Origin of the sequence: Sorangium sp. So ce406 (assembly GCF_051474675.1) — a bacterium.
GTDB lineage: Bacteria > Myxococcota_A > Polyangia > Polyangiales > Polyangiaceae > Sorangium > Sorangium cellulosum_G.
Genome location: NZ_CP150340.1, coordinates 5436002 through 5493672, shown reverse-complemented (window position 1 = coordinate 5493672; position 57671 = coordinate 5436002). Strand labels below are relative to the sequence as shown.

The following is a 57671-nucleotide window of genomic DNA, read 5'->3' as shown; positions in this document are numbered from 1 at the left end:
TTCATGAACAGCCTCGCGACCTTGCCGCTGTCGTTCGGGAACGGGTAGACCCGGAGCAGATCGTAGTGCGCGCGCGCCGCGATCCGGATGCCGTTCCGCGTCTTCCGCGTCTCGGGGTCGTTCAGCCAGTCGATGATCTGTCGCACCTTGTAGGCGATCTTGTCCGGCGGAGCGTACTCGTGGAAGTAGAGCCGGTGCTGGGGGATATCCTTGCGGTATTTCACCGTCTTGATGTCCCCCTCCTCCGGATGGAGGATCAGGTACAGCTTCTTCACGCAGTCGATGGTGACCGGCGCCCGCTTGTTCTCGCCCTGCTCGCGCACATAGGCGATGGCCTCCTTGTGGCGCCGGATGTCATCGTACGTCGGCTGAAGGCTCGAGTCCGTCACGAGCGGCGCCGGACCGCTGAGCGCCGCGCGCAGCTCGTCGAACGTGTAGACCACGCCCTCGAGCGCGCTGTCGTGGTAAATCCACGACATATCGAGGCTGTCGATGTAGCGCCGCCGAAAATCCTCCGTTTGCGCGTTCAGCCGCTGCTCGATGATCGCGCTGCGCTCCTCGATCGTGGCCCGCCGCGGGGGCGGCAGCATCGGCAGCGGCAGCGTGACGACCCGCGGCGGCTCCCGGAGCGGGACGCGGCCCGGCCGGCGTTCGATCGCGGCCGCACCCTTCCCCTTCGCCCCGCCCGGCCGCACGCTCTTCTTCTCGGAAACGGGCCTGTCGCTTGCGCGCTGCGGCCTGTCGCTTGCGCGCTGCGGCCTGTCGCTTGCGCGCTGCGGCCTGTCGCTTGCGCGCTGCGGCTTGTCGCTCGTCCGGCGCGGGCGCTCCGCCTCGACCGGCGCGGCCTGCTCCCCGCCGCCCCTGAGCTTCAGCCGTTCCTTGAGCTTCGGCTCCTCGGCGGACCTCAGCTTCTTCTTCTTGCGGAGCTTCGTGGGCTCGGCCGCCGGCGCCGCGACCGCCCGCTCGGAGCGCGCGGCGACCTTCCTCCGGAGAAGCCTCGGCTTCGCGACCTTGACCCGCGCGAGCCTCGGCTTCGTCGCCTTGGCCCGTACGACCCGCTTCTTCGCGGCCGCGCGCGTCGCCTTCTTCGCCTTCGCGGTCGCCCTGGTCTTCGTCGCCCTCGGCTTCGCGGCCCTGCCCCGCGTCACCCTGGCCTTCGCGACCCTGGTCCTCGCGGTCTTCGCCCGCGTCGCCCTGGCCTTCGTCGCCCTGGCCTTCGCCGCCCTCGCCTTGACCTTGGTCGCCCTGGCCTTCGCCCGGGCCTTGGTGGTCCTCAGCTTGGCGGCGGCGCGCGTCGACCTCGCCTTCGTCCTGGCGGCTGTCTTCCTCGCCTTCGCCGCGCCGGCTCGCTTGGCGGCGGCGCGCGTCGCCTTCTTCGCCTTCGCCGCCGCCGGTTTCTTCCTGGCGGTCGTGCGGGTCGCCCGCGCCGGTGTGCGCGTTGCCTTGCGCCGCGCCGGGGCCGCCGATTTGCGGGTGGTCGCCCGCTTCGTCGTCGCTTTCCGGCGCTTGGCCGCCTTCACGGCCGAGGTGCGTCGCGCAGCAGGACGAGAGGCCGCGGCTTTCCGCTTCGGCTTGCGCGCGGTCGAACGGGCGGCAGGTTTCGCCTTCCGCGTCCGCGCCGTCGAGGCAGATCGCCTCGAGCTTGCCGCGCTCGCCTTGGTCGCTCTCTTCCGGTCTTTTTTCGAAGTTTTTCGGGTCTTCTTTGCCGCCATGGGCGTGCTTTCACACAATCGCTCAGGCTGCCCGCTGCCACGCTGCGGCGAGCTAACATACGATCCAAAAGGGCCTAATGCCGGCCCGCAGCCTAGCAATTTGAGGATTTATCCGTCAACCAGTCCGGTGCGGAAGTCTGCCGAGAGCGACTTCCCCGGGGCTGGATCGACGCTGATCCAGCTAGCACGCGCCGCCGGACTGCGCCCGCGGCGGCGCAGGGCCGCCGGGCAGCCCTGCGGGCGAGAGGGCGGCTTCAGGCCGGGATCGCGCGGCGCGGCGCTCAGCTGTCGACGTTGATCCCGAGCCGCTGCCGGACCGCGAAGTACTCCTCGCTGACGGCGTAGAGCAGGAGCTCCTTGAGCCGCTCCTTCTGGGGCACGGCGGCGCTCGCGTCGTCCGCCGCCTTGATCATCTCCTGCGCCAGCTCGAGATCGTTGGCGAGGAGGAACCCGGCGCGGTCGGCGGTCAGGTCGATCCCGGACACCCAGCGCTTCAGGTCGATGGCGCCGGCCTGGAGGAGCTTGGTCACGATGCTCGCGAGCTGATCGCGCGCCGGCCCGACGATGATCGGATCGAGGACCGACAGGTTCTCCATCACCGGCCCCTCCAGCTCCTTCGTGATCGGGAACGTGGGCGAGATCAGCTTGATCGCCGCGAACAGCCAGGCGCGCAGGCCGGTGCCGGTCGGCACCAGGTGGCGGAGGTACATGCCCGGCCGGTAGTAGGTGAGGTGGCGGGCCGCGATGAACGCCGCGGCCTGGGTCGGCAGTTCCATCTGGAGCGCCGCGGCGCCGAGCACGATCGCCGGCACGTGCGCGTGGAGGAACGAGACGCCCCCGCCGTCGTTCGGGTTCTGGAACGTCAGCGGGGGCTCGAGGCCGAGCACGCCCGCGGCGTAATTGAGCGTCTGCGACATCGGGTAGGGGTGGCGCGCGAGGTCGATCTGGTAGGCGAGCTGGTAGCCGAGCTCCTCGAGGGGCTGCCCGTTCTTCCTGAGCACGGCCGGCTCGATGACACCGAAGATGGCGGTCAGGAGCGGATCCGCGTCCGGGTGGATGAGCCCGGTCGTCCACCCCTCCTCGTCGAGCGGCTGCTGCGCGGCGGCGACGTTGTCCGGGCGCAGGCGCCGGAAGAAGCGCTCCTCGTCCGGCTCGGCCGCGCTCAGGCAGCAGAGCGCCTGGCAGAGGCAGAAGGCGGCGTCGGCCCGCTTCGTCTCGGTGTACAGCTTCCGCAGCAGCCGGTACGCGTCCGGCCGGTACGGGTTGCGCCGCAAGATCGGGAGCTGCGCGGCCACCGCCTTGTCCAGGTACTGCGCCGGGTTGCTCGCGTAGAGGCTCGCGAGGAGCTCGTTCCGCTCGTCGTTGTCCGGATCGAGCGTCTGCGCCGCCTCGTAGGCGTCGATCGCGTCGCTCATCCAGCCGAGCTTGTCCTTGTAGAGGGCGCCCAGCCGGTCGAACGTCTCGAGCATCTTCGCCGTGTCGTTCTCCTCGGTGGCCCGGTCGAGTTCGACCTTGAGCAGGCGCTCCACGTCCTCGTGGTCGCCCTTCTCGCCGCGGAGCTCGATCGCCTCCGCGAGCGCGCGGGTGAGGGACGGGTCGAGCTCGAGGACCTCGTCGTAGAACCGGGCGGCCCGGTCGAGATCGCCGAGCTGCCGCGCGCTCACGATCGCCGCGGTGTGCAGGTACTTCGCCTTCTGCCGCCGGTCGTCGATCTTGGCGGCGAGCTTCAGGACGATGTCGATGAGCTTCGACCAGTCCTTCTCCTCGCTGTAGAGCTGCATCAGCTTCGTGAGGATCTTCCGGTCGTCCGGGCGCTCGTCGAGCGCGGCCACGTAGCTCTTCGCGGCGCGCGTCCGGTCGTTCAGGTGCGTCGCCAGGAGGTCGCCGATCTCGAGCAGGAGCGCGCTCCGCTCGTCGCCGGTCACCACGTCGAGCCGCCGGTGCTTGAGGCGCACGACCTCTTCCCAGTCCCCCTTGGCCTCGAAGACCCTGGAGAGCAGGGCGAGCGGGGCAGGGGACTCCGGGGTGAGATCGGCGGCCTCGTTCAGCGGCCCGACCGCGCCGCCCGGGTCGCCGGCAGCGAGCCTCGCCTCGCCGAGGCGCAGCAGCGCGTCCGCCCGCTCCCGCTCCGGGAGGCCGGCGCCGAAGCGCTCCACGAGCCCCGCGTAGAGCTCCGCGGCCTCCCTGGCCCGGCCCGCGTCGAGGTTGACCTTCGCGGCGCGCGAGATCGCCGCCGGATCGTCGGGCGCGAGCGCCAGCAGCGCCTTCACGGTGCCGATCGCCTTGCCGCTCGATCCGCTCTTGCTGAGCGCGTCGACGTAGCGGAAGAGCAGCTTGAGCCCCTGCTCCCTCGGGAGCGCGTCGACCCGGTTCGCCAGCGACTCGAAGTGCCGCGCCGCCTCGAGGAAGCGGCCGGCCTCGAACGCGAGATCGCCCGAGATCATGAGCCCCAGCACGCTGGTCGGGTCGAGGTCGACGGCCCGCGTGGCCGCCTCCGCGGCGCGCGCGTCGTCCTTCAGGCGCTCCCGGAGCAGGAGCGCCATCTCGCCGTAGAGCCGGGCCTTCGCGAGGTTGCCCTCGGCGGCCTCGGCCTCGCGCGCGATGAGCTCGACGGCGCTCGTCGCGTCGCCCCGGGCGAGGTAGGCCGCGCGCAGCGCCGAGCTCGCGCCCGCGCTGTGCGGCTGCGCGTCGAGGGCCATCTTGTAGCGCTCGATCGCCCCGTCCCGATCGCCCTTCTCCTCGAGCATCTTCGCCGCCCGGATCCAGAGATCGGCCCGGCTCTCCGCCGTCTTGGCCGTCGCCGCGAGCGACTCGATCGCGCTGAGCGCCGCCGCCGCGTCGCCTGTCGCGGCCCGCACGTGCGCCAGCGACTCGAGCGCCCCGGCGTGGTGCGGGTCGATCGCGAGCACCCGCTCGTACGCCTTGCGGGCGCGCTCGGGCGAGCCGATCTGCTCGAGCAGCACGCGCCCCATCGCGAGCAGGATCTCCTCGCGCCGCTTGTCGTCGGGGACGATGCCGAGCTGCCGCTCGTAGAGGGCCACCACGTCCTCCCAGCGCTCGAGGGCGCGGTAGTGCCGCCCGAGCGCGGCGAGCGAGCCCTCGTGCGCGCCGTCGATCCGGAGGATCGCCTCGAGGGCCTCGGCCGCCTTCGCGTGGTCGAGGAACTCCTCGTCGTAGAGGCCCGCGATCCGCTCGTGGAGGTTGATCTTCTGGCGCGGCGTCGCGCTGACGTCGATCTGCCGCTCCAGGTTCCGGAGGAGCTCCTGGTAGCGCCCGGCGCGGCTGTAGATGCGGTCGAGCCCGCGCAGGGCGGTGAGGCTGGTCGGATCGAGCTCGAGCGCCGCCTCGTAGCGGCGCGTCGCCTCGCCCAGATCGCCGAGCCGGTCCTCGTAGAGCTCGGCGAGCTTGCACATCGCCTCGACGCGCTCCTCGCCCCGCAGCGCCTCCGCGCGCCGCTCGAGGATCTTCGCGTAGCCGGCGTGGTCCTCGATGCGCCGGTAGATCCTGAGCAGCGCGTCGCACGTCCTCGCGTGCCCTGGGTCCTCGGCGAAGATCTGCTCGTACAGGTCGCGCGCGCGGCCCGCGTCGTTCAGCTTCGTCTCGAGGAGCTCGGCGGCCGCGGCGCGGAGATCGCGCGCCTCGCCGGGGGTCGCGGCGCGGTCGGCCCGCGAGAGAAGCACCTGGACGAGCTCCTGCCACTGCTGGGCGCGGCGGTAGACCTGCGTGAGCCCCTCCAGCGCCTTCTCGTTCGCCGGATCGAGCCCGAGCACGAACTGGAAGCACGGGATCCCGAGGTCCGCCCGCGCGACCTTCTCCGCGTACCAGGGCCCGAGCCGGTTGAAGAGCGCGATCTTCGGCTCCGGGGCCATCGCCTCGTCGGTGCTCGCCTGGCTCAGGATCTGGAGCGCCTCGGCCCAGATCTTCATGTCGCTGCCGGCCGCGCGCTCCAGGTCGACGGCGTACGCGTCCTGCTCGGGGTCCTGGGCGAGCGCCTGGGCGAACGCGAACACCCCCTGGTCCTTGTCGTCGAGCTCCCGCACGTAGAGGTGCCCGATCTCGTTGAGCGCCCGGGCGCGCTCGCCCGCGCTCTCGGCCTTCTCGCTGCGCTGGAGGAGCATCTCCACGAGCTCCTCGTGCTTGCCCAGCGCCTTGCGGAGCTCCTCGAGCGCGCTGAAGGCGATGTCGTCGCCGGGATCGCGCTCGAGCAGGCCCACGTAGATGGCCTCCGCCTTGTCGTGGAGCTTGCCCTTCTCGTAGATCCGGGCCGCCCGGAAGTGCAGGAGCTTCTTCGCCGCGGCCGCCTCGGCCCCGGCCTCGCCCGCGTCGACCTGATCGGCGGCCATCGCGAGCGCCTCCGCCACGCGCCCCGGGTCGGCCCCCTGGTCGACGGTCGCCTCGACCGCGAGCGCGAGGTCCGCGTCGGTCGGGCTCGCGACCAGCCGATCGATGAGCGCGTCGAGCTGCGCCTCGCTGATCGTCGCCCCCTTCTGCGGCGGCTTGCCGAGCAGCTCGACGGCGTCGAGCGCCGCGCGCGCCTCCCTCGGCCGGGCGTCCGGCGCCTTGGCGAGCAGGCGCCCCGAGAGCTCGTCGACGTCCTTGCCGGCCCACCCGCGCGGCGCGGCCGCGCTCGGCGCGGGCGGCGCCTCGGTGAGGTGCGCGACGGCGACTTCGACCGCGGCCGCGCCCGAGAACACGGGCTTGCCCGTGAGGAGCTCGAAGAGCAGCACGCCGAAGGCGTAGAGATCGCTCGACGGGCCGGCGACCTCGCCGCGCAGCTGCTCGGGGCTCGCGGTCCTGACGAGCTCGGGGCTCGACCATCCGGCGCCGAGCCGGTCGCCGCCCACGTCGACGAGGACGGGCAGCGGCTGCCCGTCCTCGTCGCGCGCGACGATGACGTTCTCCAGCTTGAGCGCGCCGTGGACGAGGCGCTGGGCGTGCAGCGCGACGAGGCCGCTCAGGATCCCGCGGAGCAGCGGCCTGGCCTCGTTGATGTGGAGCGGCCCCGACCGCGCGAGGCGCGCCGAGAGCGGCAGCCCGTCGATGTGCGTGTATGCCACGAACGCGCGGCCGCCCACGATCCCGGCCTCGACGCCGCTCGCCAGGTTCTCGTGGCGCACCTGCGCGGCCAGGCGGACGTGGGTGAGGAACCTGCGCATCGCCCGGCTGTCGCGCGTCGCCTCGCGCCGGAGCACCTTGAGCGTCCGCGGCTCGGTGCCCCGGGTCGCCGCATAGACGAGGCCTCGCGGCCCTTCGGCGATTTTTCTCGTGATGACGAAGTCCCCGAACGTCTCGCCGGCCGCGATCTCCTCGGGCAGGCTCAGCCCCTGGGCGCCGAGGGCGCGGACGCGGGCGTCGACCTCGGCCCGCGAGGCGACGATGGCGTCGATCAACGCCTCGATGGCGTCGACCTCGACGCAATGGTCCGTGAGCGCGCGCGCGAAGGAGGCCTTGGAGGCGCCGCCGCCGATGTCGGCCGGGTTGAAGCCGAGGAGGTCGGACGACAGGGCCATCATTTCATCAAGCGAGAAGAGGCGCTCGAGCTCGCCTCGGACGATATCAATGGACATGGGTCTCCTCGGGACGAGCCCTCGTGCCGGCGTGCGCGCGGCGCTGCGGACCTGCCGGACGGCGGGCGTGCGTCATGCTAGCGAAGCTTGCGGCGCCATGCGACCTTCGACGACGTCCGGTGTCGCTGGCGCCGCAGGTGGTGGTCGCGGCGCGGACGCGCCCGCGTCGGTCGACCGGGACGCCTTCAGCAGGGCGCGCGGCGCTGCGTGCGGCCGCGGCGCGCGCCATGCTGCTGTGCGCGCCGCGCTGGCTGGCTGACAAGGCGAGAGCCGGTGGGAGTCAACGCGGAGTTGCAGGAACGCTGGAGGAAAGTTGACAAGATTGCCGGTGACGTGCGAGCGGATGTCTGTGCGTCGAATAGCGCAGTTCCTGGAGCGGACCCTCCCCATCGCGGTGCTGGTCGTGGCGGTGGTGGGCGCTCCGATCATGATCTTCTCGCCTCACGGCCTGCCGCGCCTCCGGGAGCTCGAGAGAGAGCTCGCCGACGTCGAGGAGGAGAACGCCGAGCTCGGGAGGCAGATCGAGGCGCTCCGCGGCAGGGTGGCGCGCCTCCGCGACGACCCGACCGCCGTCGAGCGGATCGCGCGCGACAACCTGGGTCTCGTGAGGCAGAGCGAGGTTGTCTTTCAGTTCTCCCGCTGAGGACTCGAGGTTTCGCCGCCCCCTCCGAGGGCTGTTGTCGGAATCGATCACCGCGGCTCCTCCGGGGAGCGCCCGGCGTGATCACGTGAGCTCGCCCGGCGGCCACGCTCGCGCCGCCGGCCGCCTGCTGCCTGGGGAGCGGCCAGGCGCGTTCGCGCACGCGCGCTCTGCCGGTCCATCCCGCGCGCCCTCCTTATAGAAAGATCTGCCGGCGGCCTCCCGAGGCCCCGGCGCCCCTCGCGACCGCGCGCCGCGCGCTCGCTGCGTCCTTTCTGGTATCGTGGCGCGAGTGTCGCTAGACCTGGGCCGCCTCCTCATCTCCGCCGGCGCCGTCTCCAAGGCTGAGGTCGAAGCCGCCCTCTTCGTGGCGGTCCTGCGGGGCATCTCTTTCCCTCGCGCCCTCATCGACCGCGCGGCGATCAGCGAGCGCGCCCTCGAGGAAGAGCTCGATCGCCGCGGCGGCCTCGCGTTGCGGCAGGTCGTCGGCGCCCGCGACCTCGTCGCGCGCCTGCCGCGCGCCATGTGCCGCCGCCTCGGCGCCGTCCCGATCCGCGTCGACCCCGGCGTCGGCACCGTCGATGTCGCCGCCGCCGATCCGCTCGATCGCCACATCGCCGACGAGTTCAGCTTTCACCTCGGCGCGCCGGTGCGGATCGTCCGCGCGCCGATCACGGCGATCGAGGAGGCGATCCGCGCCCTGGAGCTCGATGAACGCGAGCAGATCCCGGTCCGCTCGCGCCGGGCGACCCCGGCATTCCCCCACGGCGCGCCGCAGTCGACCATCCCGCCGCCGCCGTCGTACGAGGTGCCGATCCCGCTCATCCGGCGCGCCTCGGTGCCCTCCTTCGACGAGCCGAGCCTGGCCGAGCCGGAGGTCGCCCCCGCTGGTCGCCGTGGCCGGGCGCACAACGGCCACGCCTTGCTGGCCGACGCGCCCCCGCCGCAGGAGGACCCGATCCTGCCGCTCCGTCACGCGAAGGCTGCGCCCGGCGCCCCCGTTGCGCGCGCCTCGTCGTCCTTCTCGTCGGTCGCGCGGCGCCCTCTGGACGCCGAGCGCGGCCCCGACGCGGGCGGGGCCGCGCTGCGCGCCCGGGCGACCGAGCCGCCTGCCGTCTCGTTCCCGCCGCCTCCGCCGGTCGAGATCTCCCCGCCGTTCAAGCTGCTCGCCTCGATCATGCCCCAGAGCTCGCCCGGCCCCGGCAGCGGGCCGGACAGCGCCGGGCGGGAGCCGGCGCCCTCCACGCGGCGCCTCGGCCGTTTGCCGCTCGACGCGGCCTCCGGGCTCGCGCCGTCGTCGGCGCGCCAGGGCTCCGCCGACGCGGACGGCCTCTCGGCGCGCAGCGGCGGCCGTCCGGAGAGCGCCGTGCCGGCGTCGAACAGGCGCTCCGGGCGGCTCCCGGCGCTGCCCCCCGCGCCCGAGCCGGATCTCTCCGACGCGCTCGACGACGATCCGCCGCCGCAGCCCTTCGTCGATCTGAGCGACGTCATCGACGCGCTCTACCTCGCGCGCACGCGCGACGATGTCGTCCGGCTCGCGCTGCGGGGGCTGCGCCTGCTCGCGGTGCGCGTCGCGATCTTCGCCGCGCACCGCGGGGTGTTCCGGGGCTTCGCCTGCAACGCGGAGTTCGGCGACCAGGAGGCGCTGCGGAAGCTCACCCTTCCGATGGACCAGCCGAGCGTCCTCGCCACGGCGGTGGCGACCCACCTCTACGTGGGCCCGATCCCGGGCACGCCCACCCACGCCCCGTTGCTCGACGTCATGGTCAACCCGAGCCTCGACGTCGCCGCCGTCTCGGTCCAGGTCGTCGGCCGGCCCGCGATGATCCTGGTCGCCGATCGGATCATCGACGCCTCGAGCGGCTCGCGCCGGATGGTCGAGCTCGCGCGCGCGGTCGGCGAGGCGTTCAGCCGGATCCTGTCCGCGCGCGGGTGAGCTGCCGCGCGACGCCCGTCTCGGCCGCCGGCGACGCGGCCACGGTGATCCGGCGCGCTCCACACCGCCGCGGCGGAGGAGCAGCAGGGCGTCGCGCGCGACCCGCTCGGCGGCGCCGCCGAGGACGACGCGGCCACGGAGCGCGTCGCGCGCGGAGCGTCGCTCGATCGCGCAGCGCGCTCGATCGCGCTCCTCCTGCGGCGTGCTCGCTCGCCGAGCGTGAGGTGCCGGCACGGATCGCGTTCGCGATGAGCGTCGCGCGTGCGGCGCGTGTCAGGTGGAGCATGTAGAGCGCGTCGGGAGGATCTCCCTGAGCGCGTCGGGACACGTTCGTGGAGCGCATCAGGATGATCTCCCTGAGCGCGTCAGGCGTCGCTCGCGGGCACGTCAGGGCGATGCGGATCGCGTGCATGCGCGCACACCTCGAGCGCCCGACGTGCCTGACGCCGGAGACGCTCGCGCGCATCGACTCGCGCACATCGAAGCGATGCTCGCGCGCATCGACGCCGCTGCCCGCGGCGACGAACTCGAGCGGCACCTTCTCCACGCCGCGATCGCACGCGCGACCGTCGCAGCGATCTGCAACGCGCCGCGCGCGCTCGCGGACGAGCGCTGGACGCGCCAACCCTCTGAACTGAACGTCGGTCATATAAAGCGGTGGCCCGCCAGAGCGCGGCGCCCCGGCGGTCGCATCGCGGTTGCATCTGCGGCGCGACCGCGCCGGTCGACGGCGCGACGCTGCGCCTTCGCTTGCCGCTGTTTCTGCGCTCGCGACGCGTCTTCGTGCGCACCGCGCGCAGCGCCGCCGGCAGCGCCACGCGGGCAGCGCCGCCGCCACCGCGTTGCAGACATGCGCGCCTCGGCTTTCATCTACGCAACCCAGGCAGGAAAATCCCGATGCTTGTCGCCCTGCAAGTGCGCGTTGCTCGAACTCAAGAGGTGTGATTTTCCAGTGTATCTGTTCGAGACGATCCGCGTGATTCGAGTGGTGCGAGAATTTTCTTGTGAGGGGAGAACCACGTACGCTCCTTTCGAAATTTTTTACAATTCCGAACCCTTTTTATGAACGTCGGTCAGATTTGGCTATCCGACTGAGGGTCAACTTGGGTTAAGGCATTTGTGTCTCACCGAGTTCGCGTGGACAGCGTGATTCGCCTCCCCCGAAAGGAGCCTCAAATGCATCCTGCAAAGCCGCACCAGAGCAATGTGGTCACCCGTAAGTTCGCAGTGGCGGTCGTTGGTTTGACCGCCGTTGTGGCCGGTTGCTCGGCAGACGTCGGCGACGCCAACACCGAGGCAGTCGGCACCAATCAACTGGGATTTGACCACTTCGAGCGGAGCGTCTTCCGCGAGGCCGACACTGGCGTCTACATTGTTAACGGGGACACGCCTGTCGTCGATATCAAGCATCTGCGCGAGTTCTGGGAGGCGCATGTGCGCGATGGTGCGCTGCTCGTCAACCAGTCAGGTCGGAGAGACGCTATCTGGACGACGGAGGAGCGGCGCGATCTCACCTACTGCGTGAGCACGGATTTCGGGAGCAGGTACGAGACGGTCGTGGCGGCGATGGAGGAGGCTGTCCAGGCGTGGGAGGAGGTCACCGACGTCGACTTCATTCACGTGGAGTCGGCCGACTCGCGCTGCACGTCGAGCACCAGCAGCGTCCTGTTCGACGTGAACCCCGTGAACGCGGGCGGCCAGTACCTGGCGCGCGCCTTCTTCCCCGGCCAGTCGAGGTCGACGCGGAACGTGCTCATCGACAGGACCGCTTTCGGCAGCACGCAGCCCACGCTGACCGGCATTCTCCGCCACGAGCTGGGGCACGTCCTCGGTTTCCGGCACGAGCACACCCGTCCTGAGGCCGGCACCTGCTTCGAGGACAACAACTGGCGCGCGCTCACGGAGTACGACGGAGCGTCCGTCATGCACTATCCCCAGTGCAACGGCACCGGCGACAGGACGCTCAACCTCACGCCGAAGGACATCGAAGGCGTTCAGTCGCTCTACGGCGGTCCCACCGGCGGCGGTGGCGGCGGCGGTGAAGGCGGCGGTGGTGGCGGCGGCGGCGGAGGCGGCGGCGGCGCCGGGACGCCGGTCACCGAGACGTTCAGCGGCCGTGTCGCGCGAGGGGCGTTCGATGCGGTCGGGCCGGCCGACGGGATCGAGGTCGTGCCCGGGACCACCTTCACCGTCGTCATGACCGGGACCGGAGATCCCGATCTCTTCGTGAAGTTCGGCTCTGCGCCGACGGCGAGGTCGTTCGATTGCCGGCCTTACCTCAGCGACGCCAACGAGACCTGCACGCTCGAGGTCCCCGAAGGCGAGACGAGGGCCTTCATCAAGGTGCACGGCTACACGGGCTCGACCTACGACATCGAGGTGAGCTACTCCGCCCCGGGGGAGCCCGCGGCCGGAGGCGGCACCGCGACATCGACGAGCTTCGAGGGATCCCTCGCGCGCCGCCAGACCGCGCCGCACGGACCGATCTCCGTCGTCCCGGGGACGTCGTTCCGGGCCGTGCTGAGCGGCACCGGCGATCCCGATCTCTACGTGCGGTTCGGCGCGGAGCCCTCGTTGAGCACCTTCGACTGCCGTCCTTACCTCGACGGCGCGGACGAGCTCTGCGAGCTGACCGTCCCGGAAGGGCAGTCCGAGGCCTTCCTGCTCGTGAACGCGTACGTGGCCAGCACGTACAAGGTGGACATCAACTACACGACGCCCTGAACCGCCGGTCGCGCGGACCGCAGACGGTCGAGGCGCGCGAGGAGCGCGACGGGCGAGAAGGTCGCCCGTCGCGCGGAAATCGCGCGACGCGGAGGACACCGAGGACGGCGATCGCCGCTTCTCGGTGTCCCCCGTGAAGGATCCCACGAAGCTCCAGCCCGTCCGCGGGTCGGCTCATCCAGAGCGCCAGGACGCGGCAGCGCCATTCCCACCCGCCTCGCAGGCCGTCGGCTCCGCGGCCACCTCGCCGAGGGGGAGGGAGGTGATGAACTCGTCATTCACCGACAGCGCCGCGTCGCCGAGCACCACGAACGTGTCGCGGCCGTCCTCGACGACGAGCTGGTCGCTCAGGATCTCGTGGCTGGCGGCGGCGACGTGGTCGAACAGGCGGATGCGCGGCGCAGCCTGCGCCGCCCGCCGCGCGACCCACGCCGCGACGGGCGTCACCGTCGAGCTCACCGGCGCGTAGATGGTGGCCTCGCCGGTCGGGATCCGGACGAAGCCCGAGGCGAGCCCGGCGCGGCGGAGCAGCGCGGCGCCGTGCTGCGGATCGAGGATCATCCGCTTCACGACGCCGGCGGCGTCGCTGAGCGAGACGTCCGCGTAGACGAGGCGACCCGAGGCGTCGAGCTCGGCGTACTCGCGCAGGACGCCGCCGGGCGGGAGCGCGCCGGCCGCTGCGGCGCCCCTGCTGGGCTCCGCGCGCGACGGGCGGGTCTCGCTGGAGAGCGTCTCCGACCCATCCGGCCGGATCCGTCGCTCCACCCGGCTCTGCGCCCCGGCGGCGCCGAAGAACGTGTAAACCTTCATCTCGGCGTTCGCGCTCGTGTCCCCCGGGAGGCACGCGGCTGCCCCCCGAGCGACCGGATCCGCGGCCGGACGTGTCGCGCTGTCGCCACAACCCACGAGCAGGCTGCCCGTGAGCGCGACCGCGAACAGTGAGGTGCGTGTGCTCATACCCACTCTTCGCCCGCGCCTCCTGTTTATTTCATGCGCGCTCTTTTTTGACGAGGCTGCCTGCCGGTTTCGCCCAGGCAGGGGGCGGACGCCGCGGCGGGCGCGTTCCGGACACCGCGGGGCAGCGCGCGCAGAGGAGCGAGGGAGGCGCGGCGGCGCGGGGCGCGACGCGACGGAAGCGGCGCGCGCCGGGCACGGCGCGATGGACGTGCGCGGCGCGTGCGCGAGGAAATCGACCCCGGCGCCGCGGTGAATGGTAGGCTGCACGCGCGATCCATCCGCGGACGCCGCTGCTTGCCCATGCCGAACGAGACCCCTCCCGCTCATCGCTTCACCTGGCTATTGGCCGCGCTGCTCGTGGAGTCGGTGGCGTTCGCCGGATGCGTTGGAGATCCGTTTCAGGTCGGCGGCGGCGGCGGCGGTGAGCCGATCGGCGGCGGCGGCGGCGAGCCGATCGGCGGCGGTGGCGGCGAGCCGATCGGCGGCGGCGGCGCCGGAGCCGGAGCCGGAGCCGGAGGAGAGACCGGCGGGGGACCGCCGTCGATTCCGGTGACCTGGCCGGACTCGCCGACGAAACGCTGCTCGGACGGGACGATCGTGGTGGAGCGGTGCCCGGGACCGTCCGATCCCTTCTTCGGACAGGACGGCAACTACGAGATCGCCGTTCCCTCCTACACGGATCGCGAGGACACCGTGAGGGACTCGGTGACCGGGCTCGCCTGGGAAAAAGGGCTGGAGGACGTGACGTTCACGTTCGCCGCCGCGCAGGAGCACTGCGACGCCCTCGCCGTCGAGCAGCACGGCGGCCTGGCAGGGTGGCGCCTGCCGACCCTGCGCGAGCTCGTTTCCATCATCGACTTCGGCAACACGACGGCGTTCCAGGACATCTTCGTGACCACCCCGGGCAGCATCTACTGGTCCGCGACCGACGTCGCCGGCACGGATGGCTCGTTCGCGTGGGGCGTGCTCACCACCGACGCATCCCTCGGGTACTACTCGAAGGCGGGCATGACCAACGCGCGGGCGCTGTGCGTCGGCGGCGGGGAGGCGATCCCGCCGGCCGATCTTTCGACGTTCGGCGAGGAATGGGCGCTCGATCGCTCGACGGGGCTCGTCTGGCAGCGCCAGCACGCCACCGGAACGTTCGACTGGAGCGACGCGCTCGCGCACTGCGAGGACCTCACCCTCGCCGGCAAGAGCGACTGGCGGCTGCCGAGCGCGAAGGAGCTGCTCTCGATCGTCGATGATCAGCTGACGGGGCCGGCGATCGACCCCGAGATCTTCCCGGGGGCGCCGTCGAGCATCTTCTGGTCGTCGACGCCTGCCCTCGGCAGCGCCGACAGGGCCATCGTCGTCAACTTCAACAACGGCGCGTCGCAGGACAACTCGGTCCGCGATCGGCGGCTCACGCGCTGCGTTCGCTCCGACGGGTGAGCGCGCCCCGCGCCGCCTGCTCCCGCGCGGCGCGCGTGCGATCGAGGAGCGTCGCGGTCGCGCGCGTCGCGACGAGCCGCCGTTCGTCGCGGCGGCGCAGCGGGCGTTCGCCGCGGCGGCGCAGCGGGCGTTCGCCGCGGCGGATCAGCCCGCGGGCTTGACGAACTTCAGGACGAAGCGGTCGCTCGTGCCCCGCTTGTCGCCGGCCACCATGGGCGAGGCGTTCCAGTCGCGCGTGTCCGTGGGGCTCCGGAGGAACGCCGCCTCGGCCTCGAGCCGGAAGCCGGCCCGCTCGATCTCCTCGCGCACGACCTTCTGCTCGATGCGGTGGAGCGTCTTCACCTCGGCGACGCCCGTCCCGTCGCGGCCGCTGTGATCGATGATCGCGAACACGCCGCCCGGCTTGAGCGCGCGGAAGATCGCGCGGTTCATCGCGGCCCGGTCCACCTCCAGCCACACGGCGTCGTGATAGAAGAGGATCAGGAACACGGCGTCGAGATCCCGCGCCTCGGGCGGCAACGGGTCGTCGAGCTCGCGGTCGACCCGGACCACCGTCTTCATCACGGGCTTCTTGAGCCGCTCGCTCCACGGCTTCTCCGCGAAGCGCTCGAGGACGAACCGGTTGTTCTGCCCGTAGACGACCCCCCCCGGGCCCACCGCCCGCGCCAGGAGCTCGGCCGTGTAGCCGCCCCCGGCCATGAGCTCCGCGACCTTCATCCCCGGCTGAATGCCGAAGAACGCGAGCGTTTCCGCGGGTTTCCGGCCGGCGTCGAGCGCCTTGTCGGCGTCGGCACGGTCGGCGGCCTCCACGACCGCGCGCACGGACGCGGGCACCTCGACCGAGGTGACCTGGGACGGCGCCGTGGCGGCCGCGTCGCTCGGGGCGGGGGCCGGCGCGGCCGGCGCCGCGTCGGGCGTGCCGGCAGGGGCGGCGGCCGGAGCGGACGGCGCCGCGGGAGGCGCGGAGGCACAACCGGTGAGCGTGGCGAGGGCGAGGGCGAGGAGGGCGTGATGGCGTCGCACGCCGCGCTGCTAGCCGAGCGGGCTGAGCGACGCAAGCGGGTCGACGCCGCGCGCGGCGCCTGGGAGCGGGTCAGGGCAGGTGGACGACGGCGGTGTCGGCGCCCGACACGGTGACGGAGATCTGCTGCGTGCGGGCCGGGTCGACCCCCGAGGTCGCGCGCAGGGTGAAGCTGCCGCAAGGCCAGCGGTACTCGCCCGGCGCCCGCACCTCGGCGGGGCCGCCCGAGACGAGCCACGCCTCGCCCGCGTCGATGCGCAGCGCGCCCTGGCACGTCGCGGCGCCCGGAGGGGTGGGGGCGGCGGGGACGGCGTCCGGCGCGTTCGCCGCCGGAGCCGGTCGGTGCAGCGGCACGATCGCCGCCCGCGCCGCGGCGGCGATCTGCGGCCGCGCCACGGCAGCAGCGCGCTGCGCTGCCGCGGGGTGCGCCGCGCTCAGCCGGCCCTTGCTGACGCGCACGCCGGCGACCGCGATGCCGGCCAGCGCAGCGCACGCGATCGCCGCCGCGAGCAGGCGCTGCCGCTTCGCCCCCGCCGCCGGGACGGCCACGCCGGGCGCCGAGGGCGGCGGCCGGAGCTCGTCTCGCGTCCGCTGCGCCGGGCCGAGCGCCGCCTTCGCCGCCGGGGCCAGGAGCGGATCGAGCGAGCCCTCGTCTCCCGAGACCGGTGCCACGGCGTGGAACCCGCCGCTGAGGGGGGCGCTCGACGGCTCCGAGAGCGCCGCGTCGGCGCCCTCGAGCGGCTCGATCCCGCCGGAGGGCGCCAGCGACGGCGCGCCAGGGCGCCGCGTCACGCGCAGGGCGAAGGGGGCGTCCTCGTCGGCGCGCGTCAGCTCGCCGCCTTCCAGATCGTCGTCGCCGAGAGGGTCAGGCGCAGGGGGGGCGGACGTGGAGGGACCCGCAGGGCGCGACTCGGGCGGCTCCCTCAGCGCCGCGCTCACGAGGGCCGCGAGGTCCTCGGGCGCGCCGATCTCGTGGCCGGCGTCGCGCAGCGCCTCGATCGCCTCCAGCATCGCGCGGGCATCGGGGAAGCGGTCTTCCCGGCGGGGCGCGAGCGCGCGCGCGAGGAGCGCCTCGAGCGCCGAGCTCACCTCGGGACGGAGCTCGCTCGCCCGCGCCATCTGCCCCTCGCGCGCCGCCGCCATCCGCGTGGCGGCGCTGGTCCCCGGGAACGGACGCTCGCCCGTGAGCATCTGGAAAAGGACCACCCCGAGCGCGAACAGGTCGGCGCGGGCGTCGACCTGCTCGCCGTCGAACTGCTCCGGTGGCATGTAGGTCGGCTTCCCGACCAGATCGCGCCGGGCAGCGTCGCCGGCGCCGCCCCGCGTGGCGAGCGCCACGCCGAAATCCGCGATCTTCACCGCGCCGCTCAGCGAGATCAGCACGTTTCCCGGGCTCACGTCGCGGTGCACCATGAGCCGCCCCTCGGCGGCCGAGCGCTCGTGCGCGTAGCCCAGCCCCTTGAGCACCTCGGACGCCACGAAGAGCGCCACCGGCACCGGAACAGCCTCCCCGCGCGCCCAGAGCCACTTGCAGAGCCGCCCGAGGTCCGTCCCGGACACGAGCTCGAGCACGAGATAGAAGTCGCCCGCTTCATCGATGCCGAAGTCGAGCACCGCGTCGATGTTGGGGTGCTCGAAGCGGGTCATCATGCTCGCCTCGGCGATGAACAGCTGCCGGAGGTCGTCGTTGCCGGCGTGCATCGGGACGATTCGCTTGATGGCGACGGGGACCTCCGCGCCGTCCGGCCCGAGCGCGACCGCGCGAAACACCTCGCCCATCCCGCCGCGCGCCATCCGCGGTCCGATGGCGTAGTGCCCCAGAACAACCCCCCTCGGTGGCGCGCTCTCCACGGTGCCCCGACTCTAGATGGCACCGAGGGGCGGGGTAAAGGGGCGACCGCGCTCGACCACCGGAGATCCCTGCGGTCGATTGCACAAATCGACTCGCGGTGTTGCTGTCACCGACGGAATTGCGCTGTCCTGACCGCCGCGACGAGCGGCCGCGACCCGTCCGGGGCGCACACGGGGCGGTGGTGCGGGTTGCGCCGACGTGCGGCGCGGCGCGCGGCGGATGTCGCTCGATCTGCGTGGGTCTGATACAAGTCCGCTCAGGACATGACGCACTCTGCCTCGACCGAGCCGACTCCCGTTGTCTTCATCACCGGCGCCTCCGCTGGATTCGGCGCTGCGATCGCCCGCCGCTTCGCTGGCCTGGGGGCCCGTCTGATCCTCGCGGCGCGCCGTCACGAGCGCCTGGAGGCGCTCGCGGACGAGCTCACCGGCAGGGGAGCGGGCCCGTCGAGCGGCGGCGGGCGGGCGGGGGCCGCGGTGCACATCGTGCGGCTGGACGTCCGCGACCGGGCCGCGGTGGACCGGGCGGTCGCGGAGCTCCCGCCGGAGTTCTCCGAGGTGTCGGTGCTGGTCAACAACGCGGGCGGGGCGATCGGCCTCTCGCCGGCGCACACGGCGGACCCCGACGACTGGGAGCAGATGGTCGACACGAACATCAAGGGGCTGCTCCACTGCACCCGGGCGCTGCTGCCCGGCATGGTGGCGCGCGACCGCGGGCACGTCATCAACATCGGCTCGGTGGCCGCCGAGACGCCGTATCCCGGGAGCAACGTCTACGGGGCGTGCAAGGCGTTCGTGGCGCAGTTCTCGCTGAACCTGCGCGCGGATCTCCTCGGCAGCCGGGTGCGCGTCACCGACATCGAGCCCGGCCTCGCCGAGACCGAGTTCTCGCTGGTGCGCTTCAAGGGCGACCGCGACCGCGCCGCCGCCGTCTACCAGGGCGTGAAGCCGCTCTCGGCCGAGGACATCGCCGAGTCCGTCGTCTGGTGCGCGACGCTCCCGGAGCACGTCAATGTGAACCGGCTCGAGCTGATGCCCGTCATGCAGGCGTACGCGGGTTTCGCGGTGAAACGAAGCTAGATCCGCGTCGCCCAGGCTCACCCCTGGATTCAGGAGAGATGGAACCACAGAGGCACAGAGGGCACAGAGGTGAGAATGAGAGAGGGACAGAGGTACGCCGTCTATTGATACCTTCTGTCTCTCCTTCTTACCTCTGTGCCCTCTGTGCCTCTGTGGTTCATTTTTCTCCCCCTCACGGAGCTCACGCCTGGTGGAGCAGGAGCGCCAGGAGGCCGAGCGCGGCGCGCTTGCGGAGGCCCTCGACGGACTCGGTCGCGCCGACGCAGAGCGGACAGCCGGCCTGGTCGCAGCGGCAGCCGGCGATGAGCTGCCGCGTGCGCGCGAGCAGCTCGTCGCGCTGCTCGTAGATGCGCTCGGCGAGGCCGACGCCGCCAGGCACGTTGTCGAACAGGAACAGCGTCGGATCGAAGACGCCGGCCACCTCGCCGCCGGGCGGGGGCTCCGGCGCCCGCGCCTCGCTGCCGTCCTCGAGGGTCTGGCCGATGTCGCGCGGATCGCACATGAGCGAGAGCGTCGCGACCGTCTCCAGCGCCCGCGCGATCCCGCGCAGCCCGTCGATGGCGGTCGCGCGGCCGAGGCCGAGCTCCTCGCAGAGCGGCTCCGGCACCGTGAGCCAGAATGATGTCGTGTGCATCTGGATGTCAGGCAACCGCACGTCGCCGTAACCCGTGTTCTCGTGGGTGTAGAACTTGATCTTCTTGTACCCCACCACCTTCTCCACGATGCTCACCTCGCCGAACGACGCCGCCGCCCGGCCGAGCGGGGACGTCGCGCTCTCGTCGAGGATGCTCACCTTGCGGTGGGTGAGCGCGGTCGTGAAATAATCGGGGACGACCTTCGTCACGAAGGCCTTGTGGTTCTCGTAGTCGAGCCGCTCCACCTGGTACTGCTCGCCGTCGTGCTGGTAGATGGCCTGTTCGTGGAGCATCGTCGGCGCGGCGCGCCAGTCGAGCTCAGCGAGCGTCTTGCCGTGCGCCTTGTCGATGATGACGAAGTTGTCCCAGCCCACGGAGCGCAGGCTCACGTGGTTCGCCGGGTAGGCGTCCGTGGCCCAGTGAAAGCGATCGTTCGACTCGTGGACGACCCCGTTGTCCTGGAGGAAGCGGAGCGCGGCCACGGTGTCGTCCGGCGGCATCGCCGCGTACGACTCCCCCTTGAGGAACGGCAGCTCGAACGCCGCGCACTTGAGGTGCTGCACCAGGATCTCGGTGTTGTGCGGATCGATGCGCGCCGACTCGGCCCCTCGCTCGAGCAGGTAACCCGGGTTCCTCGCGAGGTACTGGTCGAGCGCCGCGCTGGTCGCGCACAGGACGGCGATGCTCGTCTTGCCGCGCCGGCCCGCGCGGCCGAAGCGCTGCCACGTCTCGGCGACCGACCCGGGGTAGCCGGCGCAGATCACCGCGTCGAGCTCGCCGATGTCGATGCCGAGCTCGAGCGCGTTCGTGGCCACGACGCACAGGATCTCGCCCTCGCGTAGCCCCCGCTCGACCCGGCGGCGCGTCTCCGGGAGGTAGCCGCCGCGGTACGCCATGATCGCGTCCTCGGCCCCGATCTCCTTGCCGACGCCCTCGCGCAGGTACTTCAGCATGATCTCGACCGAGTTGCGCGACTGGCCGAACACCAGCGTGGGCACGCGGGCGCGCGCGAGATCCCCGGCGAGGCGCACCGCGCTCTTCAGGGTGCTGGCGCGCACGCCGAGCTCGGCGTTGACCACGGGCGGGTTGTACAGGAAGAAGCGCCGCGGGCCGCGCGGGGCGCCGGACTCGTCGATGAGCTCCATCTCGTCCTCGTCGACGCCGAGCAGGCGCGCGGCGTGCGCCCGCGGGTTGCCGATGGTCGCCGTCGCGCAGAGGAACGTCGGGCTCGATCCGTGGAAGGCGGCGACGCGGCGCAGCCGGGCGATGACGTGGGCGACGTGCGAGCCGAACACGCCGCGGTAGGTGTGGAGCTCGTCGAGCACGACGTAGCGCAGGCGCTGGAACGTCCGCGCCCAGTGCGCGTGGTGCGGCAGGATCCCCGCGTGGAGCATGTCGGGGTTGGTCATCACGATCGGGCTGCGCTCGCGCGCCGCCCGCCGCGCGTCGCCCGGCGTGTCCCCGTCATAGACGATCGCCGGGATCGTGAGCCCCGCCTCGCGGATGAGCGCGTGCAGGCCCGCCTCCTGGTCGCGGGCGAGCGCCTTGGTCGGGTAGAGGTAGATCGCGCTGCCGCCCTGGCCCGACGCGGCGCCCTCGGCCAGCGCGTCGAGCACCGGGAGATGGAAGCAGAGGCTCTTGCCGCTCGCGGTGGGCGTCGCGACGACCACGTGCCGCCCCGCCTGGGCGGGCTCCGCCGCGCCGCCGGGGTCGAGGCGCGCCGCGCGCGCGGCGATGAACGCCCGGGCCTGGTGGTCGTAGAGCCGGGTGATGCCGCGCCGCTCGAGCGCGCCGCGGAGCGCCGGCGACAGCGCCTCGGGCATCGGGGCGGTGCGCGCCTCCGCCGGCGGCAGCTCGCGATCGGCCGTGAAACAAGGGCGAACGTAGCCCGAGGCCAGCCACGACGAGATGACCGTCTCGACGCCGGTCTCGATCTTCCAGGGGGGCGACGGCATGACGCGGGCATACTAAACAGATGCGCCGTGTCACTCAACCGGATCGGGCACGGCGGGCGCGGTGGATGGATCTTCCATGATCCATGGAGGCGGACCGAGTCGACGCGGCGCGCGGCGCGGATCCGGCGCGACGGAGGTCGCAACCGGCGCGGCAGGCGCGCGTACGGTCGAGAGAGGAGCTCTCATGTCCGCGGGCGAGATCCGGTGTTCGCGGCCCGCCGGCGCGGCCGAGGTCCTGCTCGCGCGCACACGGGCGCGCCGGCGAATGACCCGTTTGCGCGCAACGGATGGGAAGCGCGGATACGGCGCGTGAGGCGATGTCTCAGCGTCGTCGCCGCGCCTGCTGCCTCGACGGACAGCGCGCTGCGCGCCTCGTGGGCGCGCTAGGGCGCGGCCCGAGGGCCTGCCGGCCTGGTGTGCTGGTTGCCTGAGGATCGAGCCGACCGGCGACGGAGACCCGGAGTCGAGTCCCACATCCGCAGTTTGACCCGCCGATCCCGGAGCACCGCGCGACCGCGCGGCCGCTCGTCCGGGGCCGGCCACGAGGTGTTGACCATGAGAAAGGCAGTGTTCTTGACGCTCCTCGGCGCGTCGGCGGCGGGGTGCGCCGCGCGCACGGCCACGTTCGACGAGCGGCTCTTCGCGTCGCAGGCGCTGATCCGGACCGCCGAGGAGGTCGGCGTCGAGGAGGTCCCGCAGGCGGACCTCCACCTCCGCCTCGCGCGGGAGCAGGTGCAGAGAGCGCAGCGGCTGTCGGCCGAGGGGGCGCCCGATCGGGCGCGGCGCATGCTCCTGCGGGCGCAGGCGGACGCGGAGCTCGCGATCGCCTGCGCGCGCGAGGCGCGGGCCCAGGCCCTCGCGCGCGAGGCGCTCGGAGAGGTCGGATCCATCCAGGAGCAGCTCCGCTAGGGGCGCGGGAGGAGGCGCGGAACCATGCGATGCAACCAGGGGACGGTGGCCATGCTGCTCCTCGGCGGGCTCCTGGGGTGCGCGAGCACCCCGCTGCCGCCGAAGGAGCTCATCAGCGCGAGGAAGAGCTACGAGCGCGCCCGGGCGAGCGCTGCCGCGGAGCTCGCGCCCACGGACCTGTACGACGCCCGCGAGGCGCTGGAGCGCGCGGAGCGCGCGTTCGCCGATGACGATGAGCTCACGGAGGCGCGGGACCTCGCGTACCTCGCGGATCGCCGCGCGCAGCTCGCCGAGGCGCTCGGGCGCATGGCGGCCGCGGAGCGGCAGCGCGGCGCGGCCCTCCAGGCGTACGGCGAGGTGCACCTCGCGCTGCGCCGGAGGCGGGGGCCGCCGGCCGATCCGGTCAAGCCGGACGATCCGCCCGCGCCGCGGGAGGTGCCGGCGGCGCGGGCGCGCGCGCCCGGCGGGCAGCGCCGGCTGGTGATCATGAAGGGGCGGTGATCGGGCGCGGAGCGGCGTGCCGCCGCGGCTGCCGCGCGGCGGCCGCGGCGCACGGACGAGGACGGCCGCCGGCCGGCGTCGCTCTGCTCCAGGCTGTTTGCTCCGCGCTACGGCATCGCGTAGAAGCGAGGACGATGTCCTCCGACGGACCGCACGCACCGCACGGTCTGCAAGCACCGCGCGCGTCGACCGCCGGCCACCTGCCGGACGAGCTCCCCCCGGGCGAGCGGGCCTCGCTCACCTTCATGGCGATCGTGGCGTTCGTCTCGTGCGCCGCCGATCTGGCGACGAAGGCGTGGGCGCACGCGCGGCTCGCGGGGTTCGACGCGAAGCGGTCGGGCGCGAAGGTCTTCACGGTCATCCCGGACCACCTGGACTTCATCTTCGCGCAGAACCCCGGCGGCGCCTGGAGTTTCCTGCGCGGCCTCCCGGACGGGCTGCGGCGGCCGTTCTTCCTGTTCGTCTCCGCCGCGGCGACCGTCTTCATCGTCTCGATCTACCGGCGCGTCCACAGGGACCAGACCGCGATGAAGTGGGGCCTCTCGCTGGCGCTCGGCGGCGCGATGGGGAACCTGGTCGACCGGATCCGCTACGGCTGGGTCATCGACTTCATCGACGTGTACGTGTCGCGCGGCGGCCAGGAGTTTCACTGGCCGACGTTCAACGTCGCCGACATCGCGATCGTCGCCGGGGTCATCCTGATGTCCTCCGACATGATCGCCTCCGCCCGCAGAGCGGCCGCGCCGGACGCCGACGGCGGGTCTGCGCGCCCTGCGGGCGGCGACGCCGGCCCTCCGCTCTCGACCGAGGCGCCTCCTCCCGCCCCGCCGGCGAGCTGAACGCCGGAATCACCGGCGCCGTCAGCGCTCCCGGAGCAGGCCGCGCGGGGGGAAGGGGAGGCAGCGCGTCCCGACGGGCGCCGCGCCCGGAGCGAGCAGCGCGGCGGGCGGCCGACGTGCGAGACGCACGAGACTGCGCGCCCGCGGAGGGAAGCCTTTGCCGGAGCGCTCCGTTTGTCGTAGAGGAACGCGTTCCGCATGACCGAAGACGCGACGCCGCGAGATGCCGCCGTGGAGACGAAGGGTGCCGACGCGGAGCCGGAGCGCTCCGCGCGCCTGGACGCGCCGGGGGGCGAGCCGCCGGCTCGCGCCGGACGCGACGACGAGGAGCGCGGCTCCTCCCCGGACGGAGACGCCGACGACGTGGTCGCGCCGGCGGCGCCGGTCTACCGCCCGTCGTATCCATTCCTGATCGGCGTCTCGTTGATCACGCTCGCCGCCGATCTCGGCACGAAATGGTGGGCCAAGGACCGCCTGGAGCCGCGGGCCCTCGCGGAGCTCGCCGACGCGCCGCGGCCGCTCGCGTTCCGGAAGATCGAGGTGATCAAGGATCACCTGAACCTGATCCTCGCGAAGAACCACGGCGGGGCGTGGGGCATCCTCGGCGACGAGAGCGAGGCGATCCGCCGCCCGTTCTTCCTGCTGATCTCGCTCGCCGCGATCGTCTTCATCGTCTCGCTGTACCGGAAGCTCCACCCGTCGCAGATCGCGCTCAAGTGGGGGCTGCCGCTCGTGCTGGGCGGCGCGCTCGGGAACCTCGTCGACCGGGTGCGCTACGGGTACGTCATCGACTTCATCCAGGTCCGCTTCACCCCGACGTTCGTGTGGCCGACGTTCAACGTGGCCGACATCGCGATCGTCGTGGGCGTCGGGCTGATGGCGATCGACATGTTCTCTCCGCGCCGCCCCGAGCTCGCGGCGAAGCCCTCCGGCGCGCCCGGGGCCAAGGCGTCAGCGGGCTGACCATGCGCCCCGAGCTGTTCCGCCTGCTCGACGTCGCGTTTCCGGCCTACTTTCTCCTGCTGCTGACCGGCTTCCTCTTCGCGACAGCGATCGGCGCGCTGTGGGCGCGGCGGATCGGCGAGGACCCGGACGTCGTCGTCGACTTGGGGCTCGCCTGCCTGCTCGCGGGCATCGTCGGCAGCCGGCTGCTCCACGTCGTCGCCGACGGATACTTCTGGGATTACGTGCACCTGTGCACCGACCCGTCGCAGGTCGACTGGAAGGTCGAGCAGGCGCTCTGCGAGCCGCGGTACCACGGCGTCTGGGACGCCGCGAAGGGGGTCTGCCACCCGACCGAGCGCGATTGCCTCGCGTGGGCGAAGTTCTGGGCCGGCGGCCTCACGTACTACGGCGGCTTCCTCGGCGCGTCGGCGGCGGCGTACTGGCTGCTCAAGCGCGACCGGTTCCCGTTCTGGAAGGCGGCGGACATGGCGGGCTTCGCGGTTCCGCTGGGCCTCGGGTTCGGCCGGATGGGGTGCCTGCTCGCGGGCTGCTGCTTCGGGATGCGCACCGACGGGGCGCTCGGCCTCTCGTTCCCGCCGAACAGCCCCGCCAGCGAGGCGCAGTTCAAGCTGCACGAGCTCGCGAGCCCGCGCGCGCCGTCGCACCCGGTGCACCCGACGCAGATCTACGAGTCGGCCATGTCGTTCGCGATCGCGGCGATCTGCCTGCTCTACGTCCACGGGCGGAAGCGGTACGACGGGCAGGTCTTCGCGACGTTCCTCGGGCTCTACGCGCTCGGGCGCTTCACGCTCGAGTTCGCGCGCGCCGACGACCGCGGCGGCCTCCTCGGCCTGTCCACGTCGCAGCTCATCGGCGTCGCGATGGCCGCCGTCGCGGTCGCGATCCACGTGAAGCGCAGCCGCAAGCCAGCGCCCGCGGAAGCGGCGCCCGCGGCCTGAGCGCCGGGCGCGTCGCGCCGGCAGGCCGGGGCCCGCGGCAGGAGGGGGGTCCGCGGCAGGAGGGGGGGTCCGCGGCAGGAGCGGGGCCGCGCTCCAGGGGGCCGACGTCCGCGCGAGGGCGACGGGCGGGAAGAAGAAAGACGAGCGATCTTCCCGGCGTACGGCGTTGCGGCGGCCTCTCCGGGGCGATCCCGGCGGCAACGCGCGCCGCCGGTCCGTCAGCCCTTGGTGACTTCCTTCTCCTTGCGCTTCTTGTACGCCGCGCGCTGGGCGTCCGTCGGCGGCTTGCCGAAGACGTACGCGAGGCCGATCGAGGCCACGTAGAGCAGGCACATCGGCACGGCCATGACGAGCTGGCTGGTGATGTCGGGCGGCGTCAGGACGGCCGCCAAGACGAAGGCGGCGAACACGAACCAGCGGCCGAACATGATCAGCTGGAGGTAGTTGACGATGCCGGCGATGGAGAGGAACAGCACGATGAGCGGGATCTCGAAGATGATCCCGAAGCCGAGCAGGAGCTGGGCGACGAAGTCGAGGTAGTCGCCCATCATCACGGTCGGCGTGATCGTGATCCCCTGATCGCCGACCGTGCCGGCCATGCTGAGGAAGTAGCCGAACGAGATCGGGAACGCGGCGCGCCAGCCGAAGAGACCGCCGCCGACGAACAGGAGCGTCGAGAACAGGACGAACGGGATGACGTAGCGCTTCTCGCGCGCGTAGAGGCCGGGCGCGACGAAGGCCCAGAGCTGGTAGAAGATGAACGGCGAGGCGAGCGCGGCGCCGCCGATCATCGACAGCTTGAAGTACGCGACGAACGCGGCCGCCGGCGCGCCGAAGTGAAGCGACGGGTTGCCCGGCAGGCTCTGCTCCCGCCACGCCTGCACGAACGGGACGGTCAGGAAGTGCAGGAGCTTCTCGCGCACCTCCCACCCCACGATGCAGGCCAGGAAGAAGACGAGGATGCTCCGGACGAGCCGCTTGCGCAGCTCGTCGAGGTGCTCCCAGAACGACATCGGCTTGTCCTCGGAGTTGTCCTCCTCGGCGTTGCCCGCCGCGCCGGTCGTCGAGGTTTCGCTCTTCGCCGCCACCTGCTCCTGGCTCATGACGCCGCTCCGCTCCCCGCCGCGCCCTGCGCCGCCGTCTCCGTCGCCGCTGCCGTCTCGATGGCCGCCGGCGCTGCTGCCGTCGCCGTCCCCGCCGGCGCTGCTGCCGCCGTTGCCGTGTCCGCCGGCGTCGCTGCCGCCGCTGTCTCCGCCGTCGTTGCGCCCTCGGCCGTCGCCGCGGGGCTGGTCGTGCCGGCCGGCTCGGCGTCGAGCTCGGCGCCGTACGCGTCGCAGCCGAGGACGGGGTACTCGCGCTCCCGCAGCGGCTTCACGTTCGGCGGGGGCTCGGGCACGGGCTCGGGCTCGGGATCCGGCGGCCTCACGCGCGGCGTGGACGCGACGACCGTGCCGACGGACGCGGCGGCGTCGCGGATCGGCGTCACCAGCGTCTCGATGACGTTGACGCGCGACAGGGCGCGGAGCTCGCGGATCTCGCGCTCCAGCCCCTCTTGGCGGATCAGGTCGTCGATGCCGCTCTGTGTCCGGAGCTCGGTCGTCATGCGGCGAAGCTTCGAGACCCAGCTCCCCGCCGTCCGCATCATGGCAGGTAGCCGCCGGGGGCCGATCACCACGAGGCCCACGATGATGAGCACCACGATCTCGCCGAAGCTGAAGCCGAACACCGGCGCAAGCTAGCGCGCGCGGGGGCGGGGATCCATAGCGACCCTCACACAGGCCGCGGCGGTGTGCTGGGCGCTCCGACAGCGGCGTCCGGCGCCGCTCTGGACCGGGACGACGCCCCGCGGCCGCCCGAGCGCTGCGCTTCGACCTGCGCCTGCGATCGCGCGAGCTGCCCGCAGGCCGCGCCGACGTCGCCGCCGCCCGAGTAACGCACGATCGACCCGACGCCGGCCGCCGTGAGGACCGCGCGGAACGCGGCGAGCCGCGGCGAGCGCACGAACGGATCGGCCGCGGCGCTCCGCTCCTCGGCGGCGTGCCGCTCCTCGGCGGCTTGCCGCTCCTCGGCGGCGTGCCGCTCCTCGGCGGCGCCGGGCGAGGGCACGGGGGCGTCGGACGTGCCGATGGCGTTGTACGGGATGAGGCTGAGCCGCGGCGAGATCCCGTGCTGCGCCGCGAAGCCGCGGGCGAGCGCGGCGAGGCTCGCGGCGTCCTCGTCGGCGTCGTTCTGGCCCGCGAGCAGCGTGTAGGCCCACATCGGCGCGTGCCCCGTCGCGCGCGCGTGCTCGCCCGCGGCGGCGAGCACCTCCTCGAGCGGATGCGCGCCGTCGATCGGCATGAGCTGGCGCCGCCTGCCAGGACGCACCGAGCCGAGCGAGAGGCCGAGGCGGACCCCGGGGACCTCGGCCGCGAGCCGCCGGATGCCCGATGGCAGCCCCGCGGTGCAGACCGTGATGTTGCGCATGTCGATCGCCTGCGCGCTCGGCTCCGAGAGCACCCGGATCGCCTGGATGACCCGGTCGGCGTTGGCGAGCGGCTCGCCCATGCCCTGGAACAGCACGCCGTGGACACGCGCGCCGCCGCCGACGGTCGCGCCGAGATCCCGGCGGATGAGCCGCACCTGCTCGACGATCTCCCAGGCCTCCAGGTTGCGCGTGAGGCCCATGCGCCCCGTGGCGCAGAAGGCGCAGGCGAGCGCGCAGCCGACCTGCGAGCTCACGCACGCCGAGTACCGGCCCGGCCGCTCGAGCGGGATCCGCACCGACTCGACCATCGCGCCGTCCTCGAGGCGGAAGGCGTACTTGACGAACGGATCCTCGGCGCTCGCGCGCCGCTCCACGAGCGCGAGCGTCCTGACCTCGCCGACCGCGCGCACAGCGTCGAGCGCGGCGCGCCGGACCGTCGCGGGGGCGCGCGCGGGCAGCTCCCCGAGGCGGTGCGCCAGCGAGACGATGCGGCGCGCGTCGGTGAGATCGATGCCGCACGCGGCGGCGAGATCCGCCGGGAGCACGGCCTGGAGCGCGAGGCGGGGGCGGCGTTCGTCCATGCTGCTCTGGGGCGAGCCGCTCGAGGGCGAGCTGCTCTGGGGGCGGAGATTCACGGCCGGTACCGACTAGCGCGCCAGGGCGGCCCAGTCTACGGTCGGCCGCGCATGCTTCGCCCGATCCGCTGGATGTGGCGCGCTATCGCGCCTCTCCTCGCGGCAGGGCTCGCCCTCGCGCCGCCGGGCGCGGCCCTGGCGTCGCCCGAGGACGTGCTCGGCTTCGGCGCCCGCGCGAGCGCCATGGGCGCGACGGGCGCCGCGGTCGCGGAGGGGTACGAGGCCGTCCACGCGAACCCGGCGCTGCTGTCGCTGTCGCGTGAGCGCCGGCTGACGCTGGGGATGGAGGGCGCGATCTTCGACCTGCGCGCGGGCGACCGGCGGCTCCCGTACGCGCCGCTGCGCGGCAGCCTGATCGGCGCCACGGTGCCGATCCCGTTCGGCGGCGCGCTCGCGGACCGCGTGACGATCGGCCTCGGCTTCTTCGCGCCGTTCGACGTGGTGGTCCGCGGGCGCATCCTCTACCCGGAGACGCCGCAGTTTCCGCTCGCGGACCGCACCCAGTCGGTCGCCGTGCAGGCGGCGCTCGGCGCCGCGATCGGGCGCGGCGTCCGGGTGGGGGGCGGCTTCGCCGCGCTGGCCGCGCTGTCCGGCTCGGTGACCGTGGCGACCGACAGCACCGGCCGCGTGGGCACCCTCGTCGAGGACACGCTCGTCGCGAGCTACGCGCCGATCGTCGGCGCGAGCTACGACCTCGGCGACTACCGCCTCGGGGCGACGTTCCGGGGGGAGCTGGTCGGGCGGTTCAACGTCGTGATCCACGCCGAGGATCTCGGGGGGATCGCCGTGCCGCCGCTGAACATCGCGGGGATCGCGCAGTACGATCCGGCCGAGGTCGCGCTCGAGGTGGCGCGCGTGAAGGGCGGCTGGAAGGTCGCGATCGGCGCGACGTACAAGCGGTGGTCGGACTACCCCGGCGCGGTCGAGGCGACGGTGCGCTGCCCGGACGTCGACCCCGACACGGGCGAGCCGTTCACCGGATCCTGCGCGGCGCCTTTGCCCGGGGATCCGGGGTACTCCGACACGGTGGTGCCGCGCGTCGGCGTCGAGCGCAGCGTCGCGCTGCGGCCAGGGGCCACGGCGCACGCGCGCGCCGGCGCCTTCTTCGAGGCGTCGCCCGCGCCCGAGCAGACGGGCGCGTCGAACATCTATGACAACGCGCGCCTCGGGCTCTCGCTCGGCTACGGGCTGGCGCTCGCCGCGCCGCTGCCGCGGCTGACGCTCGACCTGTTCGCCCAGGTCCAGCTCCTCCTGCCGCGCGCGCACCAGAAGCGCGGCGAGCCGGGCGCGGGCGCCGGGGAGGACGGCGTCGTGCGCGCGCGGGGCGTGCTCGTCGCGGGCGGGACGGCCGTCGGGGTGGCCTTCTGATGCGCCGGCTCTCCTGCGCCGCGGGCGTGCTGCCGGCCTTGCTCGTCGCCGGCCCGGCGCGCGCGCACGCGCCCGACGCGTACGGGCTCGGCTCGCGGGGCGCCTCGATGGGCGGCGCGCTCGTCGCGGACGCGACCGATTTCTCGGCGGGCTACTACAACCCGGCGGGCCTCTGCGGCGCGACGGGCCTCGGCCTCTCGCTCGGCTACGCGTACGCGTCGAACCACCTGCGCACGAACGGCCGCGACAGCGGCGTGCGCGACGTCCACGGGCTCTCGGGCGGCCTTGTCGCGCCGGGCGAGGTGCTCGGCGTGCCGTTCGCGTTCGGCCTGGCGATGTTCCTGCCGGACGACGGGCTGTCGCGGATCAAGGCGATCCGCCAGGAGACGCCGCGGTGGGAGCTCTACGACGACCGGCTCTCGATCCTGTTCCTGGCCGCGAACGTCGCGGTGCGGCCGCTCCCGTTCCTGGAGGTCGGCGGCGGCGTCGCCTTCCTCGCGTCGACGCAGGGCCGCTTCTCGGTCACCGGCCGCGCGGACGCGCTGTCGCCTTATGACTCGGCGCTCCGCCACGAGGTCGACGCGGATCTCACGTCGATCCGCTACCCGCAGCTCGGCGCCCGGGTGCGCGCCGGAGACCTCGGGTTCGTCGGGATCGCCTACCGCGGGGAGGCGAAGCTGCCGCTGTCGATCGACGCGCGGCTGCAAGGGGTCGTCGACTTCGCGGGCATCGAGGTGCCGCTCCTGTACGAGCTCGAGTCGCGCACCGTCGACGCGTTCCTCCCGCGGCAGGTCGTCGTGGGGGCGAGCTTCCAGCGGATCGAGGGCCTGCGCGTGAACGTGGACGTCACGTGGGTGGACTGGTCGGCGTACGAGAGCCCGGTGGCGAGGACGCGGGCGCACCTCGAGGCCGCGCCGCCCCCGGACCTGCCGCTCGATCTGCCCGACGATCCGCGGCCCACGTCGGTGGTGCCGCTCCGGTTCGCGGATCGGCTCGTGCCGAGGATCGGCGTCGAGGTCCTCGCCCTCGCGGCGGGGAGCCTGCGCGAGGTCGCCGGGCAGCAGGGCGAGCGCCGCGCGATCGAGGTGCCGCTCCGCGCCGGCTACGTCTACGAGCGCTCGCCGGTCCCGCCGCAGACGGGCGTGACGAACTACGTCGACGCGGACCGGCACACGATGTCGCTGGGCGCCGGCGTCGTCCTGAACCGGCCGCTGGAGGAGCTGCCGGGGTCGGTGCGGATCGACCTCCACGGGCAGATCTCCGTGCTGCCCGAGGTGGTGGTGCAGAAGGACAACCCGGCCGACTTCGTGGGGGATTACAGCGCGGGCGGGACGATGGTGAACCTTGGCGCGACGGTGACAGCCGCGTTCTGACCTCGTGAACGAGGTGAATCGCGCGGGAGTCGCCGGCGCCGGGATACTTCATGGGTCCTCGCCGGAATACCCATTCACGGCCACCTGGGGTCTTGCAGGCTTGACATCCGGGGTGTTTTGCTTTTCATGGTTTTCATGCAAGCGGACTTCCCTGCCAATCCGATTGAAAAGCCCGGCTATCTGCTCGAGTTCCACGACGAGTTCTCCGGCGCTTCGCTGGACGAGAGCAAATGGATTCCGTGTCATCTGCCGCAGTGGTGCTCCGCGCGCGAGGCGGCGGCCAACTTCCGCCTCGAGCAGGGCCATCTCGAGCTGAGGATCGACGCAGATCAGAGGCCCTGGTGTCCGGAGTACGACGGCGACGTGCGGTGCTCGTCGCTGCAAACGGGCGTGTTCTCCGGGCCGCTGGGGAGCACCCAGGGGCAGCATCGGTTCAACCGCGCCAGCGTCGTGCGCGAGGCCCAGGTCAGCCGCGCCACGTACACGCCGACGTACGGCTACTTCGAGCTCAGGGCCAGGGGCGTCAGGGTGCCCGGCAACCATGTGGCGCTGTGGATGATCGGCTACGAGGACGCGCCGGAGCGCTCGTCGGAGATCTGCATCTGCGAGGTCTTCGGGAAGAACGCGACGCCGGCGTCATCGAAGATCGGCTTCGGCGTGCACCCGTGGGCCGATCCTGACATCGTGGACGATTTCAGGGAGGTCGAGCTCCCGATCGACATCGCCGACTTCCACGTCTACGCGGCCGAGTGGACGCCGACGCACATCGATTTCTACGTCGACAACCAGAAGATCGGCGCCGTCCAGCAGTCGCCCAGCTACCCCATGCAATTCATGCTGGGGATCTACGAGCGGCCGCAGGAGACCGTGCCTGCCCCGCCAGGCACCCCGCAGTACCCCAAGAGGTTCGTGGTCGACTATTTCCGCGCCTATCGGCCGATCGGCGGCTATCGCTGAGCGGGCCGGGCAATCGGCACCACCGCCGGCGCGGCCGCCCCGTCGCCGAGCGCTTGACGCGAGCTCGAGTTCTTGCGAGACGACCTTATGAGAACGGATGAGGCTTCTTCATCAGCAGGCGGAGCCCCCCGCTTCGATCTGAAGGGGCAAATAGCGCTCGTCACCGGGGCCGCCCGAGGCCTCGGGAACGCGTGTGCGCTCGCCCTCGCGCACGCCGGCGCCGACGTCGCGCTCGGCCTGCGCGACGCCGGCTCGGCCGGGGAGCTCGCCGAGGCCATCCGCGCCCTCGGCCGGCGCGCGCTCCCGCTGCAAATGGATGTGACGCGCACGTCGGAGATCAAGAGCGCGGTGGCCGAAGCGATCCGCCATTTCGGCCGCATCGACGTCCTGGTCAACAACGCCGGGATCGGCCCGCCGAACCCCGCCGAAGACGTGACCGAAGAGGATTTCGATCTCACCGTCTCGGTCAACCTCAAGGGCACGTTCTTCGTGAGCCAGGAGGTCGGGCGGACGATGATCGAGAACCGCAGCGGCAAGATCGTGAACCTGAGCTCGCAGGCGGGGTTCGTCGGTCTACCGACCGAGTCGGTCTACTGCATGACCAAGGCGGGGATCGCGCACCTGACCAGATGCCTCGCGGTCGAGTGGGCCAGGTACGGCATCAACGTCAACGCGGTCGCCCCGACGTTCATCCGGACGCCGGGCACCGTCAAATGGCTGAAGGACGAGGCCTTTCGAGACGATCTCCTGTCGAGGATCCCCCTGGGACGCGTCGGCGAGCCCGTCGACGTGGCGGGCGCGGTGGTCTTCCTCGCGTCGCCCGCCGCCTCGCTCATCACCGGGACCACCCTCCTCGTCGACGGGGGCTTCACGGCCCGGTGACTATTTCCCTCGGACCGACTCCAGGTAACGGTAGAAGTCGGAGTCGGCGCTGAACATCAGAGAGGTGTTGGCGCCCACGGTCTGCCGATAAGCCTCCAGGGTCTTGAGAAAGCCGTAGAACTCGGCGTCCTGGCCGTAAGCCCGGCCGTAGATCTGAGTGACCTGGGCGTCGGCTGCGCCGCGGATCTCCTCGGCCTTTCGCACGGCTTCGGAGCGGATGGCCTGGAGCTCCTTCTGCATCTCACCGAGGATCTCCTCGCTGCGGCCGCGGCCCTCGGAGCGGAACCTCTCGGCGATGCTCTGGCGCTCGGCGATGATCCGGCTCTCCACCTGCTGGCGGACGCTGTCGATGTAGTTGACGCGCTTGATGTGGACGTCCTGCAGCTCGATGCCGTAGCTGGGCACATGCGCCTGGGCGGCCTCGAGGATCTCCCGCTCCAGCTCCTGGCGACCCCTGCGGGGCGCGAGATCCACGGTCGCGTCGCGCTCGGTGACGATCCCATCCTCCATCGGCTGGGAGTGGACCTGCCAGTCGGAGGAGCGGATGATCTCCTCGAGCTTCGCGCCGGAGACCTTGTCGCGCACGACGGCGTTGAGGATGTCGTCGATGCGGCTCTGGGCGCCGCGCTCGTCGCGCACGCTCTCCAGGAACAGGCGCGGGTTGGCGATGCGATAGTGAACCGTGGCGTCCATCAGGATGAACTCGCGGCCGAGGGTCGGGATCTGCTCGACGTCGCCCTCCCAGGTCAGGAGGCGCCTGTCCAGGCGGCGGAGCTCCTGCACGAACGGCCACTTCCAGTGGAGGCCGGGCGTTGTGATCGCCTCGCCCTTGAGCTGCCCGAACTGGATGATGAAGGCCTGCTCGGCTTCCCCCACCGTGAAGGCCGCGGAGTAGACGGTGATCAAGAGGAGGGCGATCAAGGCGCCGAGGCCTGCGACTTTCGAGCTCATCACTGGGTGCCTCCCGACTGATCGTTCATGTGATAGAAGGACTGCGGCTTGGCGTATCCTTCCTGCACGACGATGATCTTGCCCGCCTTGGGCGCGACCTCCTGGATGGCCTCCAGGTAGAGCCGCTTGCGGGTCACCTCCGGCGCGAGGCGGTACTCCTTGAGGATGGCGTCGAACCGCGCCACCTCGCCCTTGGCGCGGTTGATGCGCTCGACGGCGTACGCCTCGGCCTCCGCGACGATGCGCTTCGCCTCGCCGCGGGCCCTGGGGATCGACTGGTTCTTCTGCTTCATCGCCTCGTTGCTCATCCGCTCGCGCTCCTGGCGAGCCTCGTTGACCTCATTGAACGCCGGGCGCACCCGCTCGGGGGGCAGCACGTCCTGGAGCTCCACCCGCTTGATGCGGATGCCGGCGTCGTAGCGGTCCATCGCCTGCTGGATCTCGGCCTGCGCCTCGTCCGAGATGTCGACGCGCGCGGTGGTGAGCACCTCGCTGCTCATGCGGTTGCCGACGATGCGCCGCATCACCGACTCGGAGACCTCCCGCAGGACGCGCTCCGGATCCTCGATCTGGTAGAGGTACTTCACGGGGCCCTGGATGTTGTATTGCACCACCCAGGAGACCTCGATCATGTTGAGATCCCCCGTGAGCATCTGGCGCTCCTCCTCGTACCCCTCGGTGACGTAGCTGCTCGGGCCGCCTTCCTTGCCGACCGCGGTGCGGAACCCGAACTCCTGCTTGAGGACGCGCTCGGTGGGGACCTTCTGCACCCTGTCGATGCCGAAGGGCACCTTGAAGTGGAGCCCAGGCCCGGTCTGGCCGATGACCGTGCCGAGGCGGGTGATCACGGCCTGCTCCTCGGGCTGGACGGAGTAGAACAGGCTCTGGATCGCGATGCCGCCGACGATGAGCGCGACGACCAGGATGTTGATGGCAAGAACGTTCCTGTTTGTGGATTCGTCTTTCACGAGCGAAGAACCCCCGGTCTGGAATGGTGTGCGTTGAGCGTCCTGGTCTCGGGAAATTGCGTCGTCTTCGGGGCCATGTCCTGCCATCCTGCGTTCACCATCTCCGCGGGGCTCGGGTAGAGCTCCTTCATCGTGGGGTACCTGCTCCACGCGTCGTTCAGGAACCGGAGCGCCTCTTCCCGCGTGAGTCGTCGCCTGTCCCTGAACAGCTCCTCGAAGTCTCTCTTCAGCTCCACATCCAGCAGGCGATAGCGCGGGTCGCCTCGATCGGGCGCTTCCGGGCGCGAGGGCTCGTTCCCGAGGAGGTAACCGAGCGCTCCCCTGAGCCTGACGAGGGGGCCCGATGCGGCGTGCGTCGGCGGACGGAAATCGAACTCGAACTGGACCGGCGCGCCTCCACCCTCGCCCTGCGGTGCCGCGGGCTGGCCCTGCGCGACGCCGAGGGGCGCGTCGCCGCCCGCCGGGACGAGCGCCGCCGCGGTGGCCTTGAGCTTCGGGAACTTCGAGTAAAACGACAGGAACGTCAGCACGCTGCCGAGCAGCGCGATCGTCGTCCATGACACGTACCTGTACGACTCGCCGAGCGATGATTGGTCCGCGAAGAGGCCGATGGTGTACGACGCGCCCTTCGCGCCCAGGGTGCCCGCCATCAGGCCGGCGCTCGACAGGAGCTGGGCCTGAGCGGGCGCACGATCCATCGACAGCCCGAGGAGCAGCGGGAACAGCGCCCCGATGCCGAAGCCGAACATGAAGTTCAGGACGCGCAGGGCGTAGTAGTCCTGGTAGTCGGATATCGACACGGCGGCGACGGTCGCGATCGCGATGAGCGCCGCCATCAGGGTCATCGGCCGGAAGAGCCACGTGAGCCAGCTCGCCAGGAGGCGCGACGAGGCCATGCCGATCAGGAACAGACTGAAGGTCTCTCGTGCCTGCTCGGGGGAGAGCCCCACGACCTCATGGGCATACGTGACGAACCATACGCTGTGGCCCCACTCGGTGGCGTGCAGGAACAGGCTCGCCATCATGAGCACGAGGACCATCGGGTGGGCCAGCGCCGAGAGATGGTCGCTCCTGCCGGCGGCGGTGCTCCTCACCGCGTCCAGCGCGTCGAGGTTCGTGGTGAGCGACAGCCCGACGACGACGACGAGGAGCGCCGTGGCGATCACGAAGACGAGGCGCCAGTCGTTCCTCACCCAGCCGTCCGACGAGACGAGGTAGTTCACCAGGAACGGCGTCGACAGGTTGCCCAGGCTGACGGCGAAATCCATGAAGCTCAGGGTCGACGCCCTGTTGCTGATGCTCACGTGGGCGGCGGTCGCGTGCCCCGCGGTGAAGAAGACGCTCCCCGACAGCGATACGAGGAAGATGTACAGCTTGTAGCGGAGCAGGTCCTGCTCGCCGTAGAGCAGGACGAGGCAGACGATCGACGTGACCGCGGTCGCCGTGAACAGCGTCTTCGTCCTCGCGGCGTGGTAGACCCTCCCTCCGATGTAGGACCCGAGCAACGTGCCGACCGACCAGTAGACGAAGATCAGGCCGGCCTGCTCGTTCGATATGTCGAACTCCTGCTTTATGTTCGGTATCGTGACGCCGATGACCGTGCTCAGGAGGCCAAAGACGAAGAAACCGATGCACAGGATGAGAATGCCGCTCTTGCGATCCTTGAGCTGCAACATGGAGGCTCCTTGCGAAAGCTTCATCGCGAACCGACGCGCAGGTGCTGCAGGGCGACCCGGGTGAGCGTCAGGCCGGACCTTGCGCGCGGGTCGCTCGACCTCGCATCCGGGACGCTGAGGCCCTGCTCTCTGCCGGCCGACCGTCACCCCTGACGAGCACAGGCGCCGGCGTGCGAGGGGCCCGGCGGTCCGATCAGTACTTGGACTTCACGGGCACCGGCGGGTGATAGGATGTCGAGCCGAACACGATCGCCGGCCAGTGCCGCGGGTGGTTCTGCTGAAGCTCCTTGAACATCCTGAGGTAGGGGTAAAAGATGAACCGCAGCGGGGTGCGGCAATAGTCCGAGTCGTCGCCGTAGAGCCCGGTCTCAGGGATGTACTGCGGCGGCTCGACATAGGTTCCGAACACCCTGTCCCAGAGGGTGAACCGCGCGCCGAAGTTGCAGCCGTCCGTGATGTTGTGGTCGTCCTCCCTCGAGTGGTGCGTGAAGTGCACCCCGGGCGTGACGAGCACCGATCGGAACATCCTCAGGAACGGGGACTTGATCTCGGCGTAGGACAGGACCACGGAGTGGGACGGGTTGGTCCAGGCGTCGATCAGCACCAGCACGACGAGGGCCCAGCCGCCGTCGCGGAAATCGAGCGAGAAGAGCTTCGTCAGCACGGGCAGCAGCAGCAGGACGAACACCTTGCCCCCGGCCACGTCCAGGAGGTACGACTGGGGGTCGACCGCCTGCGTGAGCTGCGACAGGTTGCGCGAGCGGTGGTGGTTAACGTGGCCGAGGTTCCAGAAGAAGCGGATCTTGTGGCTCCACCGGTGTGACCAGTAATAACAGAAGTCGGCGAGGTAGCATGCGACGATGAGCGCGAGCGGGCCGTTCAGATCCACGATCGTGGGGACGGCGCTCAGCATGCTCGCGTAGTGCTCCAGCAGCCTGTCGACCGATGGATTGGTGAAGGTGAGCAGCGTGGTCAGGAGGAACACGACGTTGACCACGGAGACGTTGATCATCGCCTCCCAGTCGAACGGCTTGCCCGTGATCTTCCGGTAGAACGCGATGTCGGCGATCCCGACGATGGCCCCGAACACGATGCGCACCACGGCGGCGGCGATGATCCAGGCGGCGATCGGCGCCTCCACGTCGGAGAGCGCGACCTCTCGCACGTTGTAGAAGACCACCATGCTCTTCGCGCGCAGGGTCTCGAGGAGCGCAGCCGCGTTGTGGTGGTAGGCGAGCTCCGTGACGACCGCCGCGGCGGACAGGACGCCGAGGATGATGAGCTGCGGCCCGGTCCTCTCAAGGTGTATGTCTTTGTCCCATAGCCAGTGCTTCAGCCGCTTCAGCCATCGAAGGCTGTCGGTCTCGTCGTTGGCCTGGTTCAAGATTGTTATCTTCATGAGAAGATCCATTCGTCCTTGAATCGGAGACTGCGACCCTTTCAGGCCGGGAGAGCATTCTTGCTGTGGACTCCTCTGTCAAGGGCACAGCTCGTTTTGATTGATCGGTTCACTCTGGCATCTGGCTGGAACACGCCGGGAAACGAGCTCGAAACCAGCTCGACCGTGCTTGTTGCTCCTCGTCCACCCTCTTGGAGCGATGCTGTTCCCGCGGCTCGTCCCCCATAGTTCGAAGCTGCCGCATCCGTACCGGCGCCCGCGACGATGTCTCCCCCGTACGCCTGCTGCGATGTCAGCTCGGGAAGGGAGAACGATGCGGACCCGCCGATCCGTCGCTGGTGACGAGGGGCGCGTCGCGTCGAAATCTCGCGTTGCTGTGCTGCGTTGTCAAGCTGATAGTGTGCTGGCACACCGTCGGCAACTGCCACGCATGAATCCGACAGGCGTACTCGGTGCACGCCGATGTCTGCCCCGATGCCTGCTTCGGTCTACCGCACCTCGCCTGCGGGATCCTGGCGGGGCGCGAGGCGGGCGTGCGGCGGCCGTCTCATAGCTTCCGAAAGTAACGTGACGATTTATGGCTCGTTAAGATTTGTAAATCCGAGGGGATGAACCCGTGAAAGATGCGACGCCTCATGTGATTTCGGCGGGCGCGTTTTCGAGTGAGTTTGTGAGCGCTTAGCAAGCGTGATGCCGATGTCGGTACGGGGCTCAACGGCGCCGTGTGGGGCCCTGGCGAGGGGGCTCGTGGCGCGGGGTCGGGGTAGGGAAAGGACCGATGTCCGAGCCCGACAGGTGTCTCACCTCGGGAGCAGAGCGGGCTCATCGGGTCCGGTGGGGCCCCGTCCCGACCCCGCGCCACGAGCCCCCTCGCCGGGGGCGGGGCAGCGCGGCCAGACCTCCGCCGCACCGGAGACTGTAGGATCAACCCACATGCCGTTCCGTGAACGTCGAGATGCACGCCCTCGGGCGCCAGGGCGGCCCGGTCCGCGCGTGCCGCTGCGCCTCGTGCGACCGCTCGCCCTGTGCGCGGCCTTGTGGCCGCTCGCCTCCTGCGCGACGCTCCCCTCCGAGGGAGGCGACGAGGGCAGCCTGCCGAACGCCGGCGCAGGCCCGTTCCGGGAGATCGTTCAGGCGGAGCTGGGCAGCTCCAGGGTGGCCCCGCACGTGATGAACGACGACGAGCGCCTCGTGCGCGACGCCTCGGTCGTCGATCTCGACGGCGACCCGTCCACGGCCGCGGCCGCGGGCTTCTTCGCCGCCACCCTCCGCGCCGAGGGCGCCCCCGACGACGCCCCGCCGGAGCCGCTGGCCCCGCCAAACGCCATCGTCCGCCACGACGCCGAGAACGGCCGCTCGTTCGCGCGGCGCTCCACGACGGTCTTCGCGTCGGAGCTCGCCTGGGAGGGCGGCGCCGTGGCCGCGCCCTCGGCGCTCCTCGTGGACGGCGAGATCTGGCTCTACTACGCGGCGGCCGGCGGCATCGGCCTCGCGCGCAGCGCCGACGGCATCGCCTTCGCGCGCGAGCCGGCGCCGGTGCTCGCGCCGCTCGCGTCCGGAGAGGGCTGGGAGCGCGGCGCGGTCCCGGCGAGCCCCGGCGTGGTCCGCCTGCCCGACGGATCGTTCCGCATGTTCTACGAGGTCGCCGGCGACGCGGGCGCGTCCTCGATCGGGGAAGCGCGCAGCGACGACGGCCTCGCCTGGGAGCGCGTGGGCAGCGGCCCCGCGCTCGCCCCGGCGTCGCTGCCCGACGACGGCGCGCCCGAGGCCGACGACGCGCCGTTCGACGGCGCCGCCGTCCTCGATCCCGCCCCGCTGCTCGCCATGTCGGCCGCCGGCCGTCCGATCCTGCGCGTCTACTATGCGGGCCGCGACCGGGCGGGGCGCTCCGCGATCGGCATGGCCGCCCGCTTCGGTCACGACGGCCCGCTCCAGCGCGCCGCGGCGCCGGTGTTCGGCGCGTCGTCCACGCTCGCGCCGCGCGCGCCGTGGGTGACCGCCCACCCCGGGTTCTCGCTGCTGTTCGTCACGCAGGCGGCCGGCACGCGCGACGGCCAGCGCTACCCCGTGGTCGCCGCCGGCGTCGCGCCCGCCGACGCCGCGCTGCCGCCGCCCGGGCCGTGAGCGCCCCGTGACGTGCGTGTGCCCCGACGCCGGGGCACGGGGCTCCACGAGCGGGTCCCGCGATCGACCCGGGCCCGCCGCGCGATCGCGATCGCGCCCGGCGCCGCCCGGCGCGATCGCGATCGCGGATCCGGGCTGAATTGCGACCGTAAATTATCGAATTTACATCGGATATCGTCGGCACACGGGGTGCAACGGGCGGCGCTCGGAGAGGAGCCCCGATGTCGATGATGACCCGAAATACCCCCGACACCTCCGTGACGTTCTCGCTCGCGGAGCTCGCGAAGCTCGAGGAGGAACGCGTGCGGCAGGAGCACCTCCAGCGCGCGAGGGCGCGCGAGCAGCAGGCCCGCGAGCAGCGCGAGGCGGAGGCGCGGCGGCGCGCGGCGGAGGCGGCGCGGGCCGCCGCCGAGGAAGAGGCGCGGGCGCGGCGCGAGCGGGAGCAGGCCGAAGCGGAGGCGCGCGCGGGAGCGCGGGCGCGGGCGGCGCTCGAGGTCGCGCGCATCGAGGCCGAGGCGAAGGCGCGCCTCGAGGCCGACAACGCGGCGCGCGCGCACGAGCTGGCCGTCGTCCGCGCGCGCGCCGAGGGCCGTCGCCGCGGCCTGGTGCACGCGCTCGCCGCCGCGCTCGGCCTCGCGCTGTGCGGCGGCGCGGCGGCCGCGTACGGGGTCGCGCAGCACGTGGCAGGCCTGGAGCGGGAAGCCCGGCAGCTCCGCGACGCACAGGCGGCGCTGGCAGAGGAGCGCGAGAGCGCGAGGGCGGCCGCGCTCGCGGCCCTCGACCGGCGCCACGCGGCGCTGCGCGGCCGGCCCCTCGCCCGCGACGCCGAGGAGGCGCGCGCGACCGCGGAGGCGGCGCGGAATGCCCTCGATCCGCGGGCGCTGGACCACGACAGGCTGCGGGCGTTCGGGGACGCGCTCGACGCGCTGGAGGCGCGGCTCGACGCGCTCGAGAGGCTCGCGGCGCTCGATCAGCGGCACGCCGACCTCGCCGCCTGGGCCGCCGAGGGGCGGCGGACCGAGGCCGCGGCGGCGGCCCGGATCGCGGCGGCGCGCGCGAGGGCGGCGGGCACCGACGAGGGCGCGCTCCGCGCGTACGAGGGCGCGCTCACCCGCCTGCGGGAGGCGCTCGCCCGGCCTGCGGCGCCGGGGCCCGCGGCGCCGGGCCCGCAGCCGCAGGTCAGGCCCTCGGGGCCCGCGTGCACGAACCCGGGCGACCCGATGTGCGGGCTCGACGGGCGGCCTCTCTGAGGCGCTGACGCTGCGCTCCTCTCCAGGCGACCGACGGCACCGCTCCGCGCGAACGACGGCGCCGCCGCCCTGGGCGCGGTGCTTCGCCGCCCTGGGCGCGGTGCTTCACCGCCCTCGGCGCGGCACTTCACCGCCCTCGGCGCGGCGCTTCCACGCTCCGGAGGCGCATGGCACCCTGCGAGAAGCATGGCGAAGGACGTGCCGAGCACCAGCGAGCACCGGAGCCCGGTGCGGCCCGAGGCCGGGCGGCGGCGGCCGGCGCTGGTGTGCGCCTTCCCGCGGCCCATGGCGTTCGCGCTGCCCGACTCCGGGAGCGTCATCGGCCGCGCGTGGCTCGCCGAGCGCGGCCTCGCCGACGAGGAGGTGTCCGGCAGGCACCTGCGGATCGATCGCGCCGGCGGCGCGCTGCGCGTCGCGGACGTCGGGTCGCGCAACGGCACGTGGGTGAACGGATCGAGGCTCGCGCCGCGCGACCTCACGCCGCTCGACGACGGCGCGGTGCTGAGGCTCGGGCGCATCCTCTTCGTCTTCCGCGAGGAGCTCCACGGCCCCCTCGATCCGGCGCCGCCCGTGGGCGGGCTCGTCGGCCCGTACGGGCTGCGCGCCGTCGCGCAGCCGCTCGCAGGCCTGCCGCGGAGCCGCCCCGGCAACGTGCTCATCGAGGGGGAGACCGGCGTGGGCAAGGAGCTCGTCGCGCGCGCCGCGGCGGCGGCGCTCGGGCGCGCGGCGCCGTTCGCGGCGGTGAACGTGGCCGGCGTCGCCCGCGGCGTCTTCGAGTCCCAGATGTTCGGTCACGTGGCGGGCGCCTTCTCGGACGCGCGCAGCGCCGCGCCCGGGATCGTCGTGGCCCACGACGGCGGGACGCTGTTCCTCGACGAGATCGGCGACCTCGACCTCGATCTCCAGGCGAAGCTCCTGCGGCTGCTGGAGAACCGCGAGGTGCTGCCGGTCGGGGCGCAGCGGCCGGTCCATGTGAACGTGCTTGTCGTCGCCGCGACCCACCGGGACCTCGAGGACATGGTGGCGCGCGGGGCGTTCCGGCGCGACCTGTTCGCGCGGCTCGCGATGGCGCGCATCCACGTGCCGGCGCTCCGCGAGCGGCGCGAGGACCTCTTCAGCGTGGCGTGCGAGCTCGCGCGGCGCGCGGGCGTCGCGCTCCCGGCCGAGGCGGTCGAGGTCGAGGCCGTGGAGCGGCTGCTGCTCGATCCCTGGCCGAGCAACGTGCGCGGGCTCGACGCGGCCCTCGCGGCGGTGCGCCGCCTCGATCACGAGCCCGGGCTGCGGCTGTGGGCGCTCGAGGAGGTGCTGGGGAAGGCGCCGGACGACCAGAAGACAGCGCTCACGCAGGAGCGCGTCGAGTCCGCCCTTGCGGCCGCCGGGGGCAACCTGACGTCGGCCGCGGAGCGGCTCGGCGTCTCGCGCGGCAAGCTGCTGCGGTTCCGAAAGCGCACACAGGGAGGGGAGTGATCGCGCCTGGTTCCACCCACCAGGAGCCCTGCGAGGGAGCCGGAGAGAGAGTTCAACGCAAATTCCGACGTTTCCGGTTGCGCAGCCTCGAACGGCAGGTGCGGGAACCAGCAGGATTGACGTTGCGGACGCCATGTTCCCAATGATGCCTGGCCCCTGGAATTTTCAAGAGGACCACAGATGACCTTCATCACGCTGCCATTTTCATCGGGCAACCGTCCGCCTCTTCATATTCGGTCTGGCGCCATCGAATTTTTATTGCAGGAGGAGAAGGGGACCCTCCTCAATGAGCTTCATGGACGACGTTACCTGGAAAGTCGCCAGATCGAGTCCTTGTCAAGCGTCATCCAAGGGGATGAGCCGCTCGTGGAAGTTCCATTCTTGAAGAGCTCGATGCGTGTGTGTGGGTACATTCGCCTCAGCGCGATTGAGCTCATCACGACTGTTGGCGGTGCAACGAGGGTGCACACTTCGAGCGATCGAGATTACCTGGTCGCAGAGTCGCCGAGCGAGTTGATGGCCAGATTTCCCGGCGAGACGTTCGATTGTGTGCGCTGTGACGATGGTCAGGCCTTTTATTTTCGGCGCGATCGATTGCTTGGAGTGTCTCCCCTTGAATGTTCGTCCACCTTTGTCTACACCTTCGACAGCCGGGAGCGTGTGTACAGCGACCAGTCCGAGCCGAACTGGATGACGGGCATGACAGCCGTTCAGACCGAAGGCGGTCGAGCATTTTTCCGGGCGAACCGGATCAAAGGCTTCCGCGTGGACCGGGATGGGAATGTTGAGCTGCACGGGGCGGTCACGCTTGCAGGCCTATCGGCCGAGGCTGTGCTGGGAGTATGTCCGATCGCGCGTCCGGTGTCTTTTGCGCAATGCGCCGCCGGGCAAGGTGGAACGGAATATAGATACGATTGGGTGCTGGATCGGGACGCGATCGATGCGATCGTTCCGAGGAACCCTGGGTTGAACTTGGACACCCGTGTCGGTGCCCCATTTTTGGGTCTCGATACGGTCGATCCGATCGACAAGCTTATAGCTCAGCTTGACTTGACGTCGTTTGTTCGATTGGCCAGGAGGTCGGACGGGCGCGGCTCGGACGTTCCATCGGACTACAACAGCCGGCATCCGTGGGCCTACTATCGTCCGGAATCTATTCTGGCCATGGAAGCGGGAGTCTATGGGACGACAATCGCGACGAGGACCTGTTCGCATATCGTCGATGAAACACCGGAAGAGATTCTGGGTTCTCGTGTCGAGACAAGGGGGCGGTAGGGTGCAGCCTGCCGCAGATGTCCTGCAGGATCTCTGACCCGCAGAGCTAAGGGGCCTTGGCGCAGCGGAAGCCGATGCTCCAGCCGCGCGCCGTGGAGGCGCTCGGGCGGCGGTGGGCGGAGCGCACGTACTGGCCCTCGACCGTGTCCCACCCGCCGCCGCGGAGCACGCGGCGGGAGTCGTCGCAGTCGTCCCTGTCGTAGGGGCAATAGTGGCTCTCGGTCCACTCCCAGACGTTGCCGGCCAGGTCCAGGGCGCCGGCAGGCGATCTCCCCGCCGGCGATCGCCCGACGGGGGCTGTCGCCGGGGCCGCGTCGTCGTCGCCGTACATGCGAGGCCACGGCCCCTTACCGACCTTCTCGAGCCGCTCCGTCAGCATCTGGCTGCACTCCGCCCCGCAGGCGTTGAGGCGCTCGCCCGAGGGGGGCGCGTGGCCCCAGGGGTAGGTCCAGGCGTCCTTGCCGCGCGCCGCGAGCTCCCACTCCGCCTCGGTGGGCAGCCGCTTGCCGGAGGCGGCGCAGTACGCCTTCGCCTGGTACCAGTCGACGCAGTTGATGGGGTGGTCCGGCGCCGCGGGGCCGTTGCAGAACTGGCTCCAGAAGGTGCGGCCGTTCGGCGTGAGCCCCTCCGACTCGACGGTTCGCAGCGGGCGCCCGCAGGCCTCGCAGTCCGAGTAGGCCTTCACCGTGACCTCGGTGACGTCGAGGCAGAACGCCTTCACGGTCACGCCGTGCCGCGGCGTCTCGTCGCTCGGCGTCTCCGCGTCGGCGTCGGAGCCCATCTGGAACTCGGCGTCGTCGATGAGGACCATGCCGGCCGGGCATCCGCCCGACGCGGCCGGCGGCGGGCGCAGGAAGAGGTACACCCCCGCGCCCGCCGCACAGGCGGCGGCGAGCGGCACGGCGCGACGGAGGCGGAGGGCGCGCGCGCCCGAGGGGCCCCGCGCCGCGGGCCGCTCCGCGACGGGCGCGTGAAGCGCCGTGTGGCCGGCCGCGGCGTCGGCGACGGAACTCGCTGTCGCAGGGGCGCCCGAGGTCGCGAGCTCGTCTGCGCCCGAGATCGCAGGCCCTCTCGCGAGCTCGTCCGAGCCCGAGGCCGCAGGCTCGCTCGCGAGCTCGTCTGCGCCCGAGATCGCAGGCCCTCTCGCGGGCTCGCCCGCGCCGTGCGGCGCGCCCCGGAGATCGACCGGCGCGGCCACAGTCGTGGCGAACGCTACAGGGTGATGGCGGCCAGCGAGCGCGTCGACCTCCACGATCGGCGCCTCCAGGGCGAGGAAGGCCTCGACCATCTCGCGCGCCGACTGGAATCGGCAGCTCGGATCGACGGAGAGCGCCTTGGCGAACCAGTCGTCGATCGACGGCGGCAGGCCCGGCCTCTGCTCGGTGGCGGGGCGGAACTTCCCCTTCAGGACCGCCGCGCCCACGGCGACGAACGAGCTGCCCTGGAACGGCTGCGCGCCGGTCAACGTCTCGTAGACGACGACGCCCAGCGACCAGAGATCGGAGCGGAGATCGACGTCCTTGCTCCCCTCGAGCTGCTCGGGGCTCATGTAGGGCGCCGATCCGATCACCACCCCGGTCTCGGTGAGCGCCGGGTTCGCCGACGGCGCCGCCGCGTCGCCCGCCAGCTTCGCGACGCCGAAGTCGAGCACCTTGACGAAGAGCGGGTAGCCCTTGCCCCCCTCCGTGATGAAGACGTTGTGGGGCTTGATGTCGCGGTGCACGATGCCGTGCTCGTGGGCGCTCTCGAGCGCGCTGCCGACCTGCTGCAAGAGCGACCTCGCGGTGGCGAAGCTGAGGCGGCCGCCGCGCTCGAGGAGCTCCGCGAGCGAGAACCCGCGCAGGAGCTCCATCACGAGGTACGGCACGGCGCCGTCGACGGCGCCGTAGTCCATGACCTGCACCACGTGCGGGTGCGCGATCCGCGCCGTGGCCCTCGCCTCCCTCTGGAAACGCGCGACGAGCGCTGGATTCGCGGCCGCCCGCTCGGGCCGGATGAACTTCACCGCGACGTCGGTGTCGAGGGCGAGGTGCCGCGCCGCCCACACGACCCCCATCCCGCCCTGCCCGAGGGGCCTCAGAAGGTGCAGCTTGTCCGCGATGACGGCGTCAGGTCGGAGCTCCACGACGACCGGGCGATGGTACCACCGCCGTGCCAGCGCCCGAGGCCTCGCGTGCTAGCCCCGGCCGTGCGCCACGCGCGCGGCGCCGGCGCCGCTCGACGGGGCGAGCGCCGCGCGGCGCTCGATCAAGAAGAGCAGCGACGACGACGCCAGCGTGAAGGCGATCGCCAGCGCCGCCACGGCGTGCATGCCGTCGAGGCGCTGGTCGGGGAGCTCGTGCAGCAGCCGGGCCGACAGGAACGCGGCGAGCGCCGACGAGAGGTGCTCCAGGGCCGACTGCATGGATCCGAAGCGCGCCCGCTCGGCGGGGAGCGGCACCTTCGACGCGAGCGCGCTGTAGGAGATGTTGCGGATCGCCGTCCCCGTCATGAACGCGACGAAGACGACGAGCACGGGGAGGCCCGGCACGTACGAGTGGAACCCGGCGTAGAGGACGGTCACGAGCACCGCCGCCCCGGCCGTGCTCGTGCGGAACGCGCCGACGCGATCGATCAGCGCGCCCGCGGTGCGCATCACGACGAAGGTGAGCGCGCCGCCCACGAGGTAGAGCAGGCCGAGCCGCTCGCGCGGATAGCCGAGGTTGTGCTGCACGTAGGCCGAGATGTTCGGGATGACGAGGAACGACGCCATCGTCATGGCCGCCGTGGCCGAGTACGAGAGCAGCACGAGCGGGCGGGCGACGAGCGCCCGGAGCTCGCGCAGGGCGGTCCCTGGCGCCCGCGCCCCGGCGAGGTGCCCGCGCATCGAGGGGAGGAGCAGGAGCGCGAGCCCCGCGACGGTCAGCCCGAGCGCCGCGACGGCGAAGAACGGGAGCTGGAAGCCGCCGCGGCGCGCGAGCTCCAGGCCCGCAGGCACCCCGAGCACCGCGGCGAGCGAGTAGGCGCCCATCACGACGCCCATCGCCTTGCCGCGCCGCTCCGGCGGGATCGCGTCCGCGACGATGGAGAACGCGATCGAGGTCGCGGGCCCCCCGAAGGCGCCGGCGAGCACGCGCGCCGCGAGGAGGCTCGGCAGCCCGGTGGCGAGGCCGCCCGCGGCCGTGCCGAGGACGAGGCCGAGCATCGCGATCGCGAGCGCGCGGCGCCGGTCGAAGCGGTCGAGGAAGAACGCGCCGGCGACCCCCGAGACCGCCGCCGCCGCGGTGTAGCTGCCGCCGATCAGGCCGATGTCGGACATCGGGATGCCGAGGGCGACAGCGAAGTCCGGCCCGAGCGGCATGACCACCATGAAGTCGAGCAGGTTGACGAACTGGACGGCCGCGATGAGGAACAGGAGGCGCCGTTCGGAGCGAGCGTTCAGCACGGCCGCGGGCTCAGCTCTGGGCCTTCGCGCCCGCGCCGCGCTCGACGACGCCGCGGCTCGCCAGCTCCAGCAGCGCGTCGCGCGCCGCGTCGATCGTGTGATCGATCTGCGCCTCGGTGTGCGCGCCGCTGATGAAGTTGACGTCCCGGCGGAGCAGCACGCCGCGCCTCGCCATCGCGCCGACGAAGTGCTCCATGCGCTTCGTGTGGACCGCCAGGTCCTCGGCGAAGAGGAAGAACGGGATCGCGTCGTACCCGACAACGCGCAGCGGGGAGCCGGCCTCCTCGGCGCGCTCGTTGATGCCCGCCTTCAGCCGCCTGCCGAGCGAGGCGAGCCGCGCGATGGTGTCGGTCTCGCGGTACTCGCGCAGCGCTGCCCGGCACACCTCGAGCGAGAGCATCTCGCCGCCGAACGTCGTCGACACCTGCAGCTCCGACAGCCGGCTCATCACCGCGCGTGGCCCGGCGATCGCCGACAGCGGCATGCCCGCGGCGATGCCCTTGGAGAGGCACACGAAATCAGCCTCGATCCGGTAGTACTCCTGGGCTCCGCCGCGCGCGAGCCGGAAGCCGGTGACCACCTCGTCGAGGACGAAGAGCACGCCGCTCGCGCGGCACGCCTCGCGCACCTTGCGCAGGAACTCCGCCGAGACGCACCGCTTGTAGGGCAGCGAGAGCAGCACCAGGGCGATCTCGTTCCCCCTGCTCGCGATCAGATCGAGCAGCGGCTGCTCGTCGGCCTCGGCCATGAGCGGCATGCGGAGCGTGTACTCGCGCAGCGCCGCCGGGACGCCGGGGGTGTCGAACATGAAGTGGTCGTGCCAGCCGTTGTAGCCGATGGCGACGACCTTCTCCTTGCCGGTCACGTGGCGCGCGAGCCGGACGGCGGCGGACGTCGCGTCGGCGCCGGTCTTGAAGAACCGCGCCATCTCCGCGCCCGGGATCAGCGCGACGAGATCGCGCGTGGCGCTGATCTCGACCTCGGTCGGCAGCGAGTGCAGGATGCCCCGGTCGAGCCGCCGGCGGATGGCGTCGACGACCGCGGGGTGGTTGTGCCCCAGCGTGTTGGCCCCGAGGCCGCAGATGTAGTCGATGTACTGGTTGCCATCGACGTCGCGCACCAGCGCGCCCTCGCCGCCCTCGAGGTACACGGGGAAAGAGCCGGGCGCGAACATCTCGGGCCGCTTCATGAGCGACTGGGTGACGCCCGGGATGAGCCGGCGCGCCTCCTCGAGGAGCTCGTTCGAGCGGTCGAGCCGCAGGTTCGCGGCCGCCCTTCGCGGCAGCTCGCCTCCGGAGTTGCGGTCGGCGGCGTCGAGCGTCTGTGTGTCCATCGTCGTCGTTCTCCTGGGTCAGGGGTCGTGTTCGTGATCCGCGGTCACCGGGCGCGCGGCCCGGCCTGCCCCCGGTTCGAAGGGGGCGGCAGCAGGCCCTGCTCGACGCAGCGATCGAGGTAGCGGTGGAGCAGGGCGCGATCGATCGGCGGGCACTCGACGCCGCTGCCGGCGAGGCCGCGCGCCACGTTGTCGCAGCGCACGCGCCCGAGGCCGAAGGGCGCCTCGCCCTCGGCGCCCGGCTGCAGATCGAAGAAGGCCAGCGTGGCGCTGTCCGCGGCGTCGGCGCCGTCCTTCAGCCGCGCGCGCCACGCCGGGACAGGGCACCGCTCGACCGCGTAGCCGTAGTCGCGCGCCCAGTCGAAGAGCTCCGTCAGCCGGACCTCGGGCGCGGGCGCGACGTTGTACACGGCGAGCGGCGCCCGATCGCCGAGCGAGAGCCGCACGATCGCGCGCGCCACGTAGTCGACCGGCGTCCACACCTCCCTCACGTCGAGATCGGGCAGGAGGCCGGCCGGGATGCCGGCCCGCAGCAGCCGGAAGACGAGGTCCTGCTCGTTGACGAGGCCCGTGCCGGGCGCGCCGACGACGCGGCCGAGCCGGTACACGGCGACCGGGAGACCGCGCTCGCCCGCCTGCTGCACCAGGCGCTCGGCGGCCCACTTGCTCTGCTGGTAGCCGTCGCGCAGGCCGGGGTGCGGCGGCACGAACGCCTCGGGGACCTCCGGGCTCGCGGCGACGGGCGGGGCCACGGCCAGCGTCGAGACGTGGTGCAGCGGCTTCGGGCGCGCCGCCGCGGCCAGCCGGAGCACCTCGCGCGTCCCGAGCACGTTGGCCGCGCGCAGGCTCCGGTAGTCGCGCACCACGCTGACCACCGCGGCGTTGTGGTAGATGGCGTCGGACTCCGCGGCGAGCTGGTTGAACCGCTCGGCGCTCAGGCCGAGGCGAGGCTGCGCCAGGTCCGCGGGCACGGGGAGCACCCGCGCGTCGAACCCGGCGAGGGGCAGCCGCTGGCTCAGCAGCGCGCGCCGGAGCCGCTCGTCGGCGTGCGCCGCGCTCTCGGCGCGCACCAGGCAGACCACCTGCGCCTCCGTCCGCGTCAGGAGCTCGTGCAGCAGGTGCGCGCCGACGAACCCGCTGGCGCCGGTGAGCACGACCTGCCGCGGGCGGCGGCGCGGACCGGCCGACGCGAGCGACAGCGGCACGACGTCGTCGGGGAGCTCGGCGTCGGCCAGCATGGCGACGGGGTGCCCGCCGCTCGCCTGCGCCGGGCCCTGCGCCTGCTCCAGCGCGCGCGCGAGCGCCGAGACGGTCGGGTGGCGGAACACCATGGCGACGGGGATCTCCCGCCCGAGGTCGACGCTGAGCCGGTTGGCGACCTGGATCGTCTGCAGCGACTGGCCGCCGCGCTCGAAGAAATCGTCGTCCGCCGACAGGCCGCGCACGCCGAGCACCTGCTCCCAGACGCGCAGCACCCGCTGCTCGAGCGCCGACGTGGCGGCCGAGCGCGGCTCGACGGCCGCGTCGGTCAGCGTCTCGCGCAAGTCGCCCGCCTCGCGCAGCGCCTTGCGGTCGATCTTCCCCGAGCTCGTCCGCGGCAGCCGCTCCGTGAGCACGAAGGCCGACGGGATCGCGGCCGCGGGGAGCAGCGACTGCGCGTGCCGGCGCAGATCGGCCGCGGTCGGGGCAGGGGCGTCCGCGACGACGAACGCGGACAGGCGCTTTCCGCCGTCCGCCGGCGTGTGCCCGACGACGGCCGCCTCGCGCACGGACGGGTGGCGGAGGAGCGCGGCCTCGATCTCTAGCGGGTCGACGCGGTGGCCGCTGATCTTGAGCTCGTCGTCGACGCGGCCGACGAAGAGCATCTGCCCGTCGTCGCGCTGGCGGACGAGGTCTCCGGTGCGGTAGGCGCGCGGGCGCCCCTCGAGCTGGTCGAGGACGACGAAGCGCGCGGCGGTGAGCTCCGGGCGCCCCAGGTATCCCCGCGCGAGCCCGGGGCCGATCAGGTGCAGCTCGCCCACGTCGCCCACCGGCGAGGGCCGCCCCTGCGCGTCGAGGATGGCCGCGCGCACGCCGGGCAGCGGCGTCCCGATCGGCACCTCGTCGTCGTCGCCCGCCGCGCCGTCGCCGCTCAGCGTGGCGGCGGCCGCGACGACGGTCGCCTCGGTGGGGCCGTACGTGTTGAGCAGCCGCGCGCGCGGGCCGACCGCGCGGCGCCAGCGCGCGACGCGCTCCGGCAGGGCGGCCTCGCCGCCGATGATGACCGTGCGCACCCCGGGCGGGAGGGACACCGCGCCGGTCGAGACGCTGTAGGCGAGCTCGTGCCAGAACGCCGTCGGCAGGTCGAGGACGGTGATCCCGCGCTCGGCGCACGCGTCGAGCAGCCGCGGTACGGACTGGAGCATCTCCTCGGTGCGCAGCACCAGGGCGGCGCCCGCGCACAGGGTCACGAAGATCTCCTCGACGCTCGCGTCGAAGTGGAGCGGCGCGAACTGCATCACCCGGTCACCGCGCCGCACGCCGTACCGGTGCGTCGCGGCCGCCACGAAGTGGGCCAGCGCGCCGCGGTCGATCATGACGCCGTTCGGGCGGCCGGTGGATCCGGACGTGTAGATCACATAGGCCAGGTGCTCGTCCGCCGTCGGGACCGGCGCCGCCGCCGGGGCGTCGGAGGTCACCTCCTCGAGGAGCACGACGCGCGTCGCGTGATCGCCCGCCAGGAGCCCGGCGTGCTCGGACGTCGTGACCACGAGCGCCGGCCTGGCGTCGTCGAGGATCGCCGCGGTCCTCGAGCTCGGCCCGCCCGGATCCAGCGGGAGGTAGCCGGCGCCGGCGAAGAGCGCGCCGAGGATCGCGGTGACGGCCTGCACGCCGCGCGGCAGGAGCACCGCGACGAGCGCGTCCGGCCCCGCGCCGAGCGCCGCGAGCCGGGCCGCGAGCTGCCGGGCGGCGCCCTCGAGCGCGCCGTAGCTCACGCGCTCGGGGCCGTGCTCCAGGGCGATCGCGTCCGGCTGCTCGCGCGCGCGCTCGACGATCTGCGCGACCACGCAGCGCGCCGGCGCGGGCAGCGGCCCCCCGTCGAGCACCGCGCCCGGGCGTCGCGCCTCGGCGCGCTGGGCCTCGGCGCGCCGGGCGGTGGCTCGATGAAGCGCTCGAGGGAGATCGAGCTCGGCGCGATCGATCGCCTGCTCGGGGGCGGCGGCGAGCGCCTCCAGGAACCCGAGGAAGCGCCGCTGGTGCGCCGCGAGCTCGTCGGCGCTGTAGCAGGCCGGGTTGGCGTCGAGGTCGAGCCGCGGCCCGCGCCCGTCGGACCTGGCGTACACGCCGATCGACAGGTCCTCGACCGGGCCGGCGGAGATGTTGTGGGCGACGGCGCGCTGCCCGGCGAAGCGCAGGTCGTAGTCGAACGGCATGATGTTGACCACGGGGCCGAACAGCCGCCGATCGCCGCCGATCAGGCGGAGATCCCGGCGGAGCTGCTCGTAGCGGTAGCGCAGGTGGGGCCGGAGGGTCCGCAGCTCCTCCGCGACCTGCCGGGCGAGATCGGACAGGCTCGCGCCCGGGCGGACCGGCACGCGCAGGGGCACGATGTTCATCACCATGGCCGGGATGCGGAGCGAGACCGAGCCGAGGCGCCCCATCACCGGCAGGCCGAGGACGACCTCCGGCGCGCCCGTGAGGCGGTGCAGGTACGCCGCGGTCGCGGCCACGACGACGTCGGGCCAGGTCGCCTTCGCGCCGCGCGCCGCCGCCTGCATCCGCTCGACGCTGGACGGCGCGAGGAAGGCCGTCTGCCGCAGGGAGTCGGGCGACATGAGCGACGGCCTGTCGCTCAGGCTCACCGGCTCGGGCCGATCGGCGAAGCGCCGTGACCAGAACGCGCGATCGCGCTCGAGCTCCGGGGAGGCGCGGTAGGCGAGATCTTCCTCGATGACCTGGCGCAGCGAGCCGAAGGCGCCGGCGGCGCTCGCTCGGCCCTCGATCCGGGCGGTGTAGACCTCCGCGACCCTCCGCGCGACGAGCGAGAAGCCGAAGCCGTCCAGCGCGATGTGGTGGGCGCGCTGGTACCAGAAGGACCTGTCGGCGCCGGCCGTGAACAGCGCCTCGGTGAAGAGCGGCCCACGGGCGAGGTCGGCGGGTCTGCCGAGGTCCTCGCGCATCCAGGCGAGGGCCGCGGACCACGGGTCCGGCGCCGCGCTGACGTCGATGTGGTGGAATTGCCAGTCAGGGGAGGGGTCGAGTCGCTGTCGCGGGCCGTCCGCCTCGCTCGTGAAGCGCATGTGCAGCGCCTCGGCCTCGGAGACGGCCTGACGCACCGCGGCCTGGAAGACAGGGAGCTCGAGGCGCCCCGGGATCTCGATGCACTCGCCCGCGTTGTACACCGGGCTCGCCGGCGCGAGCTGCTGGCCCAGCCAGATACCGTGCTGCGCGGCCGACAGGGGCCAGCGATCATCCTGACGAGCAACCATTGCGACAAGCCTCCTGATGAATCCGCGCTCGGCGGGGACAGCCTCGCTGGGGCGACCGCAAGAGGCGCTCAGGGGCGCGCGAACACGGCGCGATCACCGCGCGCGAACAGGGCCGGTGACCCCGCTCGATGAGCGCGAGACGAGCGCGCCGACGACCAGCAGCAGCCCGGGCCCCGAGATCACCAGGGCAGGGGCCGCCGGAGGTCAGCCGGAAGCAGTCCCGGACACGAACCCGGCGCGAGCGCGCCGGATGACGGGCCGAACGCAGCCTTCAGTCCATGAAAATGAAAGCTACTTTCAATTTCACTATTGTGCCGTGAGCTGGCTGTCAAGGAAATTCGGTCGTGGCCATGGGGCGGAGGGTATCGCGCCCCTGCCGACGCCCGCGCGGGCGAGGCGCGATGCCAGCGCGCCGATCGAGCGCGCAATCGCGGATCTCGGCGCCGGATCGACGCTCGTCGCCCCGGACCGCAGTCGTCGGCGGGCGCTTCCGGTCGTGAGATTTTTCTTGTTGACGTAGTTCAATGAATCGTGGTAGGTGCCTGGTCTGAAATTGAAAGTAACTTTCATTAACAAGAAGGGTCAGCGATGAACGACCTGACGTCGAAGAGAACGGCTCCGTCCGGCGGTGGATGCGACCACTGCGGCGTCGCCGGGCACGCCGACCGCGACGCCATGCGCTGCGACTGCGGCAGCCTGCTCGCGCGGCACGTGGCCGGCGGCATCGAGCTGAAGTGCCGGCGCTGCAAGCGTGTCGTCGTCATCCCGATCTCCGCAGCAGCCGAGGACGCGACCGGCTGATCCCGGCCCGGTGAGACTCGATGTTTCGACTACCCCCCTCGCGCGGCGGCGCGCTCGCCGGGATCCTGGTCCTCGTCCTGTGCGGTGTCCGCGCGGCCTCCGCGCAGGACGCGCGGGCGAGCGACAAGGCCCCTGCGGGAGAGCGCGAGCAGGGCGCGGCGCCAGAGGCCGGGCCGGGGGCCCGCGCGCCGGGCGACGCCGCCGCGCTCGAGGTGCACCCACCGGAGCTCATCGACGCCGCCGAGGCGGCGTATCCGGAGGCGGCGCGCGCGGCCGGCGAGGAGGGGAGCGTCGTGCTGCGGCTGACGATCGACGCCGAGGGGCGCGTCACCAGCGCGGAGGTCGCGACGCCAGCAGGCCGCGGATTCGACGAGGCCGCGCAGGAAGCGGCGCTGCGGTTTCGCTTCACGCCCGCCCGGCGCGGCGACAGGAGCGTCGCGTCGCGCATCCTGTACCGGTACGACTTCCGGCTGCCCGCGCCGCCCGTCGCGGCGGCGGCCGAGGCGACGCCGCCGGCAGGGCAGTCGCCCGCGGCCGTCGCCGGGGCCGCGCCGGTCGCCGATGCCGGGGCCGCGCCGGTCGCGGATGCCGGGGCCGCGTCGGTCGCGGATGCCGGGGCCGCGCCGGTCGCGGGCGCCTCCGGGGCAGCTCGCCCCGCGCTCGAGGTGAGCGTGCGGGGGACCTCCGAGGCCGAGCGGCTCCGGACCTCCGCGCAGGCGGTCCAGGTGATCGAGACCGTCGAGGCCAGGCGGCAGGCGGCGGATCTCGGCGCGGTGCTGGCGCGCGCCGAGGGCGTGGGCGTGCGCCGCCTCGGCGGGCTCGGCTCGGAGGCGCGCTTCTCGCTGAACGGCCTCGGCGAAGACCGGATCCGCTTCTTCCTCGACGGCGTGCCGCTCGACCTCGCCGGCCACGGGTTCGGGGTCGCCAATGTGCCGGTCAACCTCGTCGAGCGCGTCGAGATCTACCGCGGGGTCGTGCCGCTGCGCTTCGGCTCGGACGCGCTCGGCGGCGCGGTGAACCTGGTGACCGATCAGGGCACCCGCGGCACGGCCGCATCGGCGTCCTACCAGGCCGGCTCCTTCGGCACGTACCGGCTGACGCTCGGCGCGCGCCACGCGCACGCGCCGAGCGGCCTCTTCGCCCGCGCGAGCGGCTTCCTCGATCGCGCGCGAAACGACTATCCGATCGACGTCATGGCGCTCGACCCGGAGAGCGGGCGCCTGTCGCCCTCGCGCGCCCGGAGGTTCCACGACGGCTACCTCGCGGCCGGCGGCTCGGCCGAGATGGGGGTCGTCCGGCGGCCGTGGGCCGACCGCCTGCTCCTGCGCGCCTTCTTCACCGCGCACGACAAGGAGGTGCAGCACGGCCTGCTCGTCGACATGCTCGACCGCAGGGTGAAGTCGCCGCCGTTCGGAGAGGCGGTGTTCGGCAGGCATTCTGGAGGCGCGCTCCTGCGGTATGCGCAGCCGTTCTCCGGGAAGGCGCGGCTCGACGCCCTCGCGGGGTACTCGTACGTGCGCACGAGCTTCCTCAACGTGGCCACGTGCACCTACGACTGGTCCGGCCGCTGCGTCGAGCGCCCGTACCGCGGGGAGTTCGAGGGCGGGGCGAACGATCAGCGCGTCCACCAGCACACAGCGTTCGCCCGCGTTAACGTCGCCTGGAACCCCGCGACAGAGCACCTCCTGCGCTTCGGGCTCTCGCCGAGCCGCGTGACGCGCACCGGGAGGAACCTCGTCGTCGCCGAGCCCGAGAAGGACCCGCTGACCGCGGAGCGCGACCTGTGGAGCGGCGTCGCTGGCGTCGAGTACGAGGCGAGGCCGCTCGAGGGCCGGCTCGCGAACATCGCCTTCGCCAAGCTGTACTTGCAGGGAATCCGCACCCGGGAGCACCTGCCCAGCGGCCTGCTCGGCGACGTCGACCGGTCGATGCACCGGGTCGGGGCAGGGGACAGCCTGCGATTCCGGTTCACCGACGCGCTCTACGCCAAGGCCTCGTACGAGTACGCCACCCGCCTGCCGACGCCCGAGGAGCTGTTCGGCGACGGCGGGCTCATCCTCTGGAACCTCCACCTGGAGCCGGAGGTGAGCCACAACGTCAACCTCGGCGTGACCCTCGATCGCGCGGAGACCGGCGCGGGACAGCTCCGGTTCAGCGCCAACGGCTTCGGTCGCTTCACCGACGACCTGATCACGCTGCGAAGGCACCTCGGCTACTCGGAGTACGGCAACACGCTGTCGGCGCGGTCCGTCGGCGTCGAGTCGACCGCCGGGTGGACCTCCCCGGGCGACTGGCTCTCGCTCGACGGTCACGTGACCTGGCAGGACTTCCGGGACGGCTCGACCGGCGTTCGCATCCAGAACCAGCCGTACCTGTTCGGCGGGGTCGCCGCGCGCGCGCAGTGGCCCGAGATCGCGGCGCGGCGCGATGCGCTGTCCCTGACCTGGTACAGCGATTACGTACACGCCTTCTTCGTCGGCCGGGAGGACCGCGGCGCCGGCGGCTCCAAGGCCGAGATCCCGTCGCAGCTCGTGCACACGCTCGCGCTCACCTACCTCGTCGAGCGCGGCGGATCGACGGTGAGCTCGACCGTCGAGGTGCAGAACGTCACCGACGAGAAGGCCTTCAGCTTCTTCGGCATCCAGCGCCCGGGGCGAGCGGCCTACGCCAAGCTCGCCTTGAGCCTGTGAGCCGGAGCTCGTGCGAACTCAGTACAACCCGACACAAGGAGATCCCTCGATGTTACTTCGTGCGCGCTACGCGAATGCGCTCCTCTTGACGCTGCTCCTCCCTTGCATCGCCGCCTGCGGGGACGACACGAGCGACGCCACAGGAAGCGGCGCCACGAGCGGCGGCGGCGCGGGGGGCGCCGGCGGTGAAGGCACCGGAGGAGCCACCAGCGGCACCGGCGGAGCGCCCATCGCGGGACCGATGTACGCCCTCACGGTCCAGGTGTTCGGGCCGGACGGCGGCGACACCCAGAGCTACATCCTCGTGACGGACACCCTCGACAGCGATCAGCCGCTGTCGCTGGACGACGGCGTCGAGGTGCTGGGGCGCGCCCTCGGGGTCGGGCCGGACGGCGGCGGCGCGGTGTTCGTGGCGAGCGACGCCGCAGCGACCGTGACCCGCTACGACCTCCAGCAGGACGGCAGCCTCGAAGAAGGGGATACCGTCAGCTTCCAGG

Annotated in this window: 40 protein-coding genes (2 of these 40 running past the window's edge); 23 read left to right on the top strand and 17 right to left on the bottom strand. The window is 72.3% G+C overall.

From position 1 onward, the window contains the following. Positions 1 to 479: the 5' portion of a Fic family protein gene (locus tag WME96_RS20190; protein WP_437291726.1), read on the bottom strand. Its footprint begins 193 nt before the window's first position; only the first 479 of its 672 coding nucleotides appear in the window; its start codon is at positions 477 to 479; its stop codon lies beyond the left edge, outside the window. 61 nt (positions 480 to 540) lie between these two features. Between WME96_RS20190 and WME96_RS20185 the strand changes: the two genes are divergently transcribed. Next, positions 541 to 2010 (top strand): hypothetical protein, encoded by a 1470-nt coding sequence (locus WME96_RS20185; protein ID WP_437291725.1) that lies wholly within the window; start codon positions 541 to 543, stop codon positions 2008 to 2010. On the opposite strand, the gene WME96_RS20180 is transcribed toward WME96_RS20185, so the two are convergent. Beyond that, a complete protein-coding gene (locus tag WME96_RS20180) occupies positions 1994 to 7279 on the bottom strand; it encodes a protein kinase domain-containing protein (RefSeq protein WP_437291724.1) in 5286 nt (1761 codons plus the stop codon). The genes WME96_RS20185 and WME96_RS20180 overlap by 17 nt on opposite strands. A 343-nt stretch (positions 7280 to 7622) precedes the next feature. Between WME96_RS20180 and WME96_RS20175 the strand changes: the two genes are divergently transcribed. The 4 genes from WME96_RS20175 to WME96_RS20160 all read left to right on the top strand — a co-directional run bounded on the left by WME96_RS20175 (position 7623) and on the right by WME96_RS20160 (position 12579). Continuing rightward, a complete protein-coding gene (locus WME96_RS20175; protein ID WP_061616096.1) occupies positions 7623 to 7922 on the top strand; it encodes an FtsB family cell division protein in 300 nt (99 codons plus the stop codon). A 289-nt stretch (positions 7923 to 8211) separates the two neighbouring features. Beyond that, positions 8212 to 9855 carry a hypothetical protein gene (locus WME96_RS20170; RefSeq protein WP_437291723.1) on the top strand — a complete coding sequence of 548 codons (1644 nt, stop codon included), beginning with the start codon at positions 8212 to 8214 and terminating at the stop codon, positions 9853 to 9855. A 487-nt stretch (positions 9856 to 10342) separates the two neighbouring features. Then, on the top strand, positions 10343 to 10921 hold the full coding sequence (locus WME96_RS20165; protein WP_437291722.1) for a hypothetical protein: 579 nt from the start codon (positions 10343 to 10345) through the stop codon (positions 10919 to 10921). A gap of 110 nt (positions 10922 to 11031) precedes the next feature. Further along, entirely contained in the window at positions 11032 to 12579 is a 1548-nt protein-coding gene (locus WME96_RS20160; RefSeq protein WP_437291721.1) for a M57 family metalloprotease, read from the top strand. 174 nt (positions 12580 to 12753) lie between these two features. On the opposite strand, the gene WME96_RS20155 is transcribed toward WME96_RS20160, so the two are convergent. Next, the gene (locus WME96_RS20155) at positions 12754 to 13536 is read right to left on the bottom strand and encodes a hypothetical protein (RefSeq protein ID WP_437291720.1); all 783 of its coding nucleotides are present in this window, start codon (positions 13534 to 13536) and stop codon (positions 12754 to 12756) included. Positions 13537 to 13836: 300 nt separating this feature from the next. On the opposite strand from WME96_RS20155, the gene WME96_RS20150 reads away from it, so the two are divergent. Beyond that, positions 13837 to 14970: a DUF1566 domain-containing protein gene (locus WME96_RS20150; protein WP_437291719.1), complete on the top strand. Its 1134-nt coding sequence runs from the start codon at positions 13837 to 13839 to the stop codon at positions 14968 to 14970. 144 nt (positions 14971 to 15114) lie between these two features. On the opposite strand, the gene WME96_RS20145 is transcribed toward WME96_RS20150, so the two are convergent. Next, positions 15115 to 15993: a class I SAM-dependent methyltransferase gene (locus tag WME96_RS20145; protein ID WP_437291718.1), complete on the bottom strand. Its 879-nt coding sequence runs from the start codon at positions 15991 to 15993 to the stop codon at positions 15115 to 15117. Positions 15994 to 16063: 70 nt separating this feature from the next. Beyond that, the gene (locus WME96_RS20140) at positions 16064 to 17785 is read right to left on the bottom strand and encodes a protein kinase domain-containing protein (RefSeq protein ID WP_437291717.1); all 1722 of its coding nucleotides are present in this window, start codon (positions 17783 to 17785) and stop codon (positions 16064 to 16066) included. A gap of 321 nt (positions 17786 to 18106) precedes the next feature. Here WME96_RS20140 and WME96_RS20135 point away from each other — a divergent pair, with 321 nt between their 5' ends. Beyond that, positions 18107 to 18922 (top strand): SDR family oxidoreductase, encoded by an 816-nt coding sequence (locus WME96_RS20135; RefSeq protein ID WP_437291716.1) that lies wholly within the window; start codon positions 18107 to 18109, stop codon positions 18920 to 18922. A gap of 181 nt (positions 18923 to 19103) precedes the next feature. Here WME96_RS20135 and WME96_RS20130 read toward each other — a convergent pair whose 3' ends face one another. Continuing rightward, positions 19104 to 21512 (bottom strand): DEAD/DEAH box helicase, encoded by a 2409-nt coding sequence (locus WME96_RS20130; protein ID WP_437291715.1) that lies wholly within the window; start codon positions 21510 to 21512, stop codon positions 19104 to 19106. Positions 21513 to 22067: 555 nt separating this feature from the next. Between WME96_RS20130 and WME96_RS20125 the strand changes: the two genes are divergently transcribed. The 5 genes from WME96_RS20125 (at position 22068) to WME96_RS20105 (ending at position 25665) form a co-directional block, all read left to right on the top strand. Then, positions 22068 to 22421: a DUF4398 domain-containing protein gene (locus WME96_RS20125; RefSeq protein ID WP_437291714.1), complete on the top strand. Its 354-nt coding sequence runs from the start codon at positions 22068 to 22070 to the stop codon at positions 22419 to 22421. 24 nt (positions 22422 to 22445) lie between these two features. Next, positions 22446 to 22922: a DUF4398 domain-containing protein gene (locus WME96_RS20120; protein WP_437291713.1), complete on the top strand. Its 477-nt coding sequence runs from the start codon at positions 22446 to 22448 to the stop codon at positions 22920 to 22922. A gap of 134 nt (positions 22923 to 23056) precedes the next feature. After that, positions 23057 to 23761 carry a signal peptidase II gene (gene lspA, locus WME96_RS20115; RefSeq protein WP_437291712.1) on the top strand — a complete coding sequence of 235 codons (705 nt, stop codon included), beginning with the start codon at positions 23057 to 23059 and terminating at the stop codon, positions 23759 to 23761. A 198-nt stretch (positions 23762 to 23959) separates the two neighbouring features. Then, entirely contained in the window at positions 23960 to 24724 is a 765-nt protein-coding gene (lspA, locus tag WME96_RS20110) for a signal peptidase II (RefSeq protein ID WP_437291711.1), read from the top strand. Between the two features lie 2 nt (positions 24725 to 24726). Further along, a complete protein-coding gene (locus tag WME96_RS20105; protein ID WP_437291710.1) occupies positions 24727 to 25665 on the top strand; it encodes a prolipoprotein diacylglyceryl transferase in 939 nt (312 codons plus the stop codon). Positions 25666 to 25883: 218 nt separating this feature from the next. On the opposite strand, the gene tatC is transcribed toward WME96_RS20105, so the two are convergent. Genes tatC through rlmN form a run of 3 tightly spaced genes read right to left on the bottom strand, consistent with a single transcriptional unit; the run spans position 25884 to position 28767 of the window. After that, positions 25884 to 26768 carry a twin-arginine translocase subunit TatC gene (gene tatC / locus WME96_RS20100; RefSeq protein ID WP_437291709.1) on the bottom strand — a complete coding sequence of 295 codons (885 nt, stop codon included), beginning with the start codon at positions 26766 to 26768 and terminating at the stop codon, positions 25884 to 25886. Then, on the bottom strand, positions 26765 to 27391 hold the full coding sequence (gene tatB, locus WME96_RS20095; RefSeq protein WP_437291708.1) for a Sec-independent protein translocase protein TatB: 627 nt from the start codon (positions 27389 to 27391) through the stop codon (positions 26765 to 26767). Before tatB ends, tatC begins: the two co-directional genes overlap by 4 nt. A 44-nt stretch (positions 27392 to 27435) precedes the next feature. Then, positions 27436 to 28767, bottom strand: coding sequence for a 23S rRNA (adenine(2503)-C(2))-methyltransferase RlmN (gene rlmN, locus WME96_RS20090; RefSeq protein ID WP_437291707.1), 1332 nt, complete (start codon positions 28765 to 28767; stop codon positions 27436 to 27438). Positions 28768 to 28818: 51 nt separating this feature from the next. On the opposite strand from rlmN, the gene WME96_RS20085 reads away from it, so the two are divergent. The 4 genes from WME96_RS20085 to WME96_RS20070 all read left to right on the top strand — a co-directional run bounded on the left by WME96_RS20085 (position 28819) and on the right by WME96_RS20070 (position 33347). Further along, on the top strand, positions 28819 to 30135 hold the full coding sequence (locus WME96_RS20085; RefSeq protein ID WP_437291706.1) for an OmpP1/FadL family transporter: 1317 nt from the start codon (positions 28819 to 28821) through the stop codon (positions 30133 to 30135). Next, the gene (locus tag WME96_RS20080; RefSeq protein WP_437291705.1) at positions 30135 to 31508 is read left to right on the top strand and encodes an OmpP1/FadL family transporter; all 1374 of its coding nucleotides are present in this window, start codon (positions 30135 to 30137) and stop codon (positions 31506 to 31508) included. Before WME96_RS20085 ends, WME96_RS20080 begins: the two co-directional genes overlap by 1 nt. A 135-nt stretch (positions 31509 to 31643) precedes the next feature. Next, entirely contained in the window at positions 31644 to 32465 is an 822-nt protein-coding gene (locus WME96_RS20075) for a glycoside hydrolase family 16 protein (RefSeq protein ID WP_437291704.1), read from the top strand. 87 nt (positions 32466 to 32552) lie between these two features. Further along, on the top strand, positions 32553 to 33347 hold the full coding sequence (locus tag WME96_RS20070) for an SDR family NAD(P)-dependent oxidoreductase (RefSeq protein WP_437291703.1): 795 nt from the start codon (positions 32553 to 32555) through the stop codon (positions 33345 to 33347). Here the strand turns inward: WME96_RS20070 and hflC are convergent, their stop codons facing one another. The 4 genes from hflC to WME96_RS20050 form a co-directional block, all read right to left on the bottom strand. After that, a complete protein-coding gene (gene hflC, locus WME96_RS20065) occupies positions 33348 to 34298 on the bottom strand; it encodes a protease modulator HflC (protein ID WP_437291702.1) in 951 nt (316 codons plus the stop codon). Continuing rightward, complete coding sequence (gene hflK / locus WME96_RS20060) at positions 34298 to 35266, bottom strand: FtsH protease activity modulator HflK (RefSeq protein ID WP_437291701.1); 969 nt, start codon at positions 35264 to 35266, stop codon at positions 34298 to 34300. Before hflK ends, hflC begins: the two co-directional genes overlap by 1 nt. Then, on the bottom strand, positions 35263 to 36942 hold the full coding sequence (locus WME96_RS20055) for an MFS transporter (RefSeq protein ID WP_437291700.1): 1680 nt from the start codon (positions 36940 to 36942) through the stop codon (positions 35263 to 35265). The genes hflK and WME96_RS20055 overlap by 4 nt, the downstream gene beginning before the upstream one ends. A 193-nt stretch (positions 36943 to 37135) precedes the next feature. Continuing rightward, on the bottom strand, positions 37136 to 38341 hold the full coding sequence (locus WME96_RS20050; protein WP_437291699.1) for a sterol desaturase family protein: 1206 nt from the start codon (positions 38339 to 38341) through the stop codon (positions 37136 to 37138). 1008 nt (positions 38342 to 39349) lie between these two features. On the opposite strand from WME96_RS20050, the gene WME96_RS20045 reads away from it, so the two are divergent. From WME96_RS20045 to WME96_RS20030, 4 genes are all read left to right on the top strand, one after another. Then, entirely contained in the window at positions 39350 to 40465 is a 1116-nt protein-coding gene (locus WME96_RS20045; RefSeq protein WP_437291698.1) for a hypothetical protein, read from the top strand. Positions 40466 to 40686: 221 nt separating this feature from the next. Continuing rightward, complete coding sequence (locus WME96_RS20040; protein ID WP_437291697.1) at positions 40687 to 41715, top strand: hypothetical protein; 1029 nt, start codon at positions 40687 to 40689, stop codon at positions 41713 to 41715. A 186-nt stretch (positions 41716 to 41901) separates the two neighbouring features. After that, on the top strand, positions 41902 to 43182 hold the full coding sequence (locus tag WME96_RS20035) for a sigma 54-interacting transcriptional regulator (protein WP_437291696.1): 1281 nt from the start codon (positions 41902 to 41904) through the stop codon (positions 43180 to 43182). A 180-nt stretch (positions 43183 to 43362) separates the two neighbouring features. Then, a complete protein-coding gene (locus WME96_RS20030) occupies positions 43363 to 44457 on the top strand; it encodes a hypothetical protein (RefSeq protein WP_437291695.1) in 1095 nt (364 codons plus the stop codon). Positions 44458 to 44503: 46 nt separating this feature from the next. Here WME96_RS20030 and WME96_RS20025 read toward each other — a convergent pair whose 3' ends face one another. From WME96_RS20025 to mxcG, 4 genes are read right to left on the bottom strand one after another with little or no spacing between them, the layout of a single operon-like run. Beyond that, complete coding sequence (locus WME96_RS20025) at positions 44504 to 46582, bottom strand: SUMF1/EgtB/PvdO family nonheme iron enzyme (protein WP_437291694.1); 2079 nt, start codon at positions 46580 to 46582, stop codon at positions 44504 to 44506. Between the two features lie 51 nt (positions 46583 to 46633). Next, the gene (locus WME96_RS20020; RefSeq protein WP_437291693.1) at positions 46634 to 47881 is read right to left on the bottom strand and encodes an MFS transporter; all 1248 of its coding nucleotides are present in this window, start codon (positions 47879 to 47881) and stop codon (positions 46634 to 46636) included. Between the two features lie 10 nt (positions 47882 to 47891). After that, the gene (locus tag WME96_RS20015) at positions 47892 to 49214 is read right to left on the bottom strand and encodes an aspartate aminotransferase family protein (RefSeq protein ID WP_437291692.1); all 1323 of its coding nucleotides are present in this window, start codon (positions 49212 to 49214) and stop codon (positions 47892 to 47894) included. A gap of 44 nt (positions 49215 to 49258) precedes the next feature. Continuing rightward, complete coding sequence (mxcG, locus tag WME96_RS20010; RefSeq protein ID WP_437291691.1) at positions 49259 to 53683, bottom strand: myxochelin non-ribosomal peptide synthetase MxcG; 4425 nt, start codon at positions 53681 to 53683, stop codon at positions 49259 to 49261. A 588-nt stretch (positions 53684 to 54271) separates the two neighbouring features. On the opposite strand from mxcG, the gene WME96_RS20005 reads away from it, so the two are divergent. The 3 genes in view from WME96_RS20005 to WME96_RS19995 are tightly spaced (at most 49 nt apart) and all read left to right on the top strand, a layout consistent with a single transcriptional unit that may run on beyond the window. Beyond that, the gene (locus WME96_RS20005; protein WP_437291690.1) at positions 54272 to 54484 is read left to right on the top strand and encodes a hypothetical protein; all 213 of its coding nucleotides are present in this window, start codon (positions 54272 to 54274) and stop codon (positions 54482 to 54484) included. Between the two features lie 20 nt (positions 54485 to 54504). Further along, positions 54505 to 57174, top strand: a complete 2670-nt coding sequence (gene mxcH, locus WME96_RS20000; protein WP_437291689.1) for a TonB-dependent siderophore myxochelin receptor MxcH — start codon at positions 54505 to 54507, stop codon at positions 57172 to 57174. A gap of 49 nt (positions 57175 to 57223) precedes the next feature. Next, positions 57224 to 57671: the beginning of a hypothetical protein gene (locus WME96_RS19995; protein WP_437291688.1), read on the top strand. The gene runs 854 nt beyond the window's last position; 448 of the gene's 1302 nt are visible here — the first part of the coding sequence; its start codon is at positions 57224 to 57226; its stop codon lies beyond the right edge, outside the window.

Excerpts from the sequence above, each read along its gene's own strand:
- WME96_RS20105 (WP_437291710.1), top strand. The coding sequence starts at position 24,727 with ATGCGCCCCGAGCTGTTCCGCCTGCTCGACGTCGCGTTTCCGGCCTAC.
- WME96_RS20130 (WP_437291715.1), bottom strand. The coding sequence starts at position 21,512 with ATGCCGTCGCCCCCCTGGAAGATCGAGACCGGCGTCGAGACGGTCATC.
- mxcH (WP_437291689.1), top strand. The coding sequence starts at position 54,505 with ATGTTTCGACTACCCCCCTCGCGCGGCGGCGCGCTCGCCGGGATCCTG.
- hflC (WP_437291702.1), bottom strand. The coding sequence starts at position 34,298 with ATGAGCTCGAAAGTCGCAGGCCTCGGCGCCTTGATCGCCCTCCTCTTG.
- WME96_RS20180 (WP_437291724.1), bottom strand. The coding sequence starts at position 7,279 with ATGTCCATTGATATCGTCCGAGGCGAGCTCGAGCGCCTCTTCTCGCTT.
- WME96_RS20125 (WP_437291714.1), top strand. The coding sequence starts at position 22,068 with ATGAGAAAGGCAGTGTTCTTGACGCTCCTCGGCGCGTCGGCGGCGGGG.
- WME96_RS20015 (WP_437291692.1), bottom strand. The coding sequence starts at position 49,214 with ATGGACACACAGACGCTCGACGCCGCCGACCGCAACTCCGGAGGCGAG.
- WME96_RS20040 (WP_437291697.1), top strand. The coding sequence starts at position 40,687 with ATGTCGATGATGACCCGAAATACCCCCGACACCTCCGTGACGTTCTCG.
- WME96_RS20140 (WP_437291717.1), bottom strand. The coding sequence starts at position 17,785 with ATGGCGCGCGGCGGGATGGGCGAGGTGTTTCGCGCGGTCGCGCTCGGG.
- lspA (WP_437291711.1), top strand. The coding sequence starts at position 23,960 with ATGACCGAAGACGCGACGCCGCGAGATGCCGCCGTGGAGACGAAGGGT.
- WME96_RS20185 (WP_437291725.1), top strand. The coding sequence starts at position 541 with ATGATCGCGCTGCGCTCCTCGATCGTGGCCCGCCGCGGGGGCGGCAGC.
- WME96_RS20035 (WP_437291696.1), top strand. The coding sequence starts at position 41,902 with ATGGCGAAGGACGTGCCGAGCACCAGCGAGCACCGGAGCCCGGTGCGG.
- WME96_RS20120 (WP_437291713.1), top strand. The coding sequence starts at position 22,446 with ATGCGATGCAACCAGGGGACGGTGGCCATGCTGCTCCTCGGCGGGCTC.
- WME96_RS20175 (WP_061616096.1), top strand. The coding sequence starts at position 7,623 with ATGTCTGTGCGTCGAATAGCGCAGTTCCTGGAGCGGACCCTCCCCATC.
- WME96_RS20050 (WP_437291699.1), bottom strand. The coding sequence starts at position 38,341 with ATGAAGATAACAATCTTGAACCAGGCCAACGACGAGACCGACAGCCTT.
- WME96_RS20005 (WP_437291690.1), top strand. The coding sequence starts at position 54,272 with ATGAACGACCTGACGTCGAAGAGAACGGCTCCGTCCGGCGGTGGATGC.
- WME96_RS20070 (WP_437291703.1), top strand. The coding sequence starts at position 32,553 with ATGAGAACGGATGAGGCTTCTTCATCAGCAGGCGGAGCCCCCCGCTTC.
- lspA (WP_437291712.1), top strand. The coding sequence starts at position 23,057 with ATGTCCTCCGACGGACCGCACGCACCGCACGGTCTGCAAGCACCGCGC.
- WME96_RS20075 (WP_437291704.1), top strand. The coding sequence starts at position 31,644 with ATGCAAGCGGACTTCCCTGCCAATCCGATTGAAAAGCCCGGCTATCTG.
- tatC (WP_437291709.1), bottom strand. The coding sequence starts at position 26,768 with ATGAGCCAGGAGCAGGTGGCGGCGAAGAGCGAAACCTCGACGACCGGC.
- WME96_RS20165 (WP_437291722.1), top strand. The coding sequence starts at position 10,343 with ATGCTCGCGCGCATCGACGCCGCTGCCCGCGGCGACGAACTCGAGCGG.
- WME96_RS20085 (WP_437291706.1), top strand. The coding sequence starts at position 28,819 with ATGCTTCGCCCGATCCGCTGGATGTGGCGCGCTATCGCGCCTCTCCTC.
- WME96_RS20155 (WP_437291720.1), bottom strand. The coding sequence starts at position 13,536 with ATGAGCACACGCACCTCACTGTTCGCGGTCGCGCTCACGGGCAGCCTG.
- WME96_RS20080 (WP_437291705.1), top strand. The coding sequence starts at position 30,135 with ATGCGCCGGCTCTCCTGCGCCGCGGGCGTGCTGCCGGCCTTGCTCGTC.
- WME96_RS20135 (WP_437291716.1), top strand. The coding sequence starts at position 18,107 with ATGACGCACTCTGCCTCGACCGAGCCGACTCCCGTTGTCTTCATCACC.
- WME96_RS20030 (WP_437291695.1), top strand. The coding sequence starts at position 43,363 with ATGACCTTCATCACGCTGCCATTTTCATCGGGCAACCGTCCGCCTCTT.
- WME96_RS20150 (WP_437291719.1), top strand. The coding sequence starts at position 13,837 with ATGCCGAACGAGACCCCTCCCGCTCATCGCTTCACCTGGCTATTGGCC.
- WME96_RS20055 (WP_437291700.1), bottom strand. The coding sequence starts at position 36,942 with ATGTTGCAGCTCAAGGATCGCAAGAGCGGCATTCTCATCCTGTGCATC.
- WME96_RS20160 (WP_437291721.1), top strand. The coding sequence starts at position 11,032 with ATGCATCCTGCAAAGCCGCACCAGAGCAATGTGGTCACCCGTAAGTTC.
- mxcG (WP_437291691.1), bottom strand. The coding sequence starts at position 53,683 with ATGGTTGCTCGTCAGGATGATCGCTGGCCCCTGTCGGCCGCGCAGCAC.